59 protein-coding genes and 1 pseudogene (2 of these 60 running past the window's edge) are annotated in these 55,479 nt (G+C 69.5%); 38 read left to right on the top strand and 22 right to left on the bottom strand.

The genetic code is table 11. The features are described 5' to 3' along the window. The 3 genes in view from D0D37_RS07965 to D0D37_RS07955 are tightly spaced (at most 8 nt apart) and all read right to left on the bottom strand, a layout consistent with a single transcriptional unit that may run on beyond the window. Positions 1-779, bottom strand: the 5' portion of a protein-coding gene (locus D0D37_RS07965; RefSeq protein ID WP_208719852.1) for a sensor histidine kinase. Its footprint begins 424 nt before the window's first position; the window shows 779 of its 1,203 coding nt (coding positions 1-779); its start codon is at positions 777-779; its stop codon lies beyond the left edge, outside the window. After that, positions 776-1,447, bottom strand: a complete 672-nt coding sequence (gene cseB, locus D0D37_RS07960; RefSeq protein WP_116199879.1) for a two-component system response regulator CseB — start codon at positions 1,445-1,447, stop codon at positions 776-778. The genes D0D37_RS07965 and cseB overlap by 4 nt, the downstream gene beginning before the upstream one ends. A gap of 8 nt (positions 1,448-1,455) precedes the next feature. Further along, on the bottom strand, positions 1,456-1,989 hold the full coding sequence (locus D0D37_RS07955) for a hypothetical protein (RefSeq protein WP_162834122.1): 534 nt from the start codon (positions 1,987-1,989) through the stop codon (positions 1,456-1,458). Positions 1,990-2,142: 153 nt separating this feature from the next. Between D0D37_RS07955 and D0D37_RS07950 the strand changes: the two genes are divergently transcribed. Then, entirely contained in the window at positions 2,143-3,300 is a 1,158-nt protein-coding gene (locus tag D0D37_RS07950; protein ID WP_116199877.1) for a DUF418 domain-containing protein, read from the top strand. A 36-nt stretch (positions 3,301-3,336) separates the two neighbouring features. On the opposite strand, the gene D0D37_RS07945 is transcribed toward D0D37_RS07950, so the two are convergent. The 4 genes from D0D37_RS07945 to D0D37_RS07925 all read right to left on the bottom strand — a co-directional run bounded on the left by D0D37_RS07945 (position 3,337) and on the right by D0D37_RS07925 (position 6,939). After that, entirely contained in the window at positions 3,337-4,695 is a 1,359-nt protein-coding gene (locus D0D37_RS07945; protein WP_116199876.1) for an MFS transporter, read from the bottom strand. Then, a complete protein-coding gene (locus D0D37_RS47830) occupies positions 4,692-5,099 on the bottom strand; it encodes a thiamine pyrophosphate-dependent enzyme (protein ID WP_244223426.1) in 408 nt (135 codons plus the stop codon). The genes D0D37_RS07945 and D0D37_RS47830 overlap by 4 nt, the downstream gene beginning before the upstream one ends. Positions 5,100-5,175: 76 nt before the next feature. Further along, positions 5,176-5,994, bottom strand: a complete 819-nt coding sequence (locus tag D0D37_RS07930) for an enoyl-CoA hydratase/isomerase family protein (RefSeq protein ID WP_116199875.1) — start codon at positions 5,992-5,994, stop codon at positions 5,176-5,178. A 66-nt stretch (positions 5,995-6,060) separates the two neighbouring features. Continuing rightward, positions 6,061-6,939, bottom strand: coding sequence for an HTD2 family dehydratase (locus D0D37_RS07925; protein ID WP_116199874.1), 879 nt, complete (start codon positions 6,937-6,939; stop codon positions 6,061-6,063). 160 nt (positions 6,940-7,099) lie between these two features. On the opposite strand from D0D37_RS07925, the gene D0D37_RS07920 reads away from it, so the two are divergent. Beyond that, complete coding sequence (locus D0D37_RS07920; RefSeq protein WP_116199873.1) at positions 7,100-7,777, top strand: GntR family transcriptional regulator; 678 nt, start codon at positions 7,100-7,102, stop codon at positions 7,775-7,777. Positions 7,778-7,861: 84 nt separating this feature from the next. Here the strand turns inward: D0D37_RS07920 and D0D37_RS07915 are convergent, their stop codons facing one another. Continuing rightward, positions 7,862-10,645, bottom strand: a complete 2,784-nt coding sequence (locus tag D0D37_RS07915; RefSeq protein WP_116199872.1) for an FAD-binding and (Fe-S)-binding domain-containing protein — start codon at positions 10,643-10,645, stop codon at positions 7,862-7,864. A gap of 54 nt (positions 10,646-10,699) precedes the next feature. Between D0D37_RS07915 and D0D37_RS07910 the strand changes: the two genes are divergently transcribed. Beyond that, entirely contained in the window at positions 10,700-11,482 is a 783-nt protein-coding gene (locus tag D0D37_RS07910) for a FadR/GntR family transcriptional regulator (protein ID WP_116199871.1), read from the top strand. Positions 11,483-11,487: 5 nt separating this feature from the next. Beyond that, positions 11,488-11,826, top strand: coding sequence for a DUF3140 domain-containing protein (locus D0D37_RS07905; protein ID WP_116199932.1), 339 nt, complete (start codon positions 11,488-11,490; stop codon positions 11,824-11,826). Positions 11,827-12,784: 958 nt separating this feature from the next. On the opposite strand, the gene D0D37_RS07895 is transcribed toward D0D37_RS07905, so the two are convergent. Genes D0D37_RS07895 through D0D37_RS07885 form a run of 3 tightly spaced genes read right to left on the bottom strand, consistent with a single transcriptional unit; the run spans position 12,785 to position 15,032 of the window. Continuing rightward, the gene (locus D0D37_RS07895) at positions 12,785-13,090 is read right to left on the bottom strand and encodes a MoaD/ThiS family protein (RefSeq protein WP_116199869.1); all 306 of its coding nucleotides are present in this window, start codon (positions 13,088-13,090) and stop codon (positions 12,785-12,787) included. Beyond that, positions 13,087-14,202: a WD40/YVTN/BNR-like repeat-containing protein gene (locus D0D37_RS07890; protein ID WP_116199868.1), complete on the bottom strand. Its 1,116-nt coding sequence runs from the start codon at positions 14,200-14,202 to the stop codon at positions 13,087-13,089. Before D0D37_RS07890 ends, D0D37_RS07895 begins: the two co-directional genes overlap by 4 nt. Before the next feature lie 32 nt (positions 14,203-14,234). Next, the gene (locus tag D0D37_RS07885; RefSeq protein ID WP_116199867.1) at positions 14,235-15,032 is read right to left on the bottom strand and encodes a helix-turn-helix transcriptional regulator; all 798 of its coding nucleotides are present in this window, start codon (positions 15,030-15,032) and stop codon (positions 14,235-14,237) included. A 198-nt stretch (positions 15,033-15,230) separates the two neighbouring features. Here D0D37_RS07885 and D0D37_RS07880 point away from each other — a divergent pair, with 198 nt between their 5' ends. Further along, the gene (locus D0D37_RS07880; protein ID WP_162834121.1) at positions 15,231-15,563 is read left to right on the top strand and encodes a hypothetical protein; all 333 of its coding nucleotides are present in this window, start codon (positions 15,231-15,233) and stop codon (positions 15,561-15,563) included. Positions 15,564-15,649: 86 nt separating this feature from the next. Here D0D37_RS07880 and D0D37_RS07875 read toward each other — a convergent pair whose 3' ends face one another. Further along, positions 15,650-16,225 carry a CGNR zinc finger domain-containing protein gene (locus tag D0D37_RS07875; RefSeq protein WP_116199865.1) on the bottom strand — a complete coding sequence of 192 codons (576 nt, stop codon included), beginning with the start codon at positions 16,223-16,225 and terminating at the stop codon, positions 15,650-15,652. Between the two features lie 82 nt (positions 16,226-16,307). Between D0D37_RS07875 and D0D37_RS07870 the strand changes: the two genes are divergently transcribed. Then, positions 16,308-17,468, top strand: coding sequence for an epoxide hydrolase family protein (locus D0D37_RS07870; RefSeq protein WP_116199864.1), 1,161 nt, complete (start codon positions 16,308-16,310; stop codon positions 17,466-17,468). 73 nt (positions 17,469-17,541) lie between these two features. After that, entirely contained in the window at positions 17,542-18,978 is a 1,437-nt protein-coding gene (locus tag D0D37_RS07865; protein ID WP_116199863.1) for an alpha/beta hydrolase, read from the top strand. 52 nt (positions 18,979-19,030) lie between these two features. On the opposite strand, the gene D0D37_RS07860 is transcribed toward D0D37_RS07865, so the two are convergent. Then, positions 19,031-20,902: an FAD-binding monooxygenase gene (locus D0D37_RS07860; RefSeq protein ID WP_116199862.1), complete on the bottom strand. Its 1,872-nt coding sequence runs from the start codon at positions 20,900-20,902 to the stop codon at positions 19,031-19,033. A gap of 151 nt (positions 20,903-21,053) precedes the next feature. Here D0D37_RS07860 and D0D37_RS07855 point away from each other — a divergent pair, with 151 nt between their 5' ends. Genes D0D37_RS07855 through D0D37_RS07840 form a run of 4 tightly spaced genes read left to right on the top strand, consistent with a single transcriptional unit; the run spans position 21,054 to position 24,377 of the window. Further along, the gene (locus tag D0D37_RS07855) at positions 21,054-21,710 is read left to right on the top strand and encodes an IclR family transcriptional regulator (RefSeq protein WP_116199861.1); all 657 of its coding nucleotides are present in this window, start codon (positions 21,054-21,056) and stop codon (positions 21,708-21,710) included. Positions 21,711-21,747: 37 nt separating this feature from the next. Then, positions 21,748-22,752 (top strand): D-cysteate sulfo-lyase, encoded by a 1,005-nt coding sequence (gene cuyA, locus D0D37_RS07850; RefSeq protein WP_116199860.1) that lies wholly within the window; start codon positions 21,748-21,750, stop codon positions 22,750-22,752. Further along, entirely contained in the window at positions 22,749-23,426 is a 678-nt protein-coding gene (gene cuyB / locus D0D37_RS07845) for a cysteate racemase (RefSeq protein ID WP_116199859.1), read from the top strand. The genes cuyA and cuyB overlap by 4 nt, the downstream gene beginning before the upstream one ends. Before the next feature lie 12 nt (positions 23,427-23,438). After that, a complete protein-coding gene (locus D0D37_RS07840) occupies positions 23,439-24,377 on the top strand; it encodes a GNAT family N-acetyltransferase (RefSeq protein WP_116199858.1) in 939 nt (312 codons plus the stop codon). Here D0D37_RS07840 and D0D37_RS07835 read toward each other — a convergent pair. Beyond that, positions 24,364-25,500, bottom strand: coding sequence for an FAD-dependent oxidoreductase (locus tag D0D37_RS07835; RefSeq protein WP_116199857.1), 1,137 nt, complete (start codon positions 25,498-25,500; stop codon positions 24,364-24,366). The two genes, D0D37_RS07840 and D0D37_RS07835, sit on opposite strands and share 14 nt — an antisense overlap. 180 nt (positions 25,501-25,680) lie before the next feature. Between D0D37_RS07835 and D0D37_RS07830 the strand changes: the two genes are divergently transcribed. The 15 genes and pseudogenes from D0D37_RS07830 to D0D37_RS47825 all read left to right on the top strand — a co-directional run bounded on the left by D0D37_RS07830 (position 25,681) and on the right by D0D37_RS47825 (position 39,415). Beyond that, positions 25,681-25,965, top strand: coding sequence for an alkylmercury lyase (locus D0D37_RS07830; protein WP_116199856.1), 285 nt, complete (start codon positions 25,681-25,683; stop codon positions 25,963-25,965). 147 nt (positions 25,966-26,112) lie between these two features. Continuing rightward, positions 26,113-26,658, top strand: coding sequence for a TetR/AcrR family transcriptional regulator (locus D0D37_RS07825; protein ID WP_116199855.1), 546 nt, complete (start codon positions 26,113-26,115; stop codon positions 26,656-26,658). 257 nt (positions 26,659-26,915) lie between these two features. Next, a complete protein-coding gene (locus D0D37_RS07820; RefSeq protein WP_116199854.1) occupies positions 26,916-28,355 on the top strand; it encodes an aldehyde dehydrogenase family protein in 1,440 nt (479 codons plus the stop codon). Between the two features lie 24 nt (positions 28,356-28,379). After that, complete coding sequence (locus D0D37_RS07815) at positions 28,380-29,657, top strand: aminotransferase family protein (RefSeq protein ID WP_116199853.1); 1,278 nt, start codon at positions 28,380-28,382, stop codon at positions 29,655-29,657. An 11-nt stretch (positions 29,658-29,668) separates the two neighbouring features. Further along, the gene (locus D0D37_RS07810; RefSeq protein WP_116199852.1) at positions 29,669-30,709 is read left to right on the top strand and encodes an extracellular solute-binding protein; all 1,041 of its coding nucleotides are present in this window, start codon (positions 29,669-29,671) and stop codon (positions 30,707-30,709) included. After that, positions 30,706-31,587: an ABC transporter permease gene (locus D0D37_RS07805; RefSeq protein WP_116199931.1), complete on the top strand. Its 882-nt coding sequence runs from the start codon at positions 30,706-30,708 to the stop codon at positions 31,585-31,587. Before D0D37_RS07810 ends, D0D37_RS07805 begins: the two co-directional genes overlap by 4 nt. After that, on the top strand, positions 31,580-32,398 hold the full coding sequence (locus tag D0D37_RS07800; RefSeq protein ID WP_116199930.1) for an ABC transporter permease: 819 nt from the start codon (positions 31,580-31,582) through the stop codon (positions 32,396-32,398). The genes D0D37_RS07805 and D0D37_RS07800 overlap by 8 nt, the downstream gene beginning before the upstream one ends. Then, a complete protein-coding gene (locus tag D0D37_RS07795; protein ID WP_116199851.1) occupies positions 32,395-33,420 on the top strand; it encodes an ABC transporter ATP-binding protein in 1,026 nt (341 codons plus the stop codon). The genes D0D37_RS07800 and D0D37_RS07795 overlap by 4 nt, the downstream gene beginning before the upstream one ends. Then, complete coding sequence (locus D0D37_RS07790) at positions 33,417-35,039, top strand: amidohydrolase (RefSeq protein ID WP_116199850.1); 1,623 nt, start codon at positions 33,417-33,419, stop codon at positions 35,037-35,039. Before D0D37_RS07795 ends, D0D37_RS07790 begins: the two co-directional genes overlap by 4 nt. A 6-nt stretch (positions 35,040-35,045) precedes the next feature. Further along, on the top strand, positions 35,046-35,654 hold the full coding sequence (locus D0D37_RS07785; RefSeq protein WP_116199849.1) for a flavin reductase family protein: 609 nt from the start codon (positions 35,046-35,048) through the stop codon (positions 35,652-35,654). A gap of 335 nt (positions 35,655-35,989) precedes the next feature. Further along, on the top strand, positions 35,990-36,655 hold the full coding sequence (locus D0D37_RS07780; protein ID WP_116199848.1) for a DNA alkylation repair protein: 666 nt from the start codon (positions 35,990-35,992) through the stop codon (positions 36,653-36,655). Positions 36,656-37,572: 917 nt separating this feature from the next. Further along, positions 37,573-38,613: a fatty acid desaturase family protein gene (locus D0D37_RS07775; protein WP_116199847.1), complete on the top strand. Its 1,041-nt coding sequence runs from the start codon at positions 37,573-37,575 to the stop codon at positions 38,611-38,613. A gap of 41 nt (positions 38,614-38,654) precedes the next feature. Then, complete coding sequence (locus tag D0D37_RS07770) at positions 38,655-39,077, top strand: DUF5994 family protein (RefSeq protein WP_208719850.1); 423 nt, start codon at positions 38,655-38,657, stop codon at positions 39,075-39,077. After that, positions 39,074-39,193, top strand: a pseudogene (locus D0D37_RS48740) (RGCVC family protein); the annotation flags it as partial. The gene D0D37_RS07770 and the pseudogene D0D37_RS48740, both read left to right, overlap by 4 nt. A gap of 60 nt (positions 39,194-39,253) precedes the next feature. Then, a complete protein-coding gene (locus D0D37_RS47825; protein WP_167493506.1) occupies positions 39,254-39,415 on the top strand; it encodes a DUF6307 family protein in 162 nt (53 codons plus the stop codon). A 430-nt stretch (positions 39,416-39,845) separates the two neighbouring features. Here the strand turns inward: D0D37_RS47825 and D0D37_RS07760 are convergent, their stop codons facing one another. Next, positions 39,846-40,421, bottom strand: a complete 576-nt coding sequence (locus D0D37_RS07760) for a DUF305 domain-containing protein (protein ID WP_116199845.1) — start codon at positions 40,419-40,421, stop codon at positions 39,846-39,848. Positions 40,422-40,479: 58 nt separating this feature from the next. Further along, positions 40,480-40,851 (bottom strand): hypothetical protein, encoded by a 372-nt coding sequence (locus D0D37_RS07755; protein WP_116199844.1) that lies wholly within the window; start codon positions 40,849-40,851, stop codon positions 40,480-40,482. 213 nt (positions 40,852-41,064) lie between these two features. On the opposite strand from D0D37_RS07755, the gene D0D37_RS07750 reads away from it, so the two are divergent. The 3 genes from D0D37_RS07750 (at position 41,065) to D0D37_RS07740 (ending at position 43,795) form a co-directional block, all read left to right on the top strand. Next, positions 41,065-41,688, top strand: coding sequence for a superoxide dismutase (locus D0D37_RS07750; protein ID WP_116199843.1), 624 nt, complete (start codon positions 41,065-41,067; stop codon positions 41,686-41,688). A 407-nt stretch (positions 41,689-42,095) separates the two neighbouring features. Beyond that, positions 42,096-43,016 carry a winged helix-turn-helix domain-containing protein gene (locus D0D37_RS07745; RefSeq protein WP_116199842.1) on the top strand — a complete coding sequence of 307 codons (921 nt, stop codon included), beginning with the start codon at positions 42,096-42,098 and terminating at the stop codon, positions 43,014-43,016. 299 nt (positions 43,017-43,315) lie between these two features. After that, on the top strand, positions 43,316-43,795 hold the full coding sequence (locus D0D37_RS07740; protein WP_116199841.1) for a hypothetical protein: 480 nt from the start codon (positions 43,316-43,318) through the stop codon (positions 43,793-43,795). A gap of 40 nt (positions 43,796-43,835) precedes the next feature. Here D0D37_RS07740 and D0D37_RS07735 read toward each other — a convergent pair whose 3' ends face one another. The 4 genes from D0D37_RS07735 to D0D37_RS07720 form a co-directional block, all read right to left on the bottom strand. Beyond that, positions 43,836-44,117, bottom strand: coding sequence for a DUF3040 domain-containing protein (locus D0D37_RS07735; RefSeq protein ID WP_167493505.1), 282 nt, complete (start codon positions 44,115-44,117; stop codon positions 43,836-43,838). Between the two features lie 197 nt (positions 44,118-44,314). Next, positions 44,315-44,581 carry a GlsB/YeaQ/YmgE family stress response membrane protein gene (locus D0D37_RS07730; RefSeq protein ID WP_009077073.1) on the bottom strand — a complete coding sequence of 89 codons (267 nt, stop codon included), beginning with the start codon at positions 44,579-44,581 and terminating at the stop codon, positions 44,315-44,317. 122 nt (positions 44,582-44,703) lie between these two features. Further along, positions 44,704-45,600 carry an RNA polymerase sigma-70 factor gene (locus D0D37_RS07725; protein WP_208719849.1) on the bottom strand — a complete coding sequence of 299 codons (897 nt, stop codon included), beginning with the start codon at positions 45,598-45,600 and terminating at the stop codon, positions 44,704-44,706. 65 nt (positions 45,601-45,665) lie between these two features. Further along, on the bottom strand, positions 45,666-46,430 hold the full coding sequence (locus tag D0D37_RS07720) for a class I SAM-dependent methyltransferase (protein WP_116199838.1): 765 nt from the start codon (positions 46,428-46,430) through the stop codon (positions 45,666-45,668). A gap of 50 nt (positions 46,431-46,480) precedes the next feature. Here D0D37_RS07720 and D0D37_RS07715 point away from each other — a divergent pair, with 50 nt between their 5' ends. From D0D37_RS07715 to D0D37_RS07700, 5 genes are all read left to right on the top strand, one after another. Then, positions 46,481-47,104, top strand: coding sequence for a class I SAM-dependent methyltransferase (locus D0D37_RS07715; RefSeq protein WP_116199837.1), 624 nt, complete (start codon positions 46,481-46,483; stop codon positions 47,102-47,104). A gap of 41 nt (positions 47,105-47,145) precedes the next feature. Beyond that, positions 47,146-47,340, top strand: a complete 195-nt coding sequence (locus D0D37_RS46485) for a hypothetical protein (protein ID WP_162834120.1) — start codon at positions 47,146-47,148, stop codon at positions 47,338-47,340. Beyond that, positions 47,307-47,858 carry a TetR/AcrR family transcriptional regulator gene (locus D0D37_RS07710; RefSeq protein WP_162834119.1) on the top strand — a complete coding sequence of 184 codons (552 nt, stop codon included), beginning with the start codon at positions 47,307-47,309 and terminating at the stop codon, positions 47,856-47,858. The genes D0D37_RS46485 and D0D37_RS07710 overlap by 34 nt, the downstream gene beginning before the upstream one ends. A 20-nt stretch (positions 47,859-47,878) precedes the next feature. Then, entirely contained in the window at positions 47,879-48,409 is a 531-nt protein-coding gene (locus tag D0D37_RS07705) for a Chromate resistance protein ChrB (protein ID WP_116199835.1), read from the top strand. Positions 48,410-48,505: 96 nt separating this feature from the next. Further along, positions 48,506-49,651 carry an MFS transporter gene (locus D0D37_RS07700; protein ID WP_116199834.1) on the top strand — a complete coding sequence of 382 codons (1,146 nt, stop codon included), beginning with the start codon at positions 48,506-48,508 and terminating at the stop codon, positions 49,649-49,651. 50 nt (positions 49,652-49,701) lie between these two features. Here D0D37_RS07700 and D0D37_RS07695 read toward each other — a convergent pair whose 3' ends face one another. Together D0D37_RS07695 and D0D37_RS07690 are read right to left on the bottom strand one after the other, a co-directional pair. Next, on the bottom strand, positions 49,702-51,765 hold the full coding sequence (locus D0D37_RS07695; protein ID WP_116199833.1) for a phosphocholine-specific phospholipase C: 2,064 nt from the start codon (positions 51,763-51,765) through the stop codon (positions 49,702-49,704). Between the two features lie 136 nt (positions 51,766-51,901). Beyond that, complete coding sequence (locus D0D37_RS07690) at positions 51,902-52,867, bottom strand: Lrp/AsnC family transcriptional regulator (RefSeq protein ID WP_116199929.1); 966 nt, start codon at positions 52,865-52,867, stop codon at positions 51,902-51,904. Between the two features lie 114 nt (positions 52,868-52,981). Here D0D37_RS07690 and D0D37_RS07685 point away from each other — a divergent pair, with 114 nt between their 5' ends. From D0D37_RS07685 to D0D37_RS07670, 4 genes are all read left to right on the top strand, one after another. Further along, positions 52,982-54,379 carry an FAD-dependent monooxygenase gene (locus tag D0D37_RS07685; RefSeq protein ID WP_116199832.1) on the top strand — a complete coding sequence of 466 codons (1,398 nt, stop codon included), beginning with the start codon at positions 52,982-52,984 and terminating at the stop codon, positions 54,377-54,379. Position 54,380: 1 nt separating this feature from the next. After that, positions 54,381-55,022: a class I SAM-dependent methyltransferase gene (locus D0D37_RS07680; RefSeq protein ID WP_116199831.1), complete on the top strand. Its 642-nt coding sequence runs from the start codon at positions 54,381-54,383 to the stop codon at positions 55,020-55,022. A 47-nt stretch (positions 55,023-55,069) separates the two neighbouring features. Continuing rightward, complete coding sequence (locus tag D0D37_RS07675) at positions 55,070-55,369, top strand: hypothetical protein (RefSeq protein WP_116199830.1); 300 nt, start codon at positions 55,070-55,072, stop codon at positions 55,367-55,369. A gap of 87 nt (positions 55,370-55,456) precedes the next feature. Beyond that, positions 55,457-55,479, top strand: partial view of a S1 family peptidase gene (locus D0D37_RS07670; protein WP_116199829.1) — the beginning only. Its footprint extends 712 nt past the window's final position; the window shows 23 of its 735 coding nt (coding positions 1-23); it begins with the start codon at positions 55,457-55,459; its stop codon lies beyond the right edge, outside the window.

The following is a 55,479-nucleotide window of genomic DNA, read 5'->3' as shown; positions in this document are numbered from 1 at the left end:
GCCCGCTCGGCCGCGGTGTCCAACCGGGCCACCTCCAGCACGTCCTCCACCAGCGAGCGCAGCGCGGCGACCCGGTCGCGGACCAACTCCGCCGGGCGTCCGGGCGGCAGCAGTTCGGCAGCGGTCACCAAGCCGGTCACCGGGGTCCGCAGTTCGTGCGCGATGTCCGCGGTGACCCGTTGTTCCGCGGCCAACCGCGCCTGCAACGCGTCCGCCATCGCGTCGACAGCCTGGGCGAGATCGGCCGCTTCGTCTCGCGGACGCGGGCCGATCGCGTCACGCACCCTTGCCGGAGCGCCGTTCGCGACGTCGCGGGCAGCGTCGGCGGCCCGCCGGAGCCGTCGCGCCATCCCCGCTCCGAGCACGACACCCAGTAGTGCTCCGGCGACGGTCACTACGGCGGAACCGGCCAGCAATTCTCGGTCCAAAGTGGCCAGTGCCTGCGTTTGCGACGCATAACTGGTCCGCACCGAGACGACGTGTCCGCCAGTTTCGGCGGCTGCCCACAAAACCGGACCGTCCAAATAGGTCGCTCGGTTGCCGCCGCGGACGGCGTCGCGCAGGGGAGCGGGCAGCGTCGGATCGTCGAACTGGCCGTCGACACCGGGGTTGCGCAGCAGCAGCTGGATCCATTCGTCCTGCGCATGACGGGCCTGCTCGGCTTGGGTGCGCGCGAATTGCTGGTGCACCAACAAACTCAACGTCAACGCGACGGCGGCCGACACGAGGGTCACCGCCGCGGTCAGCCGCCACCGGAGGGTGGCCGGAAAGAGCTTCACGGCTCGGCGCGGAGCTTGTATCCGAAGCCCCGCACGGTTTGCAGCCGTTCCTGACCGATCTTCACCCGCAGCCGCTGCACGTGGACGTCGACCACCCGCGTGTCGCCGCCCCACGCGTAATCCCACACGCTGGCCAGCAGCGTGTCGCGGCTGAGCACGTTGCCCGGCGATTCGGCGAACCGGAGCAGCAGCCGCAGTTCGGTCGGCGTCAGATCCACCGGCTGGCCTGCTCGGCGCACCTCCAGCCCGGCGCGGTCGATTTCGAGGTCGCCGAAGCGAACGAACGCGTCCTCCTCCGGCCCGGACCAGCCGCTTCGCCGCAGCACCGCCTGGATCCGCGCGATCAGGACCGCGGTGTCGAACGGTTTGGTGACGTAGTCGTCGGCGCCGGCTTCGAGGCCGAGCACGACGTCGACCGAATCGTCGCGGGCGGAGACCATCAGCACCGGCGTCCGGCTTTCCTCGCGGATCCGGCGGCACAGGCTGACGCCGTTGAGCCCGGGCAGCATCACGTCGAGCAACGCCACGTCCGGCGGCTGCGCGCGGAACTGGTCGAGCCCGGCGAGCCCGTCCGCGGCCGTCGAGACCCGGAAACCGGCGCGTTCTAGCGCGAGCTGCGTCGCCTCCCGGATCACGTCGTCGTCCTCGACGAGCAGTACCTGCGTCATGTCCCCTCTCACTCCGGCGAGAAACCCTTGCCGGTCCAGCGGTAGCGGGCGACCCCGTTGTTCGGTCCGGTCGCCGACATCGTGGCCAGCTGCCCGTCGAGCACGGTCAGCATGGCGCCGGAGTTCTCCAGCCTGAACAGCTGTTTCCCGCCGATCGTGTAGATGTAGCCGCCGAGATACGCGCTGACCGGCACGCCGGTCGCGCCGCTGCTGCCGGTGCCCGGGGCTCCGACCGCGCCGCACGGATAGACGTTCACTACGACGTCGACCTCGCCGGTCAGCTCGTGGTACGCGGTGCTGACGGGATACGACCCGGCGCTCGGACCGTACGGACACGGTCGCAACGCCGCCTTCGTCCGGGCGCTGACTGTCGGGTCCGCGCGCAGCAGAGCGACCGTGTCGACGGTCGGGCCGCGCGGGTTGTTCGCCGGTGCCGGGGCGGCCGCTGCCGGTGGAGCCGGGCCGGCGACCCGGACACCGTCCACATCGGAGCAAGCGGTGAGCGACAGCACCGCAACCGCCGCGACCGCTGTCCTCCGCATGCTTTGCACAGTAGCCATTTTGCCGTCCGCGCGCTGCTCGGGGAGCGCTGTTACCAGACCGATGGGTTTCCTCCGGGCCACCGCAACGCGATTCCCGGCGATCGGTGATCCGCCGTTCCTACCTTGGCGGGGAATCGACCAGGGAGGAGTCCGATGAGGACGGAAGCGGTGCGGGACCCGGCGGAAACCCGGGTGCCGAAGGGACGATTGCTGGGCGTGGACGCGGTCCGGGCGCTGGCGATCGTCGGAGTGTTCATCGAGCATTTCTTCGCGAGCGGCTGGCTGCACGGCGGCCCGCCCCAGGCTGCCCCGGCGTTCTTGTCGTGGCTGAACGTGCAGACGTCGTCCCGGGCGATGAGCCTGTTCGTGCTGCTCTTCGGGCTGTCCGCGGCATTGATGACCGGCGGCTCGACCCCGTACGGCGGAAACGAGCGGTGGCGCGCCCGCGGCAGGCTCGCGGTCCGGGCGGTGGTGTTGTTCCTGCTCAGCCTGGCGATCGACGAGTACGGCATGTCGGTGATCGGGTACTACGCGGTGCTCCTGCTTCTCCTGCTGCCGCTGACCCGGCTGCGCGCGCGGACATTGTTCATTCTCTCCGGAATCGCCGTGCCCGCGATGACGCTTTACGCGTTCTGGGTGTTCAACGCTCATTCCGACTGGATGAGGTCCGGGTCCGAAACGGCGAGCGGGCTCGCGATCTTGGGGCATCCCGAACAATGGGGCGAGTTCTTCAAGGGGATGGTGTTGTTCGGCGGCGGTTTCCAGGTCGCGTACGGCCTGCCGCTGGCGCTGGCCGGGATGGCGATCGGCCGCCTCGACCTCCGCGCGCACCAGGTCCGGATCCGCTTGCTGTACACCGGTTTCGTGCTCGCCGCTGTGTCGATCCTGGGCTCGTGGATCGCCACCAATCCGCTGGGCGGAGCCGAGGCGATCGCGACGACCCGGCCGCCCGGGATGCCGTGGCAGGTGCTCCTGGCGATGCCGCCGGACGGATCGCTGTACGCCACCAGTCCGCTCGGCATCGTGCTCATGATCGGCGTCGCGATGATGCTGCTCGGCGGACTGCTGATCGCCTTGGACCGGCCGCTCGGCCGTCGCGCGCTGTGGCCGCTCGCCGCGGCCGGAGGGATGGCTTTCACCTGGTACGCGGCACATTTCGCGGTTTTGAAACTGGTGCCGAAGCCGTATTCATTCGTGTTCCTGGTGCTGATGGTCGCGGTGATGCTGGCCGCGTCGGTGGCGTGGCGGCATTGGCGGCGGCGCGGTCCGCTGGAATGGCTGGTGCATCGGGCGACCCTGCTCGTGCCTTGACCCCGGTGCCGGTCCGTGAGGGGAACCCTGGGGGAATCAGAGTCCCTCAGGGTTCCCCTCACGGACAGCCCGAGGCGAGGTCGCCAGCAGGGTGCAGCCGACCGCCGCCGCGTAGCCGAGAGCGGCCACGGTCATCGGGACACTCAGCGACATCGTCGAGCCCGCGGTGAGCAGCGTGCCGAGCACCGCGGTGCCCAAAGCGCCCCCGGTCTGCCGGGCGGTGTTCAAGACTCCGCTGGCGAGTCCGGTGTGCTCCTCCGGAGGCGTCGACATCGCAACCGACGTCATCGCGGGCATCGCGATCGAGCAGCAGCACAACACCACGCCGCCGGCCACCACCATCGACGGGGAATCGGCCGTGGCCAGTAGGACGGCACCGAGCCCGGCGAGGCTGAAACCGGTCAGCATCGGGACCCGGGGGCCGAAGCGTGCGGTGAGCCGTCCGCTGGCCGTGGCTCCGATGCCGATCGCGATGGTGAGCGGGAGCGTCAGCATGCCGGTCGCGTACGCGGACTGGTGGAGCGGGCCTTGGAGGAATAGCGACAGGCAGAGCAGGGTGCCGTAGAGGCAGAAATTGAAGAGCAGCCCGGCGGTGCTCGCGGCGGAGAACGGGCGGGACGAGAAGATCGCCAGCGGCAGCATCGGATCGCGCCGACGACGTTCTACCAGAATGAACGCGAGCCCGGTCAGCAAGCCGACAGCGATCAGCGGGACGGCCCAGCCGGACCGGCCGACCTGGATCAGGCCGCCGGCGAGCGCGGACAGGGCGACGGTGCCGAGGACGAGTCCGTACGGATCGAGGCGACGCTCCCGCCGCGGCGGCGATTCGACGACGTACCGGCAGGTCAGCACGATGGCGAGGGCGGCGAACGGAACGTTGACCCAGAAGATCGCCCGCCAGTCGGCCAGCGCGATGAGCACGCCGCCCGCCACCGGGCCGGTCGCGAGGCCGATGGCCGCGATGCCGCCCCACAGCCCGAGCGCGTGCGCCCGCGCTCGCGGCTCCGGGAACTGCCGGACGATCAGCGCGAGCGAACACGGCAGCAACGCGGCCGCGCCGACGCCCTGCAGGATCCGCGCGACGATCAGCACCGGGATGCTCGGGGCGAGCGAACACAGCGCGGACCCGACCCCGAACACGACGGTCCCCAGCACGCACACCCGCCGCGAGCCGTAACGGTCGCCGAGCGACCCCGCGGTGAGCATGCCCGCGGCCAGCGCGATGGTGTAGCTCGCGATCACCCATTGCTCACCGCCAAGCCCGCCGCCGAGGTCGTGCCGGATCGCTTCGACGGCGACGTTCACCACGGTCGCGTCGAGCTGGACGATGAAGAAGGGCAGGCACAGGGCGATGAGTGCCAGGCGCTGCTTGGGTGCAGAGATTGTCGCGGTCACGGGACCAGGGTGGCGCGGGAATGGTTCGGTGCGGGCCGAAGCGTCAGAGGCAGTGTCGTTGGCTCCGCTTCTCGAGTGGAGTCCAAATCGGACACCTCGCTCACCGGCATCTCCCACCATGCCGAGCCCGGCGGGTTGGGCGCGTGCAGATCGGTCTCCACGTGCACCACCGTCGTGACCGGATTCGCCTTGGCCTGCTTCAAAGACGCCCGGAACTCGTCCACAGTGGACACGCGAAGGACGGTCGCGCCGAGGCTGGCCGCGTGGTCGACCGGCAGCACGTCCCCCTCCAGCGAACCGTTGTCGGCGCGATACCGGAGCTGGTGGACGAAGCGTCCGGCGCGGCGTTGCTGACCACGCAGCGCACGACGTACGACGAAACAGGCCGAGTACGGCTGCCACACTTACCGGGTGCCGCGGTATTCGTTCAATCTGCCGCTGACGCACGGTTCGCGGTAGCAGGTCTCCCCGCCGGTTTGGTCAGTCCTCCCGGTCGTGCACCCGGGTGAAGTCCGGCTTCCGCCGCTCGCGGTGTGAGGCGAGTCCTTCGCGGACCTCCGGACCGGCGAAACCGTAGAACTCCAGCGCCAGCGAGGAGTCGAAGATCGCGCCCGCGAGCTGCCGGTACCAGAGGTTGAGGCTCTGTTTGGTCCAGCGGATCGCGTTCGGCGCGCCGTTGGCCAGCTCGTGCGCGATCTCCCGCGCGGCGGGCAGCAGCCCGGCCTCCTCCTCGACGCACAGCGAAACCAGCCCGATCCGCTCGGCCTCGGCTCCGGTCATCGGACGGCAGGTCATCAGGTAGTACTTGGCCTTCGCCATCCCGCAGAGCAGCGGCCAGCACACCGCCGCGTGGTCGCCCGCCGCGACGCCGAGGCGGGTGTGGCCGTCGATGATCTTGGCGTTGGCGGCGGCCACGGAGATGTCCGACAGCAGCCCGGCGACCAGGCCTGCGCCGACGGCCGGGCCGTGGATCGCGGAGACGGTCGGTTTGGAGCAGTCGATGACGTTGTAGACCAGGTCGCGAGCCTCGCGCATGGTGCGCGAACGGGCCTCGAAGTCGTTCGCCAGCTTCTCGACCAGGTCGAACGATCCGCCCGCGGAGAACCCCTTGCCCTCGCCGCGCAGCAGGACGGCTTTGACGTCGGGGTCGCGGTCGAATTCCCGCCAGACGTCGGCGAGTTCGCCGTGCGCGTCCTCGCTGACCGCGTTGAGGTGCGGCGCGTCCAGGACGAGTTCGATGACGCCGTCCTCGTCCGGTCCGTCGACTCGCAGGTTCTCGAACTGCGCGTAGCGGCTCATTCAGCTTCCCTCCGTCGTCCGGAACACCTGCGCCACCATGCCATTGCTCCGGACGCGGCCGCTAGATCACGTGCCTTCGTCGGCCAGTTCGACGGCGAGGCTCGTGCTCGGCCCGGACGGACCCAGCAGGTCGAGCGCGACCGAGCGGGTGCCCGGGCTGGACCGCAGCTGTGCGGGCTGTCCGCAGAACAGCGGTGCCTGGTTGCGGTGGCTGATCCGGCGCACCCGCGAGGCGGGCGAGTCGAGCCGCAGCACCTCGGCCAGGGCGAGCGACATCAACGGCCCGTGCACGACCAGGCCGGGATAGCCCTCGACTCGCGTGGCGTACGGCCAGTCGTAGTGGATGCGGTGCGGGTTCGCGGTGGCCGCGGAGAACCGCATCAGCAGCGTCGGATCGGTGGCGAACTCCCAAGTCTGCCCGTCGGTGCGGCGGAACGGCGATCCCGCCGGTTCCAGTGCGGCAGCGGTTTCCGCCACGGCGGGTGCGGCCGCGGACGGTCCGCTCTCGCGGTAGAGCATGTCCTGGCGTTCCTCGACATACGGAGTTCCGTCCATTCCGGACAGTTTCGTGCGCACCTGGACGACGACCAATTTCCCGGAACGGCCGGACTTTTCGGTGACAGAGTCCACAATGGAGCGCCGGTGCACGGTTTCGCCGACCTTGGGCGCGCGGTGGAACACGACCTCGCCCCCGGCGAACATCCGTCGCGGCAGTTCCACCGGCGGCAGGAAGGTCCCGCGCACCGGATGACCGTCGAGGCCGAGCCGCGACGACACCGGCCAGTGCGGAAGGGCGACCCAATGCCACAGCGGCGGCAGGACGTCGCCTTCGCGGGGAGCGGGAAGTCCGTTGTCGAACAACGCGGCCAGTGCGGCGACTGGGCCGGGTTCGACGACCTCTTCGCTGGTGACGGCGTACGGTTCCCAGGCTTCCGGTTCGGACATGGGTTCCTCGAATCTTGGTTCGGACGAGGCCGTCGGGTGAGTACCTTATCAGGAATGTCCGGGCGGTCAGCTCGAACAGCGGGGAGGAGCGGCGTTCGAGCAGAAAGGCTTGTGCGATACTTCAGCTGTCTGACGATTGCTGGCGGGGGAGGCCGAGGGGATGCCCGAAACCACGGGCCCGGGACTGCGCCGCGGCGGTCCGGCGAACCTGAAAGCGCTGGCCGCGCACGAGATCCGGCGGCGCGTCTTCTCCGGTCAGCTGCGCGCGGGCGCGAAGATCGACCAGGAAGCGCTGGCCGACGAACTCGGCATCAGCAAACTGCCGATCCGCGAAGCTTTGATCACGCTGGACCACGAGGGCGTGGTGGAGCACATCGCCCGCCGGGGCGCGTTCGTGGCGCGGATGACGCGCGACGACATCCGGGACCACTACCGGGTCTTCGGCCTGGTGTCCGGGCTGGCGGCGGAGCGGGCGGCGAAGAATATTTCGCCGGAAAGCCTGCAGGCGCTGCACGATCTGGCGGACCGGATGGAGTCCGGAGTGGACCGTGCCGAACAGGAACGGCTGAACTTCGAGTTCCACCGGCGGATCAACTACGCCGCCGACTCCCGTCGGCTGGTCTCGATCCTGGGCATCCTGGCTAAAACGGTGACGCACGGCTTTTACGAGGCGCACGCGGACTGGCCGGGCAAAGCCCACGACGACCACCGGAAAATCCTGAACGCGCTCAGCGCCCGGTCCGCTTCGCGAGCGCGGTCCATTGTGGAGAAGCACTTCTCGGACGGCGGCGAGCGCGCGGTCGCCCTGCTGGAAAAACAAGGCTTCTGGGAAACCTGACTCCTCGGCTTGTTGGCCGTGAGGGGAACCTTCACGGAATCAGAGTCCCTCAGGGTTCCCTTCACGGCATTTCCGCGGTCGGCGTCAGCGTCGTTTCAGCAACTGTGCCAAGTGGACACCGCGCACTCCGGCAAGCTGATCGGCTTGCGTCCGGCAGGAGAAACCGTCGGCGAGGAAGACGACGTCCGGGTTCTCCCGCAGTGTCGGAAGCAGTGCATTCTCCGCTACCGCAACGGAAACGTCGTAGTGGCCGCGTTCCATGCCGAAGTTCCCGGCCAGGCCGCAGCAGCCGGCGAGAGTCCGGAGTTCGGCTCCGGTTTCGGCGAGCAAGGCTCGATCCGCCTCGAAACCCAGCACCGAATGATGGTGGCAATGCGGCTGTACGACCACTTTCACGCCGGACAGGTCAGGTGCTTGCCAGCCGTCTGTCTTGGCGAGGAGTTCTGCGAGCGTCGTGACCGCGGCGGAAACTGTGGTGGCGTCCGGATCGTCCGGGAACAGGTCCAGCAGATCGGACCGCAGGACGGCCGTGCACGACGGTTCGACGCCGACGATCGGAAGCCCGGCCCGCGCGTAAGGGCGCAGCGTGTGCACGAGATCGCTGAGCTTGCGTCGAGCGGTGTCGAGCTGACCGGTGGTGATCCAGGTGAGCCCGCAGCACGGACGGCGCGGCGGGACGAGCACGCGGTACCCGGCGTCGGCGAGCACGGCCGCGACGGCTTCGGCGACGTCGGTGTCCATGCCGTCCGAAAAGGAATCCGCCCACAGCACCACTTCCGGCCCCTGCTCGCGGATCCTGCGCCGGGATCGGGTGAACGAGCTTCGGGCGAACCTCGGCGCGTGCCGTCGAGTGTCCACTCCGGACAGTGCTAACAGGACCTTCTCGACCGGACGGATCGACATCAGTGCGTTGACGACGAGCGGACCGAGCACCGGGATCCGGTGCAGCAGGCGGATCCAGTCCGGCAACCGGCCGAGCGTGTAATGCGAGACGGGACGGATCCGATGCCGGTACTTCCGGTGCAGGGCTTCGGATTTGTACTGCGCCAGGTCCACTCCGGCCGGACAGTCGCTGCCGCAGGCCTTGCAGGACAGGCAAAGATCAAGGGACTCGTGCACCGCGTCGTCCGACCAGCCGGACACGAGCGAGCCGTTCGCGACCTCCTGTAGCACCCGGGCCCGGCCTCGTGTGCTGTCCTTCTCATCGCGAGTGGCGAGATAAGACGGACACATGAAACCGCCGGCCGCACGGTTGTCGGCACGGCATTTCCCGACCCCGACACAGCGGTGCACGGCGCGGGTGAAGTCGCCGCCGTCGTGCGCGAACGAGAAACCGCCCGCGACTACGGGAAGCGGATGTGCTTGCGGGCGGCGGAGATCGGTGTCGAGCGGGTGCGGCCGGACGACTACGCCCGGGTTGAGGAGGTCGCCGGGGTCGAAGAGGTTTTTGACCGCGCCGAACAGTTCGATCGTTTCCGCCGAGTACATCTTCGGCAGCAGTTCGCCGCGCGCCCGGCCGTCGCCGTGCTCGCCGGAGAACGAGCCGCCGTAGCCGACGACCAGGTCGGCGGCGGCGGTCAGGAACGCGCGGAACACCGACGCGTCGCGTTCGAGCGGCAGGCCGAGCCGGACGTGCACGCAGCCGTCGCCGAAGTGGCCGTAGGGGAGTCCTTCGAGGCCGAATTCGTCCAGGAGAGCGTCGAAATCCCGCAGATACGCACCGAGCCGTTCGGGCGGGACGGCGGCATCTTCCCACCCGGGCCACGCTTGCTCACCGGTCGGAGTCCGGCCCGCCAGCCCGGCGCCGTCCTCGCGGATCCGCCACATCGCGGCGGCCTCGGCGCCTTGCGCCAGTACGACGTGGTCGAGTGCTTGGGAGTCCTTGATGAGACGTTCGGCGTTGTGGCGGGCCTCGGCTTCCGTCTCGCCGCCGACCTCGATCATCAGCCAGCCGCCGCCGTCCGGGAGCGCGGGCACCTCGCCGCGGTGGTGGCGCACCAGGTCGACCAGCCGGGCATCGAGCCCTTCGACGGCCAGCGGCCGATGCGGCAGCAGCCCGGGCACGACGTCGCCGGCCGTCGCCATGTCCGGGTAGCCGAGCACGACCAGCAGCCGCGCGGGGGAGATGTCGACCAGGTCGACGGTCGCTTCGAGCGTGACGGCCAGGGTGCCTTCGGTGCCGACCAGCGTGCGGGCCAGCGACCGGCCGTTCTCCGGCAGCAGGTGTTCCAGCGAGTAGCCGGAGACCTGGCGGCTGAACCGGCCGAATTCGGTGCGCAGCAAGCTGAGCCGCGTGTCGATCAGCTCGGCGAGGCCCGGCACCGCGTCGGACGGACCTGCAATGAACCGGCGTCCGGTGCCGTCGACCACACTTAACTCGCGAACGTTGTCGGCGGTGCGGCCGTAGGCGATCGCGTGCGGACCGCAGGCGTTGTTGCCGATCATGCCGCCTAGCGTCGCGCGGGCGTGCGTGGACGGGTCGGGACCGAAGCGCAGCCCGTGCGGCGCGGCGGCCCGCTGGAGGTCGGCGAGGATGACACCAGGCTGGACGACCGCGGTCCGCGCCTTCGGATCGAGGTCGACGATGCGGTTGAGATGCCGCGAAAAGTCGAGCACGAGGCCCGGCCCGATCGCATTGCCCGCGACCGACGTGCCCCCGCCGCGGCTGGTCAGCGGCACGCCGTGGCGGCGAGCGATCTCAAGGGTCGCGAGAACGTCGTCGGTCTCCTGCGGCAGCACGACGACCTGCGGGACGACCCGGTAGTTGGACGCGTCAGTGGAGTACTCGGCGCGACGGCGCGCGTCGGCGTGCACCTCGCCGCGGACGTTCGCGCTGAGGTCGGCGAGCAGATCGGTTTCGGTGGGCATCCCGGCCTGAATTTAGGTGTTTGAAACAGTGCCGTCAATCCGTACGCTGACGCGATGACCTCGGGACGGAGGGGGCCGCCGCCGGAGCTGGCCCGGGTGCGGCGGGTCAGCGTGGTGGACTCGCTGGTCGAAGAGATGACCCGCAAAATCCTCGGCGGCGACTGGCCTCCCGGGACCGCGCTGCCGTCGCTGCGGCACTTCGCGGCCTCGGCCGGGGTGTCGATGCTGACCGTCCGAGAAGCAGTCCGGACGCTGCAGGCGCGCGGGTGGGTCGAGACGCGCCAGGGTGTCGGAACGTTCGTGCTGGAACCTTCGGCGGCCCGGTTCGTCCCGTGGCAGCTGGGCGCTTCGGACGTGGCCGAGTATCGCGAGCTGGTCGAGGCGAGGGAAGCGGTCGAATCGACCGTCATCGAGTTGGCCGCCCGCCGCCGGACCGCCGCCGAGCTGGCGGTTTTGACCGATTTGGTCGACCGGATGGCGGCGGCTTCGACCGACCGAGACCGCTTCCTGGAGGCGGACGCGGAGTTTCATGTCGCGCTGGCCGAAGCCGCACACAACCGGATCCTGCTGCGCAGCATGCTCGCGATCCGCGTCCCGCTGCGCCGCCTGATGGCCGACCGGCTCCTGGAGGAACTCACCGAACACGGCGACCTTTCCCGGTCCTGGGAGGACCACCGGACGATCGCTTCGGCCGTCCGGACGGGCACTCCGGAACCAGGATGTGCCGCCCTGGCGCGAATCGCCGCGCGGGCCTGGTCCTATGTGGACTCGACGCTCCCGGGTTTGCCGTCTCGCGGTCCGGGTAACCGGACTCCCGAAGACGACGCCGGGAGGTGATCGAGGTGTCCGCGCACGTGGACGAGGAACTGTGGACGGAATTCCACCGGGTGGTGAACATGACCTCGCGGGAACTGGGCGACTGGCTGCGCACCCGGGAAGCCGGACCGGAAACCGAACCCCTGCCGGACCAGGCGGGGCCCGCTACGGGGCGCAAGGTGCTGTCGATCCTGGGCAAGCGGAAGTCGGACGTGAACGAGAGCGACGTCGAGGTGATGCGCGATGTCGTGGACCGCGTGCACGCCTCGCGCCGAGACGACCTGGAGCCCGTGGCGGGCGACGCCGGGTGGCGGCAGGGGCTGATGTCGCTGGGCCACGACCCGGTGAAGCCGGTACGGGGCTGATTCTGCCGATTGGCTGGGGAGACGGGCAGTTTAGGGTTGGCGAACCCTCTGGCGGGCACGTCGAGGGAGGCTTCGGCCGCTGCGGGTCGCTGCCATGTGGCGTTGGGTGTGTGGGCATCGAAGGCCGCATGGGGGAACATGCCCAGCGGGAGCGAGCACGGCGCTGGCTGGGATCTGGCTTGCAGCGATCGTGACTACGGAACTGGGTTTCGCGGGCTGGGCTCCGGCACGCGGTTGCTGGCGCTCCGGTGAGCTGCCTTGGGTCCGGAGCGCCGGAACCTGGCCGCGGTCTGGACTCGCGGAAGCGCTTGCCGCGATGGGATCCAGCGAGACCCGGCGCTGGTGTGCAGGCGTTTGGGTGCTTTGAGCCCGGCGCTGGCCAGGATCGAGTCCGCCGTGATCGCGCTGACGGAACTGGTTGTTGCAGGCCGGGCTCCGGCGCGCGGTGCGCCGTCGGCGAGTTGCCTTCCGTCCGATGCGCGAGACCCCGGCAGCGGTCTGGCTTGCCGCGAGGGGAGCTGGCGAGGTTCGGGGCGAATGTGCTGGTGTGCGGAGGTCGGGTGCTTTGACGGTGAGCTGGTCTCGGCTCGCGCCCGGATTGAGGCCCAGTTCGGTGAGTGCGGGCCGTGCTGCGTTGGCGAGCCGTTCGAGCGAGCCGGGCATAAGTGCTTCGTTGCGCGCGGTCTAGCGGCGAGCAGAAGAATACGGGGCTGGGTAGCGGGAAAGGCCTGGGCGGATCAACCGCAGCGTCAACGCGTTCGGCGTGGTGCGAGCGACTTGGCGTGTTGCGCCCGGCACGAGGGCTCGGCCAAGCGAACTCGGCGGCGACCGGCGTGGGCGGAGCGGCTCCGGTAGCCCCGCAAAATCCGGCCCGGCAGCCGAACAAGCCCCCGGGCCTCGGTGCGCCCCCGGGACGCACCGAGGCCCGGGGTTCTTCCCCTCGGCCGGTGGTTCGTGGTCAGCCGCCCGCCATGGCTCCGATGATCAGGAACGGTTCGGCTCCGGACAGGACCGGGGCGGGCAGGGCGGTGTCCGGGGCGGTGTTCGACAGGTCTTCTTCGCAGGCGAAGAACCGGACGAACGCGCGGCGTTTGCCGGTGGTCGTGTCGCGGACGGTGCCGCGCAGTTGGGGGTAGGTGCGTTCCAGCGCGTCCAGCAGCGCGTCCCGGGTTGGCGGGTCTTCGATCGGCAGCTGGATCTCTCCCTCGACCTTCGCCAGGCGGCGCAGGTGCGTGGGCAGCTTGACGCGCACGACGGTGGTCATCGCAGGGTCTGCACCTCGACGGAGCACACCGCGGGCAGGTCGCGCACGATCGGGGCCCAGCTCTCGCCCGCGTTGTTCGACGCGTAGACCTGGCCGCCGGTGGTGCCGAAGTAGATGCCTGCCTCGTCGAGGGAGTCGACGGCCATCGCGTCGCGCAGGATGTTCACGTAGCAGTTTTCTTGGGGCAGGCCGTTGGTGAGCGGTTCCCAGTCGTCGCCGCCGGTGCGGCTGCGGTACACGCGCAGCTTGCCCTCCGGCGGGTAGTGCTCGGAATCGCTGCGGATCGGGACCACGTACACCGTTTCCGGTTCGTGCGGGTGCACCGCGATCGGGAAACCGAAGTCGCTCGGCAGGTTGCCGCTGATCTCCCGCCAGTTCTCGCCCGCGTCGTCCGAGCGCATCACGTCCCAGTGCTTCTGCATGAACAGCACGTCCGGCCGCGACGGGTGCAGCGCGATCCGGTGCACGCAGTGGCCGACCTCGGCGTCCGGGTCCGGGATGCCGTCGGAGTGCAGGCCGCGGTTGATCGGCTGCCAGGTTTCGCCGCTGTCGTCGCTGCGGAACGCTCCCGCGGCGGAGATCGCGGCGAACATCCGCTTCGAGTTCCGCGGGTCGAGGATGATCGTGTGCAGGCACAGCCCGCCCGCGCCCGGCTGCCAGCCCGGCCCGGACGTGTGCTTGCGCAGCCCGGTCAGCTCCCGCCAGCTCTTCCCGCCGTCGGTGCTGCGGTACAGCGCCGCGTCCTGCGCGCCCGCGTACACCGTGTCCGGGTCGGTCAGCGACGGTTCCAGGTGCCAGATCCGCGTGAACTCCCACGGCTTCGGCGTTCCGTCGTACCAGAGGTGCTCGCCCGCCCCGCCCTCGTAGCCGAACTCGTGGTCGACCTGGTTCCAGGTCTTCCCGCCGTCGTCGGAGCGCTGGATCAGCTGGCCGAACCACGACGTGGACTGCGACGCGTACAGCCGGTCCGGGTCCGCGGGCGAGCCGGCGAGGTGGTAGACCTCCCAGCCGCCGAAGTGCGGGCCGTCAACCTCCCACCGCGTGCGGCCCTCGTCCGAGGTGAGGATGAACGCGCCCTTGCGCGTGCCGACCAATACTCGAACTCCAGGCATGGTTTCTCCCTGACAACGGGCTGTGACCTGGTTCAACCTAATCTCGCCAGCCGGGAGCCGCCTCTCCATTCTTGCGCTCCCGCCGACGCCAGCGGCGGCAGCGCGACCAGCACCGGTGGCGACCACGCGGGCGCGACCTCCAGCCGGACGTCCTGGCGCAGCGGCACCGGCCCGGCCCGGATCCGCACCGGCCGGGCGGCCGCGCCGACCGCCTGCACGCTCGGCGCGAGCTGCGCGCGCGGACCGGCGGCCGAGGGCAGCGCGCAGGCCAGCAGCCGGTAGGAGCCCGCGGGCACGTCGACGAGCGTGAACTCCAGGTCCGGCCCGAGCAGCGAGCCGCTGACCGGGACGCCGCGCGCCGACGACCCGGCGAACAGCCCGACGTACACCGCCGGGGCCCCGTCGAGCGCGGCGACCGCGGCCGGGCTCAGCAGCGCGCGGCCGGTGACGGCCCCGCCCGCGCAGTCCGGGCCGGCCACCCGCACCGGTTCCGGCGGGTGCTCGGCGAGGAGGCCGGGCAGCTGCCGGAACTGGTGCGGGCTCACCCCGACCGCCGCGGTGAAGCGGGTGGTGAACGTGCCCGGCGCGGAGAACCCGACCTCGTGGCAGATGTCGACCACCTTCTCGCCGGTGTCCAGCAGCAACTCCTTGGCGAGCTGGAACCGTTGCGCGGCAAGGAATTTCCCTGGCGGCAGGCCGATCTCCCGCTCGAACGCGCGCGCCAGGTGGAACGGGCTGTACCGGACGTGGTCGGCCACGTCCTCGAGCGTGAGCTGCCGGGTGCGTCCGGCGGCCAGGAACCTCGCCGCCTCGAGCACGGCGTCCCGCATGTGCACACCTCCTCGGATGTGCCGTCATGGTAAATCCGGGCACCGACAATTCCGGGCGTCAGCCGTCTCGCAGCTCGATGACGACGGCGGAGGGCGGGCTGGCGGCGCGGGTGTGCGGTCGTCGGCGAGCTATTGCGACGGTGGGTGATCGTTGAGTCCGGGAGCCGAGAGTTCGGGCGTCAGTCGTCCTCCAGATCGATGACGACGGCCGAGCGTGGGCAGCCGCCGACACCAGGCAAGAGGATCACGAAAGAGATGCCTTGGTCGATCACCGGTTCCGGGGCATGGGCGGGCAACGCGAAGGAGATCTGCGTCGGCGAGCCGGAGGTGCAGGAAACCAGGTGTGCCGCCGACGAATGTGGTGTGCCGGTAGCCGCAGCCGGCGAACGGGGAGTGCACCAGGATCGTTTCGCAGCCTTCGTCGAGACGGTCGAGCTGCTTCAGCGTGATCGCCGGGCAGGGGCGTCCGATGGCGGCTTCCAGCTCTTCGACGTGGTCGCCAGGTTTTCGCTGGTCATGGCTCTATTGTGAGCTTTAGCTCGGGTATTCGGCGACTCGCTTTCGCAGCTGCCCGAAACCAGTGTTCAGCGCGGATCGGCCGCGATGGTTGCTCGCATTCACTCCACTGCGGTGCGGTTCTTTCGCTGGTTCGCGGTGAAGCGCGCCTTCTTCTGCCGGTTCCCGCACGTGTTCATTTCGCACCACCTGCGGGTTCGGCTTTGACTGGTGTCGAAGAAGGCGGCTTGGCAGGTCGGCGAAGCGCACAAGGCCAGTTTTCCGTCGCGTTCGCCGGAGATGATGCTGATCGCGTCGGCGGCGATCACGCCGAGCGCGTCTTCCACGGCGGTCGCCGAGCTGAGCTGCCAGCGCCGTTCGCCGTCGGGTGTCAGGACCGCCGCGGCCCGGCCCTGAGCGCTGCGGTCATTGATGACCTGGACGGCGGACGCGGGGAGGGCTTCGTGGAGCGCGGCCGCGGTCGCGGCGGCGTGAATCGACTCCCGCAGGTCACGGGCGAGTTCGAGCTGGGCGGTGGTGCAGGCGTCCACGGCGAGGCCGCTCACCGCCAGCCAATCGGCGAGCCGCTGCGGTGTCGGGATGCGCTCGACCGCGTCGCCGCGGCGTTCGGTGAGGGTCGCCGTGAAGCTGGTCGCGAGCACGGTGCCGAGGCGGAAGTCAGGGAACGCGGCAGGCATGGAACCAGCTTAGCCGGTTGCGCTCGGACGCGGGCGACTGCTAGAACCGTCTAAGCCGGTTCCAAACGACTGAGGAGGACTCGTGACCTCGCTGACCAGCGACGTACAAGCATTCGAAGCCCGTGCGACCGACGCTGACCTCGAAGATCTGCGGGCTCGGCTCGCCGCGGCGAGGCTTCCGGAGACCGAGACGGTGCGCGGTCCGCGCCGATGGGATCAAGGCGTTCCGCTCGCCGATCTGGTCGATCTCGTCGACTACTGGCGCACCGAGTACGACTGGCGGGCGTTCGAGGAACGACTGGACCGGATCGGCCAGTTCCGCACGACCATCGACGGTCTGGGAATCCACTTCCTGCACCGCCGGTCCCCGCGCGCGGACGCCACTCCGCTGATCATGACGCACGGGTGGCCGGGCAGCATTGCCGAGTTCGTCGATGTCGTGGACGAATTGGCGGACCCGGAAGACGCCAGCGCGCCGGCGTTTCATGTCGTGGCTCCGTCGTTGCCGGGCTTCGGGTACAGCGACAAACCGACCAGTACCGGATGGGGGACGGAGAAGATCGCGGCCGCGTGGGTGGAACTGATGGGGAAGCTCGGGTATCGCCGGTTCTTGGCGCACGGCGGCGACTGGGGCGGCAATATCACCACCGTTCTCGCTGGCCGGTTTCCGGAGCAGGTTCTTGGCGTCCACACGTTGTTCGCGGAAGGTCCGCCCGGACTGCCGACGGACGGCCTGACGGCGGACGAACTCAGGTGGACTGAGGAGACCCGGCATTTCTGGCGGCATCGCGCGGCGTATGCGAAGCAGCAGGCGACGAGGCCGCAGACCATCGGTTACTCGCTCGTCGACTCGCCGGTCGGGCTTCTTGCCTGGATCGTGGACAAGTTCGCGGAGTGGTCGGACACTGTGGACAGTCCATTCGAGACTATTTCCCGCGATCGCGTCCTGGACGACGTCACGTTGTATTGGCTCACGCGGTCCGGAGCGTCGGCGGCCCGGATTTACTACGAGAGCCACAATTCGCTGGATCCGGAGCTGCGGGTGGACGTTCCGGCGTCCATCACTATGTACCCCCGTGACACTGAGAAGACCCCTCGGCCTTGGGCGCAGGAGCGGTTCCGGCAGATCGTCCGGTGGCGGGAACCGGAACGGGGCGGGCATTTCCCGTCGCTGGAGGTGCCAGGTTGCTTCGTCCGGGATCTGCGAGAGGGGCTCGCCGCGGTGCTGCGTGCCGTGGGGTGACAAATGGCAGGGGTCGGTCGGGCCGCCGGCTGGTGTGGTGAATCGGCAACTCCGATCCGAAGAGGAGAGCTGAATGCGAAAGACCATGCCGATCGCGCTGGCCGTCGCGGCACTGGCGGGGGTGGTGTCGGCGGCTCCCGCGTCGGCTGGGCCGTTGCGGTGGGGCGCGTGCCCAGGCGGCGGGCAATTGCCCGGCTTGCAGTGTTCGACTGTGGCTGTTCCGCTGGACTACCGGCATCCGGACGGGCGGAAGATCGACCTGGCGGTGTCTCGGCTGTCCGCAGCGAAGCCGGAGAAGCGACGCGGGGTGCTGCTGGTCAATCCCGGCGGGCCGGGTCTGGCCGGGTTGCGCGTTCCGGCGGTGCAGCCGTTTCCGCAGGCGGTGCGGGACAGTTACGACATCGTCGGATTCGACCCGCGCGGGATCGGTTCCAGCGCGGGGCTGACCTGCGGGTTGAATGACGCGGACAAGGCGGTCGCGGCCAACCCGCCCTATCCGCACAACCCGGCGGAGGTGGCGAAGTCGGCCGAGTTGGCGAAGCGGATCGCCAAGCAGTGCACCAGTTCGGAGACTGCCGACCTGTTGCCGTTCATTACCACCGCCAACACGGCGCGCGACATGGACCGGATCCGGGAAGCCTTGGGCGAGGCGAAGGTTTCCTATTACGGCGAGTCGTACGGCACCTATCTCGGGGCGGTGTATACGACCTTGTTCCCGGAGCGCACCGACCGGGTCGTGCTGGACAGCAGTCTGCCGCCGGAGGGATACGACGTCGCGGCGTTGCGGGCGCAAGGCATGGGGTTCCAGCTGCGATTCCCCGATTTCGCGAAGTATGCCGCGAAGCACGACCAGGATTACCGCCTAGGCACCACTCCGGCGGCGGTGACGGCGAAGTACTACGAGCTGGCCGATCGGCTCGATAAGAAGCCGGAGTCCGGGTTCGACGGGACGGCGTTTCGCGGCTTCACGTCCGGGGATCTCCGGAACGACGGCAGCTTCAAAGAGCTTGCCACGTATTGGCATCTGCTCGACACGCACCAGCCGCTTCCGGGAGACTCCGCGGCGAAGGCCGATGATCGCGGCAGCTTCCCGGTCGGCTACCTCGGGGTGATCTGCGGGGATTCGCAGTGGCCGACGTCCGTGCGGACCTATCAGCGCAACGTCGAGATCGACCGGGTGCGGTATCCGATGTACGGCGCTTACACCGCCAATATCCGGGCGTGTGCGTACTGGCCCGCGCCGGTGGAGCAGAAGGTGCGGATCACCGGCGACGGACCGGCGAACGTGCTCATGGTGCAGAACCTCCGCGATCCGGCGACGCCGTTGCCCGGGGCGCTGCGCACGCGATGGGCGTTCGGCGACCGGGCCCGGATGGTCACTGCCGACCAGGGCGGACACGTCGCTTACGGTGCTGGTGCGAACAAGTGCCTGAACGACACCGCGACGGCATACCTCGTCGACGGAAACTTCCCGTCCCGCGACCGCTTCTGCCCGGCCGAACGTTCCTGACCAAGGTCCGTGAGGGGAACCCTGAGGGACTCTGATTCCCTCAGGGTTCCCCTCACGGACATTCGGCGCTGAAGATGGGGGCGAAGAACGCGGCCAGTTCGGCGGTCGCGGTGAGGGGGAGGACGTTCGCGACGTACTGGTCCGGCCGGACCACCACGACCGCACCCTCGGGCGCGATTCCGCGAGCGGCGTAGATGTCATCCGCCGGGTCTGCCGCATAAACCTTTTCGTAGTCGATCAGCGAGAAGGGGCCGGTGCGAGGGAGGAAGATCTCCGGCACCTCGCCGAGATCGATGTCCTCGTACGGTTGCGGGTAAATCACCTTCACGTCGAACCAGGCGTCGACGTCCAGATCCTTCGGCGTGTGGGCCACGACCGGCGAGTCCGGGGAATTCCCCAGCCAGTCGGCGAAGTCAGCCACCGAGGCGGCGGGTCCGAAAACGTAGATGCGCCAACGACCGTCCGCCTGTGCATGGTGTCCTAAGTGGACCAGGTTCGCGTCGCAGACCCGCATGACAGGGGTCGACTTGAAGCGTTTGCCGATCGGAAAACCGGTCGCCAGATCTTGATGGTCCGATGCGGCGACGAGCACCGAAGGCTGGTAGCACGTCATGAACCCGGACGGGAATTCGAACGTCTTCACGTAGAACTCTTCCAGCTCCGCCGGATCGGCCAAGTCCTCTGGCCGGGTCGCCATCAGCGTCGACCATTCCTTGTCGAAGTCGATGAGGTTCTTCGCGATCAGCTGGCGTTCCGCGGAATAGGTGGCGAGCAGCGAAGCGGGACCGCGCCCGTCCAGGACGTGGCCGAGTTTCCAGCCGATGTTGAACCCGTCCTGCATCGAGACGTTCATGCCCTGTCCGGCTTTCGCGCTGTGCGTGTGGCAGGCGTCGCCGGTGATGAAGACGCGCGGCAGCCGGGTATCGCCGACGGGAACGTCGTCGAATTTGTCGGTGAGGCGGTGGCCGACCTCGTACACGCTGTGCCAGGCCACATTCTTAACGTCCACAGTGTACGGGTGCATGATCGCGTTGGCACGCGCGATGATCTGGTCGATGGTCGTCTTCCGGACTGCCCCGTGATCGTCCTCCGGCACCTCGCCCAGATCGACGTACATCCGGAACAGCGCGCCGCCCTCGCGGGGAATCAGCAGGATATTGCCGCCGTCGTGGGACTGGATGGCGCATTTCGTGCGGATGTCCGGGAAATCGGTGACGGCGAGGACGTCCATCACGCCCCACGCGTGCAAAGCCTGGTCGCCCACGAGTTCCCGGCCGATCGACTCGCGCACCGCGCTGCGTGCGCCGTCGCAGCCGACCACGTACTTGGCCCGAACGACGCGATCCTCGCCGGCGCGCGGGCCGGTGGTGTGCCGCAGCGTGACGGTCACCGGATATTCGTCGCCCTCGGTAATGGCCAGCGACTGGAATTCCAGGCCGAAATCGGGCGTCATCCGGCTCGGCGAGTGGGCCATGCACTCGGCGAAATAGTCCTGCACGCGGGCCTGGTTCACGATGAGGTGCGGGAATTCGCTGATCCCGGTGGGGTCGTCGGGAACGCGCGAGGAGCGGACGATGCGCTTCGGGTTGGCGGGATCGGGCTTCCAGAAGGACATCGTGGTGATCCGGTACGCCTCTTCGACAATCCGGTTCGCGAACCCGAACGCCTGGAACGTTTCGACGCTGCGCGCCTGGATCCCGTCCGCCTGGCCGACTTCGAGCCGCCCGCCGCGGCGTTCGACGATGCGCGTGGCGACGTTCGGGTACCGGGACAGCTGCGCGGCGGTGATCATGCCCGCCGGGCCGGTGCCCACGATCAGCACGTCGACCTCGTCCGGCAGTTCCGCGGGCCGGTCGATCCCGGTGCCGGCGGCGGGCAGGACGCGCGGTTCGCCGGAAACGTAGCCGTGGTGGTGGAACTGCATAAGTTTCCTCACTTCGCTGTGAGCACCGGAGCGCGGTGAAGCACCAAGAGGGACCGTGTTCGATAATAGAACTCGTTGTTCAATTATTGAGTACATCGATGCTAAGGTGGGCCGCTCCGGTGCACAAGACCCCGCGGGGAAGGACCGAGTCGTGACGGAAGCCAAGCAAGCGGCCGGGTCGCAGACGTTGTCGCGCGGGCTCACCGCGCTGGAAGTCCTCGCCGAGGCCGACGTGCCGCTGTCGATCGGCGAGCTGGCGTCGCGGCTCGGGCTGCACCGGTCGATCACCTACCGCATCGTGCGCACCCTCGAGGACCACGGCCTCGTCGTGCGCGGCGCGAACGGCGAGCTGGAGCTGGGTGCGCGGCTGGCGGCGCTGGCGCGCAACGTTTCCCGTGACCTGCAGTCGACCGCGTTGCCCGAGCTGACCGTGCTCGCGAACGAACTGGGCATGACGGCGTTCCTCGCGACGCTCGACGGCGAGGATTCCGTCGTCACGCTGGCCAGCGTCGAGCCGCGGCAGGCGACGGCGGCGGTGGCGCAGCGGCCGGGCAGCCGGCATCCGATCACCGACGGCGCACCGGGTCGCGCGATCCTGCAGCAGCTGCGCGGGGAGAAAGCGCCGTACGAGACCAGTCATGACGAGGTGATCCCCGGGCTGTCGTCGATCGCGGTGCCGCTCGCGGTGCCCGGGCAGCATCCGGCGGCGCTGGCGGTGGTGTATTTGACCGGTCCGGCTGATATCTCTGCGATCGGGGAGCGGCTGGCTCAGGCGGCGCAGGTGATCCGGGCCGAGCTGCATCCGTGACGGACGTGGTGGACAGCGGCCGGGCCGGGGAAGCACGATGGCGTCCGTGGTACAGACGACGCGCTTCGCCCGCTTCCCGCTCGGACACTTCCCGACCCCGCTCGAACCGCTGGAACGGCTCACCGCGCGGCTGCGCGAACGCCAGCGGGACGTACCGGACCTCTGGATCAAACGCGACGACTGCACCGGTTTGGCGACCGGCGGCAACAAGACGCGCAAGCTGGAATTCCTCGTCGGCGACGCGCTCGCGCAGGGTGCCGACACGCTGATCACCCAGGGCGCGACGCAGTCCAACCACGCCCGGCAGACCGCCGCGGCCGCCGCGCGCGCCGGATTGAGCTGCAAGTTGCTGCTGGAACAACGACAGGTGCGCGACGAGGAGTACGAGAACTCCGGCAACGTGCTCCTCGACGAATTGCTCGGGGCGGAGATCGTGGACCGGGCACCGGCCGGAACTGATATGTCAGCGGCGATGGAAACGGTGGCCGAGAAGCTGCGCGCGGAGGGACGGCGGCCGTACGTGATCCCGGGCGGCGGGTCGAATCCGATCGGCGCGCTCGGCTACGTCCAGTGCGCGCTGGAGCTGGACGCAGCGCCGATTCCGGTCGACTGGGTCGTGCACGCGACCGGCAGCACCGGCACGCAGGCCGGGCTCGTCGCCGGATTGCGCGCGGTGCACAGTCCCGCGCGGGTGCTCGGCGTCAGCGTGCGGCAGCCGGAAGCGCGGCAGATCGACGCGGTGCACGGGCTCGCCAGCCGGACGGCGGAGCTGATCGGCGCCGAGGTTTCCCGCGACGACGTGCTGGTGGACGACCGCTGGGTCGGCGAGGGCTACGGCGTGCCGACCCAGTCCATGGTGGACGCGGTGCGGCTGCTCGCCGAGACCGAGGGCATCCTGCTGGACCCGGTGTACTCGGGGAAGGGGTTCGCCGGGCTGCTCGGCGAGATCGAGGAAGGCCGGTTCGCCGCGACCGACACCGTCGTGTTCGTGCACACCGGCGGCGCCGTGGGGCTGTTCGGCTACCGGTCGACGTTCCAGTGATCGCGGGCATCCTCGGCGGCATGGGGCCCGCGGCGACGGCGGAGTTCTACGCGAAGCTCATCGCGCGCACCGCGGCTGAGCGCGACCAAGACCATCTGCGGGTGGCGATCTGGGCGGATCCGACGGTGCCGGACCGGGTTGCCGCCGTGCTCGACGGGAGCACCGACCCGTATCCGGCTTTGCTTGCCGGGACGGAAAAACTGCGCGATCTCGGCGCGTCCGTGATTGCGATTCCGTGCCACACCGCGCATTTCTTCCTGCCGCGGTTGGCCGCGGACAGCGGAGTGCCGTTCGTGGACATGGTCGCGGAAACGGCGAAATTCCTCGCCGGACGCAAAGGCCCAGTGGGGCTCCTCGGCACTCGCGGGACGATCGCCGCCGGGTTGTATCAGCGGGGAGTACCCAAGATCGAGTGGGCGCTGCCGTCTGAGGCCGGGCAGACGGCTGTGGACGCAGCGGTGGCGGCGGTGAAACGCGGCGACCTGGCGGGCGGAGCGGCGCATTTCGATCGGGCGCTCGCGGAGGTCGACGCGCCGTTGTCCGTGCTGGCCTGCACGGAACTTCCGTTGCTGGCAAGGCAGGCGTCCGGGGTGCTGGACCCGACCGACCTGCTCGCCGACGCGATGATCCGCCGCTGCGGCGGAAAACCGGTCGACGCCCGGCCGTCCGCCTGACAGAGTCCGGCCATGACTGATCTGCTGACCGCCGCGGATGTGCTTCTCATGCAGGGGCTCGCGCAGCGGATCACCGCCGTCCGCCCGGATCTGGTCAACAGCGACGCCTCCTACGGCGAGCTGGCCTGGAACTGGGGCAAAGGGCAGGCCGCGCAAGGGGCGAGCTGGGTCCGCCGGCTGTGGTTCGCCGGGGACGACCTCGTCGCATGGGGCTGGGCGCAACTGCCCCGGAGCGTGCGGCTCAACGACGGCTCGGTCAAAGATGTCACCGGTGCTTACCTGGCATATCAGGTCCATCCCGACCACGCCGAGCTGGTCGACGAGGTGATCGACTGGTTCGACGCCACTGCGGACGGCCTCGAACGCACCGTGCTGCCCGGCGCGGCCGACAAGTTCGGCCTGGACCGCTGGGCCGCGAACGGCTACCGCCCCGACCCGGACGGCCTCGGCGACACCGGATCCTGGACGCAGCTGAACGAGCGCGACCTCGAGGTGCTCGAAACGCCGGTGCTGCCGGACGGATTCCGCTTCCGCACCGCCGCCGAGGCCGGACCGGAGGCAGCTGTCCAGGCTCATGTGGACGCCTGGGGTGTGACCGCGTACACGCCGGAGAGCTACGAGGGCGTCCGCACGACCCCGGCGTACCGCGGCGACCTGCACGTCCTGGTCGAAGCACCGGACGGGACGATGGCGGCGTCCGCGATCATGTGGCTCGACGAGGCGAACAAGACGGTCGAATTCGAGCCGGTCGGCACGCATCCGGACTACCGGCGGCTCGGACTGGGCCGCGCGATGCTGCTGCACGGCATGGACCGCGCGCGGGCGGCCGGAGCCGCCCACGCGACGGTCGCTTGCCTTGGCGCGCCTGGACATCCGTCGGCGCGGGGGTTGTACTACAGCGTCGGATTCAGCGAGGCCTCCCGGGATGTTCCGCTGCTCAAGCCTGCGTGAGCGGGGGCTGGCCCATCCGCAGCGCCCCGAACTTCGCGGACGTCCGGACCGCGTCGAAGCCGTAGCCGATCATCGCCGTCTCGTACTCCCGCAGCGCCGGAAGAGGATCGGTACCGGCCTCGGTGAGCTTCGCGGCGAGCAGTTCGGCGTCGCGCAGAGCCGTGTTCGCTCCGACGCCGACCGCTGGGCTCATCGCGTGGATCGCATCGCCCAGCAGCGTTACGGACGTGGTTGGCCACGGCTCGATCGGCACGCTGGTGCGCATGAAGATGGGGAACAACGTCTCGGGATCGGCGAGGGACAGCAGTTCGCTCGCTTGCGGATTCCACTGGCGTGCCAAGGAAACGGTCATATCCCGCAGTTGGCAGCCGGTGGCGGCGCTGAGTTCGTCGTCGGAATACGGCAGCAGTTCGGTGCGGGCGGCGAGCAGGCACATCACGTAGTCGCTGGTGTCGGTGAGGCCGGGCAGCGATGCCGGACGCCGGGAGTGGACCGGGGCGATCCCGACGTGCAGGCGGTCCGGGCCGAGGAGCCCGTGGTAGATCCCGAACCACTCGTCGGGGATCAGTTCGGCGGTCTGGCGGGTGAGCGGGAAGCGGCCGTACATGATGCGGATGCCGGTGTCGACCACGCGCGCGTGCGGCAGGTATTGCCGTCGTAGCACGGAATTCACGCCATCGGCGGCGACCAAGACGTCCGCGGACGCGGTCGATCCGTCGGCGAAGGTCGCGGTGACGGTGTCGTCCACGCGATATCCGGTGCACTCGCGGCCGAACTCGACGACGTCGTCCAGTCCGTGCAGAAGGATCTCGCGCAGCGTCAGCCGGTTGATCGAGACATTGCGCTCGACAGGCTCCTCGGGCGGCGTCCCGTTGAGGTAGTTGGTACGCGACGGCGTCGAACTGGCATCCCACACCGCCTGGCTGAGCCTCGCAGGGAGCAGGCGGTCGAGCGCGTCGAGGCCGTGGGAGTCGATCCGCAGGCGGTACCCCTGCAGTCGCCCGACCGTTGAGATATCACGTTCGCAGACTGTGACGGCAACCCCGGCACGGTGCAATCCCTGGGCGAGCGCGAGCCCGCCGACACCGGCGCCGATGATCAGGACGCGAAGTTTTCCAGGCACAGCGAATTCCCCTTCTGGACACGGAGCAAGGGGACGTGCTGGACGCACCGGAAAGGTGCGAGTACGAGCGCGGCGCGCCGCCCGGACTACCTACCGGGCCGTGGCTTTCGACGTCCTTGGCCACCATAGCTTTTTCCGGAAGCGGATTGTCAAGGACCGATTTCCGCCTACGCTGGACACATGTGCGCGACCGGGCCGGAGATCCGCGGGACGCGGGTGGAACTGCTGACCGCCCCGGACTGCCCGAACGCCGAGGCGGCCCGGTCCCTGGTGGCCGGCTGCCTCGCCGAGAGCGGCCTCGACACGACGATCGTCGAACGCGTCGGCCGCTACCGCTCGCCGACGATCCTGGTCGACGGCCTCGACGTGATGGGGACGGCCGGGCCGGTCGCGGGGGACGCGTGCCGGCTCGACGTGCCGACCCGGGAGCGAGTGCTCGCCGCGTTGGCTTCGAAGCGCGGCTGAATCGGCGCTGCGACACGGTAAAGGCCTGACCGGAAATCGCTGTTCCCCGCGAGTTGCCGCCCGGAACACCGGTGTCGGCCACGCAGCTCTAGCCGACATTACAGATGTAATGTAGCTTGAACCCCGAACGAAGCCGAGGAGGTGCGGATGAGCCGGTCCGGAACCCCGGACGACCCGACCGGGACGAAGCTCGCCCTGCGCCGGGCGGCGGTCGGCGTGGTCGCTTCGGAAGGGCTGCGCGGTCTCACCTACCGTGCGGTCGCCCGGGCGGCGGGCTGCACCACCGGCGCGGTCCAGCACCATTTCTCCTCGATCGACGACCTCCTCCAGTCCTCTTTGGACCTCGTGCTGGAGGAAAGCGCGGAAAACGGCCTGATCGGGGCCCGCACCGGCGTCTACGCGGACGGTCCCGAGGTGCGCCAGCGTTTCCGGGACAGCGCGGATCTGCAAGTGTTCCAGTACCAGCTGGTCGTGGAAGCGGCGCGGCGGCCCGAATTGCGGCCGATCGTCCGGCGGCTCTACGACGGCTATCTCGCCGCGGTCGGCAAGGAACTGTCGGCCGACGGCGGGCTGGCCCAGCTCGTTTTCTACGCCCTCGACGGAATGTTCCTGCACCAGGCGGCGGACCCGGACGTCGATCCGGGTCCGGCGCTCGAAGCCCTGCGTGGCCTGCTCGCCGCCGTGGCTCGCTGAACCCGGCACCGCTCCGACCCCGGCACCGCTCCAACCCCGGCAGCGCTCCCACCCCGGCAGCGCGGGTCCGTGAGGGGAACCCTGAGGGACTCAGAGTCCCTCAGGGTTCCCCTCACGGACGACGCCAGGCGCGGGATAGAGCGGTGCGGTTTTTGTTGTGCGGCAGGGATTTTCGCCGAAATTTAGGTGTTGACTTAATCAACACCTTGGGGTCAGACTCGGCGCATCCCGAACCCGCCGACCCGAAAGGCGTACCGATGCCCGACACCGCCGCCGCGACCTTGCTGATCGACGGCCGCTGGCATTCCGCCCCGGCGACGTTCGACGTCGTCGATCCCGCGAGCCTCGCCGTCCTCGGCCAGGCCGCCGACGCGCGGCCCGATCAGGCGCGGGACGCACTGGCCGCGGCCGCGCAGGCCGCCCGCGGCTGGGCCGACACCGACCCGGAGACCCGCAGCGGACACCTCCGCGCCGCGGCCGCCGGAATCCGCGCGCGACAAGGCGAACTCGCCGCGCTGCTGAGCCGCGAGAACGGGAAACCGCTCGCCGAAGCGAACGGCGAACTGGCCGGGGCCGCCCGGATGCTGGAGTGGGCCGCCGAGGAGGGCCGCCGCGCGTACGGTCGGGTCACCCCGGCGAACGCGGCCGGTCCGGGGCTCGTGCTGCGCGCGCCGGTCGGCCCGGTGCTCGCGATCACGCCGTGGAACTTCCCGGCCAGCATGCTGATCCGCAAGGTGGGGCTCGCGCTTGCGGCCGGCTGTCCGGTCATCGCGAAACCGGCCGAGCAAACGCCGCTGATCGCCACCGCGCTGCTGGAAATCGTGCAGGACACTGGATTGCCCGACGGCGTGCTGCAGTCGCTGACCACCACCCGGCCCGCCGAACTCGTCGGCGAACTGCTGGCCGACCGCCGCCTGCGCAAGGTCAGCTTCACCGGCTCCACCGAAGTCGGATTGGGCCTGCTGCGCCAGACCGGCGACGTCCTCCGCCGCACGTCGCTCGAAATGGGCGGGCATTCGCCGGCGATCGTGTTCGAGGACGCCGACCTCGAAGCCGCCGCGGCGGGAGTCGTCGCCGGGAAGTTCTTCAACGCCGGGCAGAGCTGCACGGCGGTGAACCGGCTGTACGTCCACGAAAGCGTCCGCGACGACCTGCTTTCCTTGATCGAAAAGAAAACCGCAGCGCTGAAGGTCGGCCGGGGCGACGCCGAGGGCACCAGCATCGGGCCGCTGATCGACGAGGCCGGGCTGACGAAGGTGGAGAACCAGGTCGCGGACGCGGTCGACAAGGGCGCGCGCGTGCTCGTCGGCGGCAACCGGTGGACGGATTCCGCGCTGCCAGGCCATTTCTTCGAGCCCACCGTGCTGGTCGACGTCACGCCGGACATGCTCATCAGCCACGAGGAAACGTTCGGCCCGGTGCTCGCCGTCGCCACTTTCCGCACCGACGACGAAGCGATCGAACTGGCCAACGCCACCGATTACGGCCTCGCCGCCTACGTGTTCGGCACCGATCTGCGCCGCATCTGGCGCACGCTCGACCGGCTCGACTTCGGCGTGCTCGGCGTCAACGACCCGGCGCCCGTGCGTCCGGAATTGCCGTTCGGCGGCCAGAAGAACTCCGGCCAGGAACGCGAAGGCGGAGCCGAAGGCATCGACGCCTACACCGAGACCAAAGCTGTCGCTCTGCGGTTCTGAACCGCTCCCCGAAAGGAATCCGCCTTGACCACCGCTGACCTCCCCGCCGCCGACCAGCGCACCCTCATCCATCCGCACACCGTCATCGGCGCCCCGGCCGAACCGCTCGTCCTCGACCGCGGCGAGGGCGCGCTGCTCTGGGACACCGAAGGCAACCAATACATCGACGGCACCTGCGGCCTGTGGCAGTGCCCGGTCGGCCACGGCCGCGCCGAACTCGCCGACGTCGCCGCCGAGCAGATCCGCAAGCTGGAGTTCTACTCGTCCTTCGGCGACTACTCCAACGCCCCGTCGATCCGCCTCGCCGAACGCCTGCTGTCGCTCGCTCCGTCCGGAATGGAACGCGGTTTCCTCACCAACGGCGGGTCGGAGGGCAACGAAACCGCGATCAAACTCGCCCGCCTCGCCTTCCACCACGCCGGTTCTCCGGAGCGCACGGTGGTGCTGGCGCGACACGGCGGTTACCACGGCATGGGCGGCGCTTCGCTGGCCGCGACCGGGATCGAGGGCCTGCGGGCCGGGTACGGTCCGCTGCTGCCGGACGTCGAATGGCTCGGCAAACCGCACGGCCTCGAGCACGGTCCACATGCGACTGACCTTCTGGTGGCGGAGCTGGAAAAGCGCATCGAGGAGATCGGCGCACACCGGATCGCCGCGTTCATCGGGGAGCCGGTGCTCGGCGTCGGCGGGATGGTTCCGCCGCCGGAGGGCTACTGGCCGCGCGTGCAGGAAGTGCTGCGCCGACACGGGATTCTGCTGATCATGGACGAGATCGTGACCGCGTTCGGTCGCACCGGACATTGGTTCGGCAGCGAGCACTTCGGCGTCGAACCGGACATGATCGTCACCGCGAAAGGGCTCACCAGCGGGTACATTCCGATGGGTGCGGTCCTCATTGGACGGAGGGTGCTCGAACTCGCCGAAGGAGCGACGTTCCTGCACGGTTTCACTTACAACGGCCACCCCGTCGGCGCGGCGGTCGCGCTGGCGAACCTCGACCTCATCGAAAAGGAGAACCTGCTCGAACGCGCCACTGTCCTCGGCGCCCGGCTGCGCGCGCGGCTCGACCCGCTCGCCGAACTGCCGCACGTGCGCGAGGTCCGCGGGGTCGGCCTGATGCTCGGCATCGAGTTCGCCGACCAGCCCACCGCGCCGGTGCAGGCGGGCTGCCGGGCGGACGGCGTGGTGGTCCGCGCGTCCGGGACCAGCATCGTGCTGTCCCCGCCGCTGGTGATCACCGAGGAACAGATCGACACTTTGGCCGACGTGCTGTGCAAGCACGTCGCGGCCGCGGCGAGCTGAACGGAGGAGCTATGAGACGCCGGATACCGACGCTGTTGTCCGCCGCGCTTCTGCTCGCCACTGCCGGCTGCGCGATCTCCGAGGGCGGCCCGAACTCGCTCGTGTTCGCCTCCTACGGCCAAGGCGCGTACCAGGCGGGCCAGCGCGCCGCGTGGCTCGACCCGTACGAGAAGCAGACCGGGACCACGGTCACCATCGACGGCCCGTCGAGCAACGCCAAGCTCAAGGCGATGGTCGAGGCGGGCAAGGTGACCTGGGACGTCGTCGACACCGACGCGTCCGCCGCCGCCGCGGTGTGCGGAAGCCTGCTCGAACCCGTCGACATGGGAGCGCAGGCCGCCGGCTTCCCGCAGGGCTCGCTCACCGATTGCGGGGTGCCGGACGCCTTCTTCGGCATGATGCTGATGTACGACTCGAAGGTCTACGGCAAGAACCCGCCGACGAAACTCGCGGATTTCTTCGACCCGAAACAGTTCCCCGGCCGCCGCATCATCTACGGCGGCGATCCGAGCGTCGGCACCATCGAGGCCGCGCTGCTGGCCGACGGCGTGCCGCGAGACAAGCTGTATCCGCTCGACATGCACCGCGCGCTGCGGATGTACGACCGGATCCGGCCGCAACTGTCCATCAGCGGTACGTACGGCGACCAGCAGCAGCGCATGGCCGGAGGACAGGCGGACATGGCGCTGATCGTCAGCGCACGGGCGTTTTCGCTGCTCAAGACGGGCGCGACGAACTGGAAGGTGGTGCCGGGCATCCCGGTGCCGGTGACCTGGGACGTACTCGTGGTGCCGAAGGGGACGGCACGCGCCGAGGAGGCGAAGAAGCTCATCCGCTTCGCCTCGCAACCGGCGCAAGCGGCGGACTTTGCCGCGCGGGCGGGCGTGGGACCGGCCAACACGGCCGCCCCCGCCACCCGTTCGGAGATCGGCCGCCAGCTCGATATCTGGGGCGAGGGCAAGGAGGACTTGCGAGTGCTCAGCAACGTGCGTTATTGGGCGGCGAACCGGCCCGCGCTGGTGAAGGCGTGGTCGGATTGGACGACCGGATGACCGCCGTGGCGACCCGCCCCCCGGCTTTGCCGCAGGCCGGGCGCGAAAAGCGGCGGACTTCGTGGCTGCTGCTCCCCGCGGCGGCGGTGGTGCTGGTGTTCTTCTTCTACCCGCTGGCCGTGATTTTGTGGCGCAGCTTCACCGAACCGTCGTTCGGGGTCGGCAATTACCTGGCGGTGCTCGGCGACGAGGTGCAGATCCGCGTGCTGCTGCGGACTTTGCGGACCGCGCTGATCATCACCGCGGCCACGCTCGTCATCGCGTATCCCTACGCCTACGCGATGACGCTCGTCGGCCGCCGCGCCCGGACGGTGCTGACGCTGCTGGTCCTGATGCCGTTCTGGACCAGCCTGATGGCGCGCAACTTCGCCTGGTACGTGCTCGAACAGCGCGGCGGCGTCATCGAGAAAACGCTGTCGGCGATCGGCATCGACGGGGTCGTGCTGCTGGGTTCGGTGGCCGGCGTGACGGTCGCGATGGTGCAGGTGATGCTGCCGTTCATGGTGCTGCCGCTGCAAAGTTCGATGCTCAGCATCGACCGCAGCCTGCTGCACGCGGCGGGCAGCCTCGGCGCGCGGCGTCCGGTGGCGTTCCTGCAGGTGTACGTGCCGCTGTCGATGCCGGGCGTGCTGGCCGGGGTGTCGGTGGTGTTCATCATGTCGCTCGGCTTCTACATCACCCCGGCGCTGCTCGGCACGCCGCAGCAGGCGCTGGTCGCGCAGGTGATCGGCACCCAGGTCAACGACCTGCTCGACTTCGCGGGCGCCGGCGCGCTCGGGACGATCCTGCTGGTCCTCACGCTCGTGGTGCTCGCCGTGCTCAGCCGCGTGGCCGCGCCGCTGGGCACCAGTGCGGCTGGAGGTGCCGACCGTGGCTGACAATCCGTCCATCAGCAGGGCCGCCGCGGTGCGGCAGCGGAGCCTCGGCTGGGGCCTGCGCGTGTGGGTCGTCCTCGTCGCGTTCGTGCTCGTCGCGCCGACGCTCGTGGTGATCCCGATGAGCTTCGGCGCGGGCTCGACGTTCGAGTTCCCGCCGAAGAACTGGTCGTGGCACTGGTACGCGGAGTTCTTCACCAGCAAGCAATGGCTGGCCGCGTTGGCGAACTCGGTCCAGGTCGGGGTGCTCGCCGCCGTACTGGCGACCGTGCTCGGCGTGGCGGCCGCGCTCGCGCTGGACCGGATGCGCCGGGGCAGGGGAGTGATCCGGCAGCTCCTGATGGCTCCGATGATCCTGCCCGGCATCGTCGTCGCCGTCGCGATTTACGGGGTTTTCCTGCGCTGGCAGCTGAACGGCACGATGCTCGGTTTCGTGCTGGCGCACGCGGTGCTGGGGCTGCCGTTCGTGCTCACGTCGGTGCAGACCAGCCTGGCGGGCTACGACCCGATCATGGAGAAAGCCGCGGCCAGCCTCGGCGCGCCTCGGTTCACGACTCTGCGCAAGGTCGTGCTCCCGATCATCGCGCCCGGGGTGCTGTCCGGCTTCGTGTTCGCCTTCGCCACGTCGTTCGACGAGGTCGTGGTCGCGTTGTTCCTGCAGACGCCCGCGATCAAGACGCTGCCGGTGAAGATGTACGAATCGATCGTGCTGGAAATCGACCCGACGATCGCCGCCGCGTCGAGCCTGATCGTCGTGTTCACCACCGTCCTGCTGTTCGTCCCCGCCTTTTTGCGCCGAAAAGAGCAATCATGACTGACGGAATCGCGACCGCCCACGTGACGAAGGCGTACCCCGGCGTCGACCGGTCCGCCGTGGACGACGTTTCGCTGCACATCGCCGACGGCGAGTTCATGACCTTCCTCGGCCCGTCCGGTTCGGGCAAGACGACCATGCTGTCGATGATCGCCGGGTTCACCCCGCTGACGGCCGGATCGATCACTGTGGACGGTCAGGAGATCTCGCGGCTCAAACCGCACCGGCGGAACCTCGGCGTGGTTTTCCAGCAGTACGCGCTGTTCCCGCACATGTCGGTGGCGCGCAATGTCGCTTTTGGACTGAGCCAGCGGAAGGTGCCCAAGGTCGAGATCGAGCGGCGGGTGGACGCGGTGCTGGAGCTGGTCGGGCTGTCGGCGGTGCGGGATCGGTTGCCGCGTCAGCTTTCCGGCGGTCAGCAGCAGCGCGTCGCGCTGGCGCGTGCGGTGGTGTACGAACCGCGTGCGTTGCTGATGGACGAGCCGCTGGGCGCGCTGGACAAGAAGCTGCGCGATCAGCTGCAGCGCGAAATCGCGCGGATGCACCGAGAATTGGGGATGACGTTCCTCTTCGTGACGCATGATCAGCAGGAAGCGCTTACGCTGTCGGACCGGATCGCGGTGTTCAACGACGGCCGGATCGAACAGGTCGGCACGCCGGAGGAACTGTACGAACGGCCGGAGACGTTATTCGTCGCACAGTTCATCGGAGAATCCAACGCGCTGTCGCTCACGCCGGGGGAGGTGACGATCGTGCGGCCGGAACGGTTGACGCTGCATCCTCCCGAGGAGCCAGTCCCGAGTGGACACCAGCGGGCGAGCGCACAGGTGACCGACATCGTGTACGTCGGCGATCACACGCGGATCTGGTTGCGGTATTCCGACGGTGCGCGCGGTTGTGCGGTGTTGTCGGCCGGGGTCGCGCACGAGCATCGGCCGGGGGACGAGGTGATCGTAGCCTGGCATCCGGAGCACCAGGCTGTGGTGCCGAGCGGCGAGGTTCCGGAATTGGCGGCGGTATGACTGAGGAATTGCTGCTGCGCGGCGGCGTGGTCCGGACTTTCGATCCGGTGGTCGGGACCGCTTCCGCGGTGCTGGTGTCGGACGGCCGGATCGCCGCGGTCGGTGACGACAAGACGGTTTCCGCCGCGGCGGCACCGGAGGCGCGGATCGTCGAGCTGGCGGGCCGGACTGTCCTTCCTGGACTGAACGACGCGCATCTGCATCTGGCCTTCCATGCCGCCGCTGGCCCGGAGTTCTGTGTGGACCTCTCCGCCGCGTCTTCTTTGGACTCGGTCGCTCGCGCGCTGGCCGACGCTCCGCCGGGGGAGTGGATCGTCGGCCGGGGCTGGCGGGAAACGACGATCGCCGAGTTCGCGGACGGCAGCGCAGTGCCGACCCGCGCCTGGCTCGACAGCGTGACTGGCACACAGCCGACGGTGCTGCACCACGCGTCATCACACGAGGTGTGGGCGAACAGCGCGGCGTTGAAACGCGCAGGAATCACTGCGGCGACGCCGGATCCGGAAGCCGGGGAGATCGTGCGGGACTCCGCGGGCGAGCCGACCGGGGTGCTCGTGGAGAGCGCGCAGGAGCTGGTCGCTTCCCTGGTGCCGCAGCCGAGCCGTTCCGTTCGGCTGGACGCGATCGTGCGCAGCATGGAGCGGTTGAACGCCCTCGGAATGACGAGTGTGACCGACCCGATCGTCCCGCCGGACCTGTGGCAGGACTACCGGGACCTGCACGCCGCCGGCCGGTTGCGGATGCGGATCACCGCGCTGCTGCACTGGAACTGGCCGTCGCCGACGACGTCCGCCGCCTCGCTGGCGCAGTTGCTGGACGAGACTGACTTCGCCGTCGGCGATGACCTGCTGCGGATCGGCGGCATCAAACTGTTCGCCGACGGAGTGCCGACCCACTGCACCGCGTGGATGCACTCGCCCTATCCGTCCGGCGAGCACGGCAGTCTCGTGACCTTCGGCCCCGACGACGACGCGCGAGTGCGTGAGCTGCACGAACTGATCCTGGTCGCCCACGCCCGGCGGGTGCGGGTGCAGGTCCACGTGACCGGAGACCGGGCCGCGGACGCGGTAGTCGACGCGATCGAGGCAGCCCAGGCGGCTGACCCGTGGCCGGACGCACGACACGCCCTGATCCACGGCACCTTCTTGTCCGCCGCGGTGCTCTCCCGCCTGGCGCGATCCGGCATCGGGGTGATCACCAGCTCGCTGATGCGGACCTACAGCGGCCCGTCCATGGTCCGCGTGCTGGGCGAGTCCCGGTGGGCGGACGCGTTCCCCGCGCGAGCGTTGCTGGACCACGGCGTGGTGGTCGCCGACAGCTCAGACGCGCCGGTGACCGTTCCAGACTGGCGCCGCGGCGTCGCAACCTTCACCGGCTCACCCGGGCCGAACGCGTACTCTCTGGTGGCCAACCCGCTGACCAGGGTGGAAGCGCTGCGGCTGTGGACGACCGGCCCCGCCTGGCTCGAACACGCGGAGGATTCCAAGGGCACTCTCGGCGTCGGATCGCTCGCCGACCTCGCGGTTTTCGCCCACGATCCGGTCACCGCTGCGGATGAGGAGTTGCTGAGCGTACGGTCGGAACTGACCGTGCTCGGAGGACGTGTAGTGGCAGAGTGAGGGGTTGTGTACAGCAGCAATACCGACGCCGATCGCGGCGCTTTCGTGTGGATGGTGAAGAACGCCGTCGTCCCGCGGCCGATCGCGTGGGTGAGCACAGTGGACGGTGCGGGCGTGCGGAACCTCGCGCCGTTCAGCTACTTCGCCCCGCTGACAATGGATCCGCCGACGGTCGTCTTCTCGATTTCGGAAGCGCCTAAGGACACTCTGGCCAACATCTCGGCTCGGGGCGAGTTCGCGATCACGATGGCGTTGAGCGGTCAGGAAGAACTCGTCGCGCGCACTGCGTCCACAGTGGACTCTTCGGTGGACGAAGCGGAGCGGGTCGGGTTGTCGTGGGCGCCCGGGGTGCGGATCGCCGTCCCGCACCCCGCCGGGGCGGGCCCGAGCCTGGAGTGCACGCTGGTGAAGACCGAGGAGTTCAGGGGCTCGCACCTGGTGTTCGGCGAGGTGGTCGGGGTGGCGGTGGACGACCGGCTGCTCCGGCCGGACGGACGGCTGGACCAGGACGTGTACCGGCCGGTGGGGCGCATGGGAGGCGCGACGTTCACCCGGGTGGACAACTGGGTGCGGGTGCCGATTCCTGCTCCCGAGGAGTTCCTGGCGGAGGGGTAGCGGCCGGGGCAGGTAGGCCTGCTGGCAGGCCCATTCGCGCTGGAGGTCGCCGGAGGTCTTCGGGCGGCCGGGGCCGAGGCATCCCTGGTATTCCTCGCCGCGGGTCGAACTTGCCCGAGCTGACCGCCCGCTGGCCGCGGCCTGGGCCGGTTGCGGGATCGCTTTGTTTCGGCGCCGTGGTCCTGGGCGGGCGAATCCACCGCGCACCCGGCCCGCGCGCTGGCGGCGAATCCGGGGCAGGCCGGAAAGACGTCCCCCGGCCGCGAGCGTTACCGCGTCCTGCGCCGCCATTGCCGTAGCCTCGAGCCCATCCGCATCCTGAGCAGGAGGTTCTCGTGGCCGACGCAACCCTCTCCGGGGTCCTCGCCCGGCTGGCGGAACTCGACGACCCCAAAATCCGGGCAGTCAACGAGAACCACGGCGACGACCACAGCGTCAACCTCGGCAAGCTCCGTGCCCTCGCCAAGGAACTCAAAGCCCAGCCCGGCCTCGCCCGCGAACTCTGGCAGACCGGCGAGACCAACGCCCGCCTGCTCGCGCTCCTCGTCGCGCGGCCCAAGCAGTTCGACCGCGACGACCTCGACGTCATGCTGCGCGAGGCGCGCAAACCCAAGGTCCAGGACTGGCTCGTCGCGTACCTCGTCAAGAAGAGCCGTTACGCCGAGGAACTCCGCGTGGCCTGGCTCGAAGACCCCGATCCGGTGGTCGCGAGCGCGGGCTGGGCGCTGACCGTGGACCGGGTCGCCAAGAAGCCCGCCGGGCTCGATCTTCCCGGTCTGCTCGACGTCATCGAAGCCGAGATGAAAACCGCCCCGGACCGGTTGCAGTGGGCGATGAACCATTGCCTCGCGCAGATCGGCATCGGGAATCCCGACCTGCGGGCCCGCGCGATCGAGATCGGGGAGCGGCTCGGGGTGCTCAAGGACTACCCGACGCCGCCGAACTGCACCTCGCCGTACGCGCCGGTGTGGATCACGGAGATGGTGAAGCGGCAGGCTTAGCGAGCACTACGCTCGCGGCGCTCGGTGTTCCGGCTCAATCCGGGAATCACGTCCGGGGCGTGCCGTCGAACCTGCCCGGATCGGTTGAGCCACAGCCGATTTCGCTGCACACGGCACTCTTGTCCGGAGACTCGGACGCTTCTCGGCTGCCGCGCGAAGGGACGCGGGTCAGCGACGGTGGTGCCGCGAGTGCGCTCGTCCCTGGAGCGGCTGCGATTCTTTCCGCTCGCTGGGCGAGACAGCGGGCTGGCGGAACAGGCCGCCGTAGCGAGTGGCCTGCGGCCGGACGAGCGCATCGGGACGCGGGCTTTCGGCGACCGGATGGCTGAAAAGCGGCGAACTGACTGGAGCAGTGATGAGTTTTCCTTTCGGAGAAGCGAGGACCGCGGGCGGAACGGAAGAACCGGGCGGCTGGCCACGTCGCACCACCGCCGTTCCCGAGAGGGCGCCGTTGGCTGATGTCGCGGGTGCGACCGAAGCTAGGGCAGCTCGGCGGCTGACAGGCCGCGAGGAGGACGGTGGTGTGCCGTGGGCCCGACGACATGGCACGCGCTCGCCCTGGCCTCGGCGGGCCGGGACTGTCGGCGCACGAGATGTTCTCGGACACCGCTCACGGTACACCCTTGACCGCTCCGTGCGCCCCGCCGCGTCCCCCGAAACGGGGTTTCGGCGGTCGCGAATATCCGTCCGGGTCAGGCCGATGTCGCGGAAGTCCTTGGGGTGCAAGGGAATTCAAGTCGTGGCACGGCTGGGGCGAGACGGACCGGTAAGCGGATTCCTCCCGGTGAGTGACGCCGGATCCGCCCTTCGCCGCTCGTCCCGGGTGTAGGCTCGGCGGCAAGACCTGCGGTCGCGGGCCTTTACTTCTGTCGAACCACCGCGGTCGTCCGGCACACCACCCGATGCGGAGCTGGGAAATGGACAGGCTGGCGCAGGGGACGGGACACGGAAGCGAGTTCGCCGAGCTGTCGGCGCTGGTGAAAGAGGCGGGACTGTTCCGCCGCCGTCCGGTGCACTACCTGGTGCGCGCCACCGCGGCGTTGCTGGCCTTCGCCGCGGCGTGGGTGCTGCTCGCGCTCGGCGCGGCCAGCTGGTGGCAACTCGGCACGGCGGCGCTGCTGGCCGTGGCCTACACCCAGCTCTCTTTTCTCGGCCACGACGCCGGGCACAAGCAGATCTTCCGCGGCCGCCGGGCGAACGACGCGGCCGGCACGGCACTGGCCGCGCTGGTCGGGCTGAGCTACGGCTGGTGGGTCGGCAAGCACACCCGGCACCACGCCAACCCGAACCTCGAGGAATCCGACCCGGACATCGACATTTCCGCCTTGGCGTTCAGCACCCGGCAAGGCCGCGCGAAGGCGGGTTTCCTGCGCTGGATGGCGAAATACCAGGCATTCCTGTTCTTTCCCTTGCTGTTGCTGGAAGGCATCGACCTGCACTGGTCGGGGATCAAAGCGGTGCGCCACGGCGGAACCAAGTCCCCCCGGCTCGACGCGGCCCTGCTCGCCCTCCACCTCGCGGCGTACCTCACGGCCGTGTTTCTCTTGCTGCCGCCCGGAATCGCCGCGGTGTTCGTCGTGGTGCACCACGCCGCGTGGGGCGTCTACATGGGATGCTCGTTCGCGCCCAACCACAAGGCGATGCCGCACCTGGAACCCGGCCACCGCCTGGACTTCCTCCGCCGCCAGGTGCTGACGTCGCACAACGTCCGCGGCGGCCGGTGGATGACGTACGCGCTGGGCGGGCTGAACTACCAGATCGAGCACCACCTTTTCCCGAGCATCCCGATGGCTACCCTGGGGAGGGCGCAGCCGCTGGTGCGGGACTTCTGCCGCGAGCGCGGGATCAGCTACAGCCAGGGCGGGCTGTTCCGTACGTACGCGGACGTCCTGCGCCATTTGCACCAGGTCGGGACCCCTCTCCGGGCGGCGTCGAGCGCCGGAAACGGTGCCCGGTGACGGCTGACGGCAGACCGCGGCCGGCCGAAGCTCGTGTCGAGATGAAGCCGGCGGGTGCGCGCCGCAGCAAGGTCGACGGCGGCTGGTGGCCGCGTTCGGCGGAGCTGGCGAAGGAGCTGCCGTCGCTGGCGCACTGCCTCGAACAGCGGGTCGGACTGGTCACCCGGGTGGGATATCACCTGGAGGCGTGGGGGCTGGCGGAACGCGAGGTGCGCCTCGGCGGCCGGACCGTGCGGCTGGAGGGCTTCCGTTCCACCGACCCGGACATGATCACGGTGATCGGCACGGACTCCCGGTGGGTGCACCTGCTGGTGATCCGTCCGGAGGCGCCCGGCGGGGTCGCCCGCGCCGTGCTCCGGTCGGCCTCGGACGGCGATTCCACCGCCACCTCGGCGGAAATCCTGTTCGGCAACGGCGTCGCGTCCGGCGCCGAGACCGCCGATCCCTTGGAGAGCACCTCGTGACGCCGGCGCGGCTGACGACTGGGACCTGCGCGGTCTGCCCGCATGGAAACGACTCGCACGACGAGATCGCGAGCCGCTTCTGCGCCGCGACCGCGTCGGGCGGCTTGCACCGCCGGTGCGCGTGCGCCGCCGAAACCCTCGCAACAACCCGAAAAGCCAGGAAAGAGGACCGCGTCATGCCCGACGAAATCAGGTACGTGTCGCGATACGACGAGCGCATCTCCTCCGTCCGAGCCGTGCTGGAGGAGGACACCGGCCTGACCGGTGCCGCCTGCCAGGACCTCGCGGTGCGGCTGCTGCGCCTGATCGACGAAGCGCCGGAGAAACTGCGGCGATGAGAACCCGCCGGATCCGGTCGTCGCGGCCGGGTCCGGCGGATTCCGGCTCGGCTTCCGGGAGACAGGGCGCGCGAGCCGGACCGGCCGCCGTGCCTCGCCTCACGAGCAGCTGGACGCGCGTCCGGGCGGTCGAGAGAGTCGCTCCAGCTCCGGCGGAGGGGTGGCGCTCGATCGAGGCCGCCGCGTGCCGTCTGATTCGGTTCCGGCTGGCGCGGGGAGCCTGATGACAAAACCCGCCGGGTTGTGCGCGGGTGATCGGCGCCAACTCGCCCAGACCCAGGTCTCGCGAGCGGACGGCGCTGGACTTCGCCGAGCAGGTGGCGAGACCCGGCCCCGCCAGTGCTGGACCTCGCCCGGCGAGACCTCCGCCAGCGCAAGGCCCCGAAGCAGGGCGCCGGAGCCGCTCGAACGACCCCGGCGCCCCACCGGATCAGCTCTTCAGCAAGCCCTGCATCTCAGCGATCTCCGCCTGCTGCGCGTCGATGATCCGCTGCGCCAGCGCCTTGGCCCCGGCATCCGCGCCCTGGGCCAATTCCGTCTTCGCCATCTCGACCGCGCCCTGGTGGTGCTTGACCATCATGTCCAGCCACGACCGGTCGAACTCCGGGCCCTTGGCGGCGTCCAGGCTTTTCAGGTCGGCGTCGGACATCATGCCGGTCATCGAGTGGTCGCCGGACATGTCGTGGCCGCCGGGCATCGAATGGCTGGTCGCCGCGACGCCCCAGGACGTCAGCCAGCCTTGCATCTGCCGGATTTCCGGGTCCTGCGCCCGGTCGATCCGGCCGGCCAGGTCGACGACCTTCGGGTCGCTGCTGCGCGGCGGCACCATTTTCGCCATTTCCAGCGCCTGCTGGTGGTGCGGGATCATCTGCTGGGCGAACGTGACGTCAGCGGCGTTGTGCCCCGCCTGCGCACTGGGTGCGGGAGCGGGGGATTCCGGACCGCCGCACGCGCCGAGCAGGAGCGACGCGGTCAGCACGGCACCGCTGAAAAAGATTTTGCGCACGAAAAACCTTCTCTCAAAAGGAAGAATTGCGAAGAAAGACCGGAGCGGACGTGACCGATCAGGTTCGCAACACGCAGAGAGAAGTCAGGACGGTCCGGCCCCGTCTGTCGGGCGGCCGGTCGGCGGGGGAGCCGCGTGTGCCGTCGAAGACCGCCTTGACGGCGGTGTAACGGCGGAAAGCCAGCAGGCCGAGAACGAGCGCTCCGGCCGCGTACAGGACCGCCAGGCAGAGGTGCAGCATCGAGTGCTCGCCGGCGGGCATGCCGGAGTCCGCGGCCGGGGCGGCGTCGTGCGCCTGGACCACGGACAGCTGGCTCGTCATGGCATGCCCGGCGCCCGGAGAGGGCACGTGGTGCATCACGGCGATGCCCAGCGCCAGCGCGAACAGCAGCAGCACCCGCTGCACGCTGCCGAGCCGGGACGTCGCCATGGGGTCAACCGTACCGGGCACGGGCGAACCGGCGCGGGGCGGACAAACCGGTCACGCTGAGTGGTCGGCCGCCGAGGCCGGTACTGGAAGTTGAACATTCACTCAAGCTGGTTCCACCCCGTGGCGCCGAGGTCGCCCCCGCTCGCCCGGGACCCGGGTGTGCTACTAGGTTCGAGGGGGCAAGACTTGATGTCGAAGACAGAAGGAGGGCCCATGGCCCGGTACGAGCTGCCCGAACTCGATTACGACTACGGTGCTCTCGCGCCGCACATCTCCGGCGAGATCAACGAGCTGCACCACAGCAAGCACCACGCGACCTACGTGAAGGGCGCGAACGACACGCTGGACAAGCTCGCCGCCGCCCGCGAAGCGAACGACTTCGGGTCGATCGTGGGGCTGGAGACGACGCTGGCGTTCAACCTGGCCGGGCACGCCAACCACGTGGTGTGGTGGAAGATCCTCTCGCCGGAAGGCGGCGACAAGCCGACCGGCGAGCTGGCCGCGGCGATCGACGAGGCGTTCGGCTCCTTCGACAAGTTCAAGGCGCAGTTCACCGCGGTGTCGACGACGATCCAGGGCAACGGGTGGGGCGCGCTGTCGTGGGACCCGATCGGCAAGACGCTGATCACCCAGCAGCTGCGCGATCACCACAACAACCTGATCCTGCCGACCGTGCCGATCCTGCTGGTCGACGTGTGGGAGCACGCGTTCTACCTGGACTACAAGAACGTGAAGCCGGACTACGTCAACGCCCTGTGGAACATCTTCAACTGGGCGGAGATCTCCAAGCGCTTCGACAACGCCGTCGCCGGCGGCAACGGCCTGCTGCTCGGCTGAGCAGGCAGCACTGAGGCACCGGAAACGGGGTCCGGCCCACGCGGCCGGGCCCCGTTTCGCATTCGCGGCGCAATAGTCGCCCGGGCGGGGGAAATCGCTGCGGCGAATGTCGGGAACTGCTGGTCCCGAAGCTCGCGCGCGCCGGGGGAAGGCCGCGCCCGGTCCGGATCCGGCGGCATCCGGGCGTGCCCGGCGCACGTCTCGCCTAATGCGTGCGCCCGATCCGGCGAGACGATTTGTCTCGCTTTCGCGGTTCCGCGTGCGAACCGTCTCCGGCCGGCCACCTGATTCAGCGAGATTCGCTGGCATTCGGTGGGTTCTTTCCCCGAACGGAAAACGCGCCTGGACAGCGGCGGATCGGCGCGGCACTCTGGAAGCGCAACCATGTCGGGGGGCAGGGGGAGCACATGGCGTTGCGCATTCATTTCACCGACGACGATTTCGGCCGGACGAGGCGGCGCACCGGCCCCGATCCGCTGTGGGAACTGGTGCTGAGCCTCACCGCTCTGCAGAGCCGCCGTCCCGCGGCCGGGTTGCGGGTCTGGTCCGCTCGTGCCCGCAAGCAACTTCGCAGGGAGGGGCTGCTTCCGCAACCCCGTCCGGCGGCCGCGCTGGAACTGCGCAACCGGGCGGTGCGGGCACTGCCGTCCGGCCGCTCGCAATCGCCGGTCCGGCACGCGGGGGCGCTGAGACAACCGGACCGGCGGCGGCAGCTCGGCCCGGTCGCGGGAGACGGCGTCGTGCACGTCCCGAAAACGAGCCTGCGCGCCGACCTTCAGACGTTCTTCGTGCACGGGCTCGCGCCGTCGTGGGCCGGGGAACTGGCCGACGGGGCCCGCGCCCTGCTCGGTTCGGCGCTCGCTTCGTACGGCACTCCGATGTGGCCGTCCGCCGGGCCTGAACGGGCGAAGGCCGCGCCGATCCGCTGGGACGGGCCGGAGTCGTCCGCGGATCGCAGTGTCTACTTCGGAGGCTTGCTCGTCATCCCGGCCTATTTCCGGGTCGTGGAGCCGGATCCGGGGACCGGACCAGAGCTGCCGGTGGTCTGGGGCGCGCCCGCGGAGCACGCGATCGCGGCGAGCGACGCGGCCCAGGACCCGCTGCCGGATCTGCTCGGCACGAACCGCGCCCGCGCGCTGCACGCGTTGGCGGTCCCGCTGTCCACCGCCGAATTGGCCGGGGAGATCGGCGTGACGCCCGGGGCGGCGGGCAAACACGCGGGTGTTCTGCGCCGTGCGGGATTGGTGGAGAGCCAACAGGACGGGAACACAGTGCGGCACGCGGTGACAGCCACCGGGCAGGCATTGCTGAGCGCGTCCGGCGGGTGACGGGGAATGCTCGCGCGTCCGGAAGAATCCCACGTACTGGCGGAAGACGGCGGCAATAAACGACGCGGTGCCGCGACCGGTTCCGTTCCGAATGGAACACGGCTGTTCGGCAGCTGACCCGACGCTCTCGGTCCGGCTCCCGCGTCGAGGTTGCCTCCATGTGGCGTTACCCACGAATGAGTGAAAAGAACGGGTGAAATCGGGCGTCGGTTGCCCGCGGCGGGCGTCTTTTTCCGCGACTTGGGCACATTTGTCCGCAAACCCTGCCCTGCTCCCGGTTTTCCCGGCATTCTCATGGCATGGCTTCTGGTGGTTTCCGCGCGTCCGCGGTGCGCGGACGCGCGTTCCTCCTTCCGCTCCTGGCCGCGGCCGTCGCGGTCTCGGCGATGGCCGGGCTCGGGCTGGGCCTGTGGATCCACTGGCAGGGCTCCGCGGCGATCGACCGCGCGCCCGGACGGTCCGTCGTCGCCGCCGTCGAGCCCGAATCCGGCGCGCTGCGCGGGAGCGAGGGCGCCGCGATGCCCGACACCCGGCGCGTCACGTGGACCGCCCCGGACGGCGGCACCGAGGAAGCGAACATCCCGCTGCGCTCGGACCCGGCGGCGCGCGGCCTGACCCGCGTTCGCGTGGACGCGCGGGGGCAGCTGCGGTCGTCGTCCCCGGACCGGACGGACGTGCTGTCGGTGTCTGTGATCACGACGATCGCCTGGGAATTGGTCACCGTGCTCGCCGGATTCGCGCTGTTCCGCCGTTTCGCGCGCGGGCGCGTCGCCGCCTGACGAGGTGTTTCCTTGGCCGGCCAGTGGTTTCAGGGGAGCGTCAGCGCCAGTGGCAGCGGTAGAACCAGATGATCGCGAGCGGGATCGCCGTCGTGAGCACCGCGCCCACCGCGATCGGCGGGGCGGAGTCCATGCCGAACCCGACCACCAGCGTGACCAGGCCGGTGAGGAACACGCTGAGCACGCCGACCGCGGCCGCGGCGAAGGTGACCACCGGCACCGGGCGGAACTTCTCGAACCGGCGGGCAAGGCGCGGATTTTCCTGGGCGAGGCGACGTTCGATCTCGTCCAGCTGATGTTGTTCGTGGTCGCGCAGCGCCATCGTCCGCTCCGCCCGTCGACCTGGCCGAAACTTCTCCGCTGATTCTGCCACGAAACGAGGCCGGAATCCGGGGTCGCTTTCAATTCGAGGCCGCGCCCGGGTGAGTCCGGAAGCGATGGCGGATTCTCGCGAAATCCGTCCGGAATCCGTGAAGCGGGGGCGGCCCGCCGCGGGAGGCAGCGGGCCGCCCCCGGGGATCAGTCTCGGCGGCGGCCGCCCACGATGAGCCGGTAGCCGGTCAGGATGACCAGCGCGCCGAGCACCGCGAGACCCCACGTGCGCAGGTCGAAGAACGTCCCGAGCTGGGTGTGGAACAGCGTTTTGCCGATCCACCCGCCCACGAACGCGCCTCCGATCCCGAGCAGGATGGTGATGATGCAGCCGCCCGGGTCCTTGCCCGGCATGAGGGCCTTCGCGATCAACCCGGCGATCAGGCCCAGCACGATCCAGCTGACAACGCCCACGTCGGTCCTCTCCTCGGTACGGCGGCGACCCGGCGGGCCGCCCCTGGCGGGACCAGGATGGCATGGTCCGTCCGGGTGGCGCGCGCCAGCGTCGGAGCTACTTTCGGTAGTACCGGACGGAGTCAGCGGCGAAGGGCGGTTTCGGAGTCCATGTGCGACAGCTTCGCCGGATTCCGCACCGCGTACAGGCCGGTGATCTTGCCGTCGTCGATGCGCAGCGTGAGCACGGTGTCGACCTCGCCGTCGAGCGTCAGCACCAGCGCCGGGTGGCCGTTGACCTGCATCGGGCGCAGCGGAGCCGGGATCCGGGCGCCTCCGGCGGTCAGCAGGCGCGCGACCTTGTCCGCGCCGACGATCGGCCGCGGCACCGCCTGCTTCACGCCGCCGCCGTCGCCGAGGAAGACGACGTCCGGGGCGAGCAGGTCGAGCAGTCCCTGCAGGTCGCCGGTCTCGACGGCCTTCTGGAACGCGGTGAGCGCGCCGCGGGTTTCGGCGGGCGTGACGTCGCCGCGCGGTCGGCGGGCGGACACGTGCGACCGCGCCCGGTGCCCGATCTGGCGCACCGCGGCCGGGGTTTTGCCGACGGCTTCGGCGATTTCGTCGTAAGGCACGTCGAAGACCTCGCGCAGCACGAACACCGCGCGCTCGGTCGGCCGCAGCGTTTCGAGCACCAGCAGCATCGCCATCGAGACGCTGTCGGCCAGTTCGACGTCCTCGGCGACGTCCGGCGCGGTGAGCAGCGGTTCGGGCAGCCAAGTCCCGATGTAGGACTCCTTGCGCCTGCCGAGCGTGCGCAGCCGGGTCAGCGCCTGGCGGGTGGTGATCCGCACCAGGTAGGCGCGGTGCTCGCGGATCTCGGCGAGATTGACGCCCGCCCACTTCAGCCAGGTTTCCTGCAGCACGTCCTCGGCGTCGGCGGCCGAGCCGAGCATCTCGTACGCGACGGTGAACAGCAGGTTCCGGTGCGCGAGGAAGGTCTCGGTGGCGAGGTCCGGGCTCGCTTCGCCGGGCGCTGTCATGGGTGGCTCCTTCGCGGTTTCGGGTCGATCGCCCATAGGACGCCGGCGACCAGCGGTTTGTGACATCACGTCCGGCGCGCGGTGACTAGCCAGGCGCGTGCGGCGAACCAGACGCCGTCACGGCTGTGGTGCTTCGTCAGTTCGGCGCGCAGCCGGGCTAGGGCTCGGTCTTTCTCGGCGGCGTCGCGGGCGGCGAGCAGATCGCTCGCTTCGCGGAGTTTGAGCACTGCGTCGAGCGCCGTGGACGGATCGGGGCCGTACCAGACCGGTTCGCGCACGTCGGCCAGTTCGACGTCGGCGAATCCGTTCGCGGTGAGGACACTTCGGACAGTCGCGGGATCGGCGAGGGAGAAGGCGTCGCCGGGCGCGGTGCCGCTCGGCGGATCGGCCTCGGCGAGCGTGCGGTGGATCGCGGTGACCCACTCCTGACGGCTCCGGTGCTGCCAGACGAGTTGCACGAGTCGCGCTCCGGGCCGCAGCGCGCGGGCGACGTTGGCGAACGCGGCGGCCGGATCCTCGAAGAACATCGTGCCGAACCGGCTCAGCCCGACGGTGAACGCGGCCGGCGGGAACGGATGGACCTGCGCGTCCGCCTGGGCGAACCGGACGTTGGGCACGTCCGCGGACGCTCGCTCGGCGCGGGCGAGCATCGAGGCGGATATGTCGACTCCCAGCGCGCTGCCGCGAATCGCGCGCTGAGCGGCGGCGCGGGTGGTCTGCCCGGCGCCGCAGCCGATGTCGAGGACGTGGTCGTCCGGCCGGACATCGGCGGCCTCGCGGAGGTGCTGGTCGTAGCGGCGCAGTTCCGCGTCGTAGTCGAAATCCCCCATGGGATGCGAGGGTACGGGGAAAGACCCCGGGCGGAGAGGAGTTCGCGACCATGGCGGAGCGGGGACAGGACTGGCTGCGGCGGACGTGGGACGAGGCCGCGCCTCGGTACGACCGCGACATCGCCTGGATCGAGCGGGCGCTGCTCGCCGACGGCCGCGAGTGGGTGTGCGGCCAGGCTTCGGGAGAAGTGCTGGAGGTCGCTGTCGGAACCGGCCGGAATCTGCCGCTGTACCCGCCGGACGTGCGGCTGACCGGGATCGACCTCAGTCCGTCGATGCTGGACCTCGCCCGCCGCCGGGCCGCTTCGACCGGACGCGAGGTCACGCTGACCGAGGCGGACGCGCAGTCCCTTCCGTTCCCGGACGGCACGTTCGACACGGTCGTCTGCACGCTGGGGCTGTGCGGCGTCCCGGACGAACGCGGCGCGATCGCGGAGATGCACCGGGTGCTGCGGCCGGACGGGCGGCTTCTGCTGCTGGACCACGTCGGCAGCGATCGATGGTTCGTTCTCGCTGGTCAACGGCTGCTGGAGAAGCTGACTGTATGGCAGTTGGGGGATTACTTGACTCGTCGCCCGCTGCCGTTGCTCGCCGCGGCCGGGTTCGAGGTCGAGCGGGCGGAGCGGAGCAAGGCCGGAATCGTCGAACGGTTGGCCGCACGGAAGGCCGCTTAGTCCTGTACGGTCGTATTGTACGTTCGTATAGGAGGGTTCGGATGAACGGCAAATGGGGGCACGTCGCGGTTGGCGTGCTGATGGTGGTCGTCGGCGCGGTGCTGTACTTCGTGTTCCGCGACGTCGAGACGCCGGTGGTCGGGCTGCGGCAGGTCGGCGTGGTGGTGGGAGTGCTCGGGATCCTGGAGTTGATCGCCGTCGCGTGGCGAGCGCGCGCGGGGGCGACTCGCCGGTGAAGCGGGCTGCCCATGTGCTCGATGCCGTGCTGGAGGTGCTGGCAGAGCAGGGAATCGGCGCGCTGAGCGTGCGGACGGTCGCCGCGGCGGCGGGCGTTTCTCCGGCTCAGGTGCAGTATTACTACCGGACGAAGAACGACCTCGTGCGTGCCGGTTTCGAGTACGCGGGGGAGCAGTTCCTAGCGGAAATCGAGGCGGCGCAACCGAAATCGATCGCCGGTTATGTCGAGCTGTGGCTGCCGCTGGACGAACCACGCACGCGGCGGGCCCGCGTATGGCTCGCCTACGCGGCGGCGGCCGTCGTGGATCCGGTGCTGCAGAAGGAAAATGCCAAGCTCGATCGCGAGCTGCGGCAGTGGTATGTCGACGCCGGGCTGTCCGAGGAGGTGGCGGCGCAGGTGTTCGCGATGATCGACGGGGTGACGCTGCAGTGTCTGTCGCTGCCGTTGGCGGACCGTCAGGCGCTGGCGGATCGGACGGTCGGTGCCTTCCTGAAGGCGCTACCTGAGTCGATGTAACACGTGATACATTCAGCGCTGTGGCAGAGGGCAAGTGGCTGGTACTTGTGGTGCGGGTGCCGTCCGGACCGTCGCGGCATCGGGTCGCCGTGTGGCGTGAGCTGCGGCGGGTAGGTGCGTTGTCGCTCGGGCAGGGCGCCTGGGCGGTGCCGGACGTGCCCGGGTTCGCCGGCGGCGTCGCGCGGGTCGCGGAGCTGGCCGAACGCGGCGACGGCGAGGTGATCACGCTCGACGCCGCGGAACGGGACGGTTCGCGGCTGGTGGAGCTGTTCACTGCCGAACGGGAAGAGGAGTGGACGGAGTTCCTGGCCGACTGCGGCAAGTTCGATGCCGAGATCGACAAGGAAATCCGGATCGCCAAGTTCACGATGGCCGAACTGGAAGAGGAAGAGCAGAGCCTCGAGCGGTTGCGGCGCTGGTATCGGGATCTGAAGGCCCGAGACGTGTTCGGGGCGCCTTCGGCGGGCGTGGCTGACCAGCGGTTGAAACACTGCACGGAGCGGCTTGCTGAGTACACCGAGCTGGTTTTCGAAGCCCTACATCAGATGTGAAGGGTGGCGTGGGCTCCAGGCTCGGCGGGGACGGGGCGGTTCGCAGACGACGTCAGGCGGGTTTTTCAAGCCCTGCCGCAGAGGTGAGGGTTTCGCATGAGTTCTGCTGAGCTGCGTCCGCTGTACGCCGCCGGGTTCGTCACCGCGTTCGGCGCGCACAGCATCGCCGCCAGCCTGGGCGCGTACACGCACGGTGATTCCTTGCTGACCTTGGGATTGCTGCTCGCGGTATACGACGGGGCCGAGGTCGTGCTCAAGCCGGTGTTCGGGTCGCTGGCCGACCGGATCGGGCCGCGGCCGGTGCTGCTCGGCGGCCTGCTGGCGTTCGCGCTCGCGTCGGCGGCCTTTGTGCTCGCGGGAAATCCGGCTGCGGTGGGCTTGGCCCGGTTCGGTCAGGGTGCGGCTGCGGCGGCCTTCTCGCCGGCGGCGGGCGCGTTGGTCGCTCGGTTGTCGCCGGAGAAACGGCAGGGGCGGGCGTTCGGTGGTTACGGCGCTTGGAAGAGCGTCGGCTACACGCTCGGCCCGTTGCTCGGCGGCGTGCTGATCATGCTGGGCGGGTTTTCCTTGCTGTTCGGCACTCTTGCGGTGCTGGCGTTCGTCGTCGCCGGGTGGGCCGCGTTGGCGGTGCCTGCGCCGGAGCCGTTGCCGCGCCAGCGACAGACCGTTCTCGACCTCGCCCGTCGGCTCGCTGAGCCTGGGTTCGTGCGGCCGACTGCGGTGCTGGCCGGAACGACTGCTGCGCTTGCGGTCGGGATCGGATTCCTGCCGGTGACCGGGGCAGCGAGCGGGCTCGGCACAGTCGCGACCGGTGCGGTGGTGTCGGTGCTGGCGTTGTGTTCGGCGTTGGTGCAGCCGTGGGCCGGGCGGCTGCGGGACGCTGGGCGGATTCCCGACGGACTGGGGATGGCTGGCGGGTTGCTGCTGACCGCTGCCGGGCTGGCGCTGGGCGCGTTCGTGCCGGGTGTCGCGGGAGTGGTGGTTGCGGCGGTCGCGATCGGCGTCGGGGTTGGAGTGGCCACGCCGATCGGGTTCGCACATTTGGCTGGTGCCGCACCGAAGGAACGGCTCGGGCAGACGATGGGAGCGGCTGAGGTCGGCCGCGAGCTGGGCGACGCGGGCGGGCCGTTGCTGGTCGGTGCGATCGCGTCGGCGGCGACGCTGGGTGTCGGGTTCGGCGGGCTCGCCGTGGTGCTGGCGGCGGTCGGCTTGCTCGTGGCTCGTGCTGGCTCCGGAAAGCCGTGAGGGGAACCCTCAGGGAATCAGAGTCCCTCAGGGTTCCCTTCACGGACCGGTCAGCTAGTAGCGATAGCCGGGTCGCTGGTCGAGGCTTGGCCGGTTTCCGCGTGGCCCGCGAAACGGCGCACGTACTGCCCGTCGTGATCGGCTTTGACCGTGATGTCGTACCAACCGTTGGCCACGCCCCACTTCGGCACCGCCCGTGACGTACCAGGGGCGAGCGTGTACTGGTAAGCCTCGGTAGGCGCGTAAGCGTCGATCCCGGTGAAGGTGACCGTCCGGTTGCTCGGGTTCGTGAACGTCACCGTCACGTAGCCAGCGTCGTGCCGGGCGGTGACCTCGGGGCCCAAGCCGCCGATGGTTCCGGCCTGTTCGCGGAGCCAGCCGTTCGGGCCGAAAACCGAGTACTGGTACCAATCTCCCGCGCCGCTGGGCAAATGCCAGCTGTCGGTGACCGACTTGTGGCCCTCCACGGTGTAGGGCCACGGCCCGTCGGAACGCATCCGGGACGTCACGTGGAATCCGGCTCCGGCGTCGCCGAGGTTGGTGAAGGTGAAGTACATCCGGCCGTCGCGGGCCTGCGTGTCCGCTGCCAGGTCGTACGGCAGCGCGCGTGCTTTGCGGGCGCCGGGTTCCTGTTTCGGGAGCGAGCCGTTCGACGGCGGCACCGGGTGATAGGTCGGCGGAGTGCTGTGGTCGGCGGGCGGTTGGTAGTCGCCGGTGCCGGGCAGGGACGGGACGCCGCTGTTGGCGCCGGTGAAGTCGAACGCCGACGTGAGATCCCCGCAGACCGCACGGCGCCACGGCGAAATGTTCGGATTGTGCACGCCGAAGCGCTTTTCCACGAATTGGATCAGCGACGTGTGGTCGAAAGTCTGCGAGCAGACCCAGCCGCCGGTGCTCCACGGCGAGACGGCCAGCAGCGGCACGCGCGGGCCGAGTCCGTAAGGCATTCCAGTCAGATACGACGCGGCCGCACCGCCTTCGTACCATTCTCCGGCGACGCTCACCGTCGACTGGCCCCAGTTCGCGTCGCGCGGCGGATACGGCGGGACGGCGTGGTCGAAGAAACCGTCGTTCTCGTCGTAAGTGATGAGCAGGACGGTTTTGCTCCACACGTCCGGATTCGAGGTGAGTGCGTCGAGTACTCCGGAGACATACCAGGCACCGTAATTGGCAGGCCACGCCGGATGTTCACAGTACGCTTCCGGGGCCACGATCCAGGAAACCTGCGGCAGGCGGTTCGCTTTGACATCCGCGGTGAGGCGGTCGAAGAATCCGTCGCCCGCGGTGGCGCGCGTGCCGGTGCGCGCGTTGTCGTAAAGCGGGCTGCCTTGGGTGGCGTTTTGGTACTGGGTCAGGTAAAGCAGCGAGTTGTCGCCGTAGTTGCCGATGTAGGCGTCTTTCGTCCAGCCCCAGCCGTGGTCCTTGTCGAGACCGTCGCCGATGTCCTGGTAGATCTTCCACGAAACCCCGGCCTTTTCCAGGATTTCCGGGAAACTGGTCCAGCCGTAGCCGGATTCTTCATTGCCCAGCACCGGTCCGTTGCCGGAACCGTCATTTCCGGTCCAGCCGGTGTACATGTAGTACCGGTTCGGGTCGGTGGAGGACAGCATCGAGCAGTGGTAGCCGTCGCAGATGGTGAACGCGTCGGCGAGCGCGTAGTGGAACGGGATGTCCTTGCGCGTCAGATACGCCATGGTGGTGCGGGTTTTCGCCGGGATCCACTTGTCCCACCGGCCGGTGCTCCAGGCGGTGTGCGTGCCGTTCCAGTCGTGGTTGAGGTCCTCGATGAAGGTGAGGCCGAGATTGTCCTCGGCGGGGCGGAACGGCAGGGTTTCGGCGCCGCTCGCGTCGGCCTGGTGCCACACGGGTTTCCCGCTCGGCAGCGAGACCGGGCGCGGGTCGCCGAAGCCGCGGACGCCGTTGAGGGTCCCGAAATAGTGGTCGAACGACCGGTTTTCCTGCATCAGCACGACGACGTGCTCGACGTCCGCGAGCGTGCCGGTGCGCACGGCGGCCGGCACCGAAGCCGCCCGCGCGATGCTCGCGGGCAACGCCGTGCCGGCGGCGGTGGCCGCGGCGAGTTGCATGAATCGGCGACGGCTGACCGATGACATCGATGTCTCCTCGAAAAGTCGGGGACAGTTCGCGGACGCGTTCGGGAATTTCCCACCGGGAAAAGCCGAACGAATCATCGACGGATCCTCCGCGCGCTGTCAACCGCTGACCGGGAGGGCGCCCGTTCGTACTGCGTCACAGCCGGTTCGCTACCCGTTTCACCGTCTTGATCACCGGTGCGGTTTCCACGTGGGCGACCGCGGGGAGCGCGGCGACGCTGGTGGTGAGATAGCGGTACAGCTCGCGCTGGCTGGCGCACACCGCTGTCGCGTACAGGTTGGTCGGGCCGGTGGTCGCGGCGGCGAACGCGACTTCCGGGTGCTCGGCCAGCGCGGCCCCGGCCTCCGCGAGAGCGGCCGGGGCGACCGAAAGCCACAGCAAAGTCCGGATTCCCTTGCCGTGCAATCGCCAATCGAGGTCAAGGTCGAAGTACAGCACGTCCCGTTCGCGCAGTTCCGCCATGCGGCGGCGGACGGTGGTCGGCGACCAGCCGGTCTCGGCGGCGAGTTGTTCGAACCCGGCGCGGCCGTCTGCGGCCAGCGCGGCGAGGAGCTCGCGGTCGCCGTCGTCGAGCGTCGCCGGGCCGGGCCGGAGGGGAAGCGGCGGCGGGCGTAACCGGGTGACGGTGGCTTCGTCCAGTACGCCTAGTTTGGCGACCAGGTTGTCGGGGCCGCCGTAGAACGCGTGCAGCACCGAATGCGCGGTGACGCCTTCGACCCGAGGCGTGCGGGGGAGTTTGGCCAGCAGCAACGCTTCGCTGTCGGCCTCGTTCTCGATGCGGACAGTGCAGGCGATTTCGGTGCCGCCGGACGTCAGGCTCACCCAAGCGGTGTCCGGTCGCCGCGCGAGCGCCTCGGCGACCGCGCCGGACGCGTTCGGTGCGCACCGGATGCGCAGGAACCATTGCACCGCACCGGAAGCCGCCTCGTTGACGCCGCCGACGACCCGGAGCGCTCCGGTCGACCGGAGCCGGGCGTAGCGGCGTGCGACGGTGCGATCCGACACGCCGAGGGCTTCGGCGATCGTGCTGAACGGTGCCCTCGGGTCGATCTGCAGGGCGTGCACGAGCTGGCGGTCGAGGTCGTCGTAGTCGGAATCCACCGGCTCGAGAGTACTCATGTCGGAATCCGCCGCAATCGGGCCGCTTTCTGGCTCGCGAGCTGTCGGCGGGCAGAGAGTCGGTTCCGAACACACCGACCCACGAGGGGAGAGATCATGACTGCCGAGGTGCTCGTCGTCGGCGCCGGGCCGACCGGGATGACGGCGGCGAACGAACTGCGGCTCGCCGGAGTTTCCTGCGTGCTGGTGGACCGATTGCCGAAGGCCAGCGAACTGTCCAAGGCCGGCGGGCTGCAGTCCCGCACCCAGGAGGCGTTCGACCAGCGCGGCCTGCTCGAACCGCTGCTGGCCACCGGCGACTATCCGGTCACCACCGCGCATTTCGCCGGGAATCTGCTGCCGCTGGTGCGCGGACGGCACCGGTTCCCGTGGCGGTCGGTTCCGCAGGTCGGGATCGAGGGCTTCCTGGAGAAACACCTTGCCGCGGAAGGAATCCACGTCCGCCGGAACCACGAACTGGCCGGGCTGGAGCAGGACGCGGACGGCGTCACCGCGACGTTCGCCGACGGCGCCACGATCCGCTCCCGGTACCTGGTCGCCGCCGACGGCGGGCGCAGCACGGTCCGGAAGCTGCTGGGCGCGGAGTTCTCCGGCCGTCCCGGGACCGCGACCATGGTGGCCGCCGACGTGCGGCTGAGCGCCGAGGTCCCGATGACCACGATCACCCCGGAGGGCTATCGCGCGCAGGTGTTCCCGCTCGGCGTCGACGCCGAAGGCCGCCCGCTGCGCCGGCTGACGTTCGGCGGACCCGGCTGGTCGCTGGAACGGGACGTCCCGGTCACTGAGGACGAGATCCGCACCGGGCTGAAGACGGTCTTCGGCGATCGGGTGGAACTGGTCGAACTCCGTTACGCACGCCGGATCACGAACGCCGCGCTGCAGGCCGCACAGTATCGGCACGGCCGCGTGTTCCTGGCCGGCGATGCCGCGCACGTACATCTTCCCTTTGGCGCGCAAGGCATGAACGCCGGAATCCAGGACGCGATGAATCTCGGCTGGAAGCTCGGCGCTGCGGTTCGCGGCACCGCGCCCGCGGGGCTGCTCGACAGCTACCACGCGGAACGGCATCCGGTCGGCGCGGCGGTGCTGCGCAACGTCCAGGCGCAGACTCTGCTCCTCGACGACAGCCCGGATTCGGCTGCGGCCCGGTCGTTGTTCACGGAATTGGTGCACTTGCCCGAAGTCCAGTACCTGCTGGACGACATGTTGTCCGGCATGGGTTTCCGCTACGCCGTTCCGGGCAGCGAGGACCATCCGCTGGTCGGGCTTCCCGCGCACGATCTCGGTCCGGAACTGCGGGCAGGACGCGGTGTTCTCGTGGATCCCGGAGGACAGTTCGGCGACCTCGCGACTCGGTGGGCGGATCGGGTGAACCGCGTTGAGACGGGTGCCGAGGCGAAGCTGGTCCGGCCGGACGGATATGTGGCGTGGGCCGGTGATCCGGACTGGCTGGAGCCCGCGCTTCGCCAGTGGTTCGGCGCGCCGGTGAGCTAGCGTGGCCGTCGTGCAGACCTGGCTGACCGACACCCGGACCTCGTACGACACCGTCGCCGACAGCTACGCCGACCGATTGCGCGACTCGATCGCCAAAAGCCCTTCGCTGCGAATGACTTTGGCCTTGTTCGCCTCGCTGGTGCGCGGGAACGGCCCGGTCGCCGACGTCGGCTGCGGCACCGGGCACGTGACCGCGCATCTGAACAGCCTGGGCCTGGACGCGTTCGGCCTCGACCTCTCACCCGGCATGATCGAGGTGGCCCGGCGGGACCACCCGGGGCTGCGATTCGCGGTCGGCTCGATGACCGCGCTTCCGCTGCCCGACGCTTCGGCCGCCGGGCTGCTGTCGTGGTGGTCGCTGATCCACGTCCCGGACGAGGAAGTGCCCACGGCGCTGGCGGAGTTCCACCGGGTGCTGCAGCCCGGGGCACCGGTCGCGATCGGCTTCCACGTCGGCGACGTCGCCCGGTTGAAGACGCAGGGTTACGGCGGACATCCGATGCAGCTGTACGTCCATCGCCGCCGTCCCGCGCAGGTGTCGGAATGGTTGCGCGAAGCCGGATTCACCGTCGAGGCGGAGTGGGTGGAGGAGCTGGACAGCGAGGTGCCGCAAGCGGTGGTCTACGCTCGCCGGCCGGGCTGAGGGATTTAGCCGAGGTCCAGCTTCGCCAGCCGCGGCAGGACCCCGTCGTGGGCATGGACACGGGGTTGGCCGCGGGGTGGGCGGACGAAGATTTCGTGCGGGACATCTTGGTTCGCTTCGCAGCGCCCAATTCCGAGAGGTGGATCGCGGCGTACTCCTGCGAGACGCCGGAGCAGCGGCGGGCGTTCATCGACACCGGCATTCTCGAGGCCGCGGCGAAGGACAAGGTGAACGACATGAAGGCGCGCGCGGCCGCGGTCGTCGGCGTCGACGCCGGGCAGCCAGGTCCAGGCGGCCGCTCGCCGGGCGGACAAGTCTTGACTCGTGAGTGCCTATGCCGGTTCTAACCGGGATTAACACTCACGAGGCGCAACCCCCCTCCAGCTGCCGCGTCTTGATGTTGTAACGCCAGCCGCCGAAGGGACGCCTGCACCATGCTCCGCCGCTCATTCCGCCA

It is taken from the genome of Amycolatopsis circi (assembly GCF_003385235.1).
Lineage (GTDB): Bacteria > Actinomycetota > Actinomycetes > Mycobacteriales > Pseudonocardiaceae > Amycolatopsis > Amycolatopsis circi.
This window is presented reverse-complemented; position numbering and strand designations above follow the sequence as displayed.

Coding starts and splice junctions, on each gene's coding strand:
- cseB (WP_116199879.1), bottom strand. CDS start 1,447: ATGACGCAGGTACTGCTCGTCGAGGACGACGACGTGATCCGGGAGGCG.
- D0D37_RS07955 (WP_162834122.1), bottom strand. CDS start 1,989: ATGCGGAGGACAGCGGTCGCGGCGGTTGCGGTGCTGTCGCTCACCGCT.
- D0D37_RS07950 (WP_116199877.1), top strand. CDS start 2,143: ATGAGGACGGAAGCGGTGCGGGACCCGGCGGAAACCCGGGTGCCGAAG.
- D0D37_RS07930 (WP_116199875.1), bottom strand. CDS start 5,994: ATGAGCCGCTACGCGCAGTTCGAGAACCTGCGAGTCGACGGACCGGAC.
- D0D37_RS07925 (WP_116199874.1), bottom strand. CDS start 6,939: ATGTCCGAACCGGAAGCCTGGGAACCGTACGCCGTCACCAGCGAAGAG.
- D0D37_RS07920 (WP_116199873.1), top strand. CDS start 7,100: ATGCCCGAAACCACGGGCCCGGGACTGCGCCGCGGCGGTCCGGCGAAC.
- D0D37_RS07915 (WP_116199872.1), bottom strand. CDS start 10,645: ATGCCCACCGAAACCGATCTGCTCGCCGACCTCAGCGCGAACGTCCGC.
- D0D37_RS07910 (WP_116199871.1), top strand. CDS start 10,700: ATGACCTCGGGACGGAGGGGGCCGCCGCCGGAGCTGGCCCGGGTGCGG.
- D0D37_RS07895 (WP_116199869.1), bottom strand. CDS start 13,090: ATGACCACCGTCGTGCGCGTCAAGCTGCCCACGCACCTGCGCCGCCTG.
- D0D37_RS07890 (WP_116199868.1), bottom strand. CDS start 14,202: ATGCCTGGAGTTCGAGTATTGGTCGGCACGCGCAAGGGCGCGTTCATC.
- D0D37_RS07885 (WP_116199867.1), bottom strand. CDS start 15,032: ATGCGGGACGCCGTGCTCGAGGCGGCGAGGTTCCTGGCCGCCGGACGC.
- D0D37_RS07880 (WP_162834121.1), top strand. CDS start 15,231: ATGACGACGGCCGAGCGTGGGCAGCCGCCGACACCAGGCAAGAGGATC.
- D0D37_RS07875 (WP_116199865.1), bottom strand. CDS start 16,225: ATGCCTGCCGCGTTCCCTGACTTCCGCCTCGGCACCGTGCTCGCGACC.
- D0D37_RS07865 (WP_116199863.1), top strand. CDS start 17,542: ATGCGAAAGACCATGCCGATCGCGCTGGCCGTCGCGGCACTGGCGGGG.
- D0D37_RS07860 (WP_116199862.1), bottom strand. CDS start 20,902: ATGCAGTTCCACCACCACGGCTACGTTTCCGGCGAACCGCGCGTCCTG.
- cuyA (WP_116199860.1), top strand. CDS start 21,748: ATGGCGTCCGTGGTACAGACGACGCGCTTCGCCCGCTTCCCGCTCGGA.
- D0D37_RS07840 (WP_116199858.1), top strand. CDS start 23,439: ATGACTGATCTGCTGACCGCCGCGGATGTGCTTCTCATGCAGGGGCTC.
- D0D37_RS07830 (WP_116199856.1), top strand. CDS start 25,681: ATGTGCGCGACCGGGCCGGAGATCCGCGGGACGCGGGTGGAACTGCTG.
- D0D37_RS07825 (WP_116199855.1), top strand. CDS start 26,113: ATGAGCCGGTCCGGAACCCCGGACGACCCGACCGGGACGAAGCTCGCC.
- D0D37_RS07820 (WP_116199854.1), top strand. CDS start 26,916: ATGCCCGACACCGCCGCCGCGACCTTGCTGATCGACGGCCGCTGGCAT.
- D0D37_RS07810 (WP_116199852.1), top strand. CDS start 29,669: ATGAGACGCCGGATACCGACGCTGTTGTCCGCCGCGCTTCTGCTCGCC.
- D0D37_RS07805 (WP_116199931.1), top strand. CDS start 30,706: ATGACCGCCGTGGCGACCCGCCCCCCGGCTTTGCCGCAGGCCGGGCGC.
- D0D37_RS07795 (WP_116199851.1), top strand. CDS start 32,395: ATGACTGACGGAATCGCGACCGCCCACGTGACGAAGGCGTACCCCGGC.
- D0D37_RS07790 (WP_116199850.1), top strand. CDS start 33,417: ATGACTGAGGAATTGCTGCTGCGCGGCGGCGTGGTCCGGACTTTCGAT.
- D0D37_RS07775 (WP_116199847.1), top strand. CDS start 37,573: ATGGACAGGCTGGCGCAGGGGACGGGACACGGAAGCGAGTTCGCCGAG.
- D0D37_RS07770 (WP_208719850.1), top strand. CDS start 38,655: ATGAAGCCGGCGGGTGCGCGCCGCAGCAAGGTCGACGGCGGCTGGTGG.
- D0D37_RS47825 (WP_167493506.1), top strand. CDS start 39,254: ATGCCCGACGAAATCAGGTACGTGTCGCGATACGACGAGCGCATCTCC.
- D0D37_RS07755 (WP_116199844.1), bottom strand. CDS start 40,851: ATGGCGACGTCCCGGCTCGGCAGCGTGCAGCGGGTGCTGCTGCTGTTC.
- D0D37_RS07750 (WP_116199843.1), top strand. CDS start 41,065: ATGGCCCGGTACGAGCTGCCCGAACTCGATTACGACTACGGTGCTCTC.
- D0D37_RS07745 (WP_116199842.1), top strand. CDS start 42,096: ATGGCGTTGCGCATTCATTTCACCGACGACGATTTCGGCCGGACGAGG.
- D0D37_RS07740 (WP_116199841.1), top strand. CDS start 43,316: ATGGCTTCTGGTGGTTTCCGCGCGTCCGCGGTGCGCGGACGCGCGTTC.
- D0D37_RS07735 (WP_167493505.1), bottom strand. CDS start 44,117: ATGGCGCTGCGCGACCACGAACAACATCAGCTGGACGAGATCGAACGT.
- D0D37_RS07725 (WP_208719849.1), bottom strand. CDS start 45,600: ATGACAGCGCCCGGCGAAGCGAGCCCGGACCTCGCCACCGAGACCTTC.
- D0D37_RS07720 (WP_116199838.1), bottom strand. CDS start 46,430: ATGGGGGATTTCGACTACGACGCGGAACTGCGCCGCTACGACCAGCAC.
- D0D37_RS07715 (WP_116199837.1), top strand. CDS start 46,481: ATGGCGGAGCGGGGACAGGACTGGCTGCGGCGGACGTGGGACGAGGCC.
- D0D37_RS46485 (WP_162834120.1), top strand. CDS start 47,146: ATGAACGGCAAATGGGGGCACGTCGCGGTTGGCGTGCTGATGGTGGTC.
- D0D37_RS07700 (WP_116199834.1), top strand. CDS start 48,506: ATGAGTTCTGCTGAGCTGCGTCCGCTGTACGCCGCCGGGTTCGTCACC.
- D0D37_RS07695 (WP_116199833.1), bottom strand. CDS start 51,765: ATGTCATCGGTCAGCCGTCGCCGATTCATGCAACTCGCCGCGGCCACC.
- D0D37_RS07685 (WP_116199832.1), top strand. CDS start 52,982: ATGACTGCCGAGGTGCTCGTCGTCGGCGCCGGGCCGACCGGGATGACG.